We start from the raw sequence: 55,697 nt of genomic DNA, 5'->3' as shown, positions 1-55,697 counted from the left end.
CTGGGACGCGGTGAACGTGGAGCGCGGCATGAACGGCTGGGCGGCGATCGGCCGCCCGGTGGTCTCCGACGAGCCGGACGCCGAGGCGTACGTGCTGTGAGGCCGCCGCCGGAGCCCGGCGCACCGCAGCCGACCCTGCGGGTGGAGTGGGTGGCCGCTCCGCCGGGAGGGCTGCGCCCGCGCCGCCGACGCGAGCCGGAGAAGCGCTACACCGGCCCGCCGTCCTACCCGGTCGTGCCGAGGTGGGGCTTCCCGCTGCTGGGCTGGCGCTGGCCGCTGGCGCTGCCGACCCGGCCTCGGGTCGACCCGGTGCAGCGGGTGGCCTGGTACTCGGGGACGGCCTGGTCGGCGCTGTGGCTGACGGCCGCCGTGTCCGGGGTGGCCGCGATCGCCGAGGCCTGGCGCTACGCGCTGCTGCTGATGAGCCGCGGGTCCGCGCTCTCCAAGGTCGCGCTGGACCTGTCGGACACCCTGGTGGTGACGGCGGGCGTGCTGAGCTGGCTGCTCGCCGCCGGGGCCGGGGTGCTCTCGGTGCTCTGGCTGCTGTGGGCGCGCCGGGCCTCGGCCGAGCAGCTGGGCGTGCTGCCGCGCCGCCCGGAGTGGCAGGTCGTCGCGGGCGTGCTGGTGCCGGGTCCGAACCTGGTCGTGCCGGGGACGGTGGTCGCGGAGCTGGAGCACGCCGTGCTGGCGTCCGCCGGGGACCGCGACCCGGCCGCCCGGCCGCGACCGTCGCGGCTGGTCGGCGCCTGGTGGATCGCCTGGGCGGTGAGCCTGCTGCTCGGGTGGGCGACGTTCGGGTGGGGCTTCCGCGCGGGCGTGCAGGCGATGGCCGACGGCGTGGTGCTGCACTTCTGGGCGGACGTGGCGGCCGCGGTGTGCGCGGTGCTCGCGATGCGCGTGGTCAACGCGGTGACGAACCTCATCGTGCCGTTGGATCCGACGCTGCTGCCCCGGCACCAGGTGCTCGGCGTGCGCGGTGCCCCCGAGCCCGGCCGCCCCGATCGCCCGGCCACGGCCCCCCGCTGACGCTCCCCGGCTGGAGCCGTTCCGGGGTGACCTGGATGATGCGGGGCGTGGGGCAACCGGAGGTGGTGGCGCACCGGGGTGCGTCCGCGGAACGCGCCGAGCACACCCTCGCCGCCTACCAGGTGGCGCTGGACCAGGGTGCCGAGGCGCTGGAGTGCGATGTGCGGGTCACCCGCGACGGGCACCTGGTGTGCGTGCACGACCGGCGGGTGGAGCGCACCTCCACCGGGCGCGGCGTGGTGAGCGAGCTGACCTTGGCGGCGTTGTCCCGCTTCGACTTCGCGCACTGGCACCACGACCTGCCGGACTCCGCCGACGAGCTGGTGTTCGAGCCGGGGGTGAGCCCGGTGCGGGACGAGTCGCAGCGCCGCATCCTCACCTTCGACGCGCTGCTGGGCCTGGTGCGGGCGCAGCCGAGGCCGGTCCGGCTGTTCGCCGAGACGAAGCACCCGGTTCGCTACGGCGGCCTGGTCGAGGCGAAGCTGACCGCCGCGCTCGCCCGGCACGGCGTTTCCGCGCCCGCGGCGAAGGAGGAGTCGCCGGTGGTGATGATGTCGTTCTCCTCGGCGGCGGTGCGCCGGTTCCGCGCGAGCGCGCCCCGGGTGCCGACGGTGCTGCTGTTCGACCGCCTCTCCCGCGCCGCGCGATCCGGTGAGCTGCCCGGCTGGGCGGACCTGGCGGGCCCGAGCGTCCGGCTGCTGCGCCGGGAACCGGAGCTGGCGGCCCGGATGGCCGATCGCGGCCGGGACACCTACTGCTGGACGGTGGACGAGCCGGAGGACGTGGAGCTGTGCCGCCGAGCCGGGGTGCGCTTCGTGGCGACGAACCGGCCGGGCGCGACGCGGGAGCGGCTGGTGGCCTGCTGACCCGGGACGTCGCGCGCCCCGGCGGCTCGATAGCGTCGGTGGGTCCAGTCACACCCAGCGAGGAGGCTTCGAGTGTCGAAGCGAACGGCCACCCCGTCCCAGCCCGCCGAGGGCGCCGTCGGCCGGAGGCAGCCGTGCCCGTGCGGTTCCGGCAAGCGCTACAAGGCCTGCCACGGCAAGGCGGGTGGAGCCGGTGACGTGATCGTGACCAGGCCGTTCGAAGGGCTCGCGGCGGAGGGCGACCTGATCGCGCTGCGCGAGTTCGTGCCCTCGGCCACGGCGCCGCTGCCGCTGCGCGACGGATCCGAGGTCCTCATCGCCTCGGTGCTGCCGCTGGCGGCCGCGGCGGTGCGCCGCGCCGACGGCAAGGCCTTCGTCGGCCTCCAGGTGCAGACGCGCTCGGGTGATCTGAGCCGCGACCTGGCCCGCGCGATCGAGTGGGTGCTGCAGGCGGAGCCGGGGCAGTCGCTGCCGGTGGTGGGTCCGGAGCCCGCGCAGGACGGGGTGCCGACCCGGTTGCAGGACCTGCTCGACCCGGAGGCCGAGCTCGACGTGACCCTGCACGAGGACTTCTCGTGGTGGCTGCCCGAGGGCACCGAGCCCTCCGGTGAGGTCGCGCTGTCCCTGGAGCGGGCCAACGCCGCGATCATGCCGACGCAGCGGCTCACCGCCGAGGGCGCGCGCTCCGCGTACTGGGTGGACCCGGGCGAGAAGGCGCACCTGCGCTGGGTGCGCCCGGAGCCGGAGGAGGAGCTGCTGGCCGCGCTGGCCCGCCTCTCGGCGCGCGGGGAGCTCGCGCTGGACGAGGACAGCCGGTTCGCCGGGTCCTTCCGCGCCCACGGCGTGCTGGTCCCGGTGTGGGACCTGGACCGCGACAAGCACCCCCGCGAGTGGGACGAGCCGGCCGCCGCGCTGGGCCGCAGGCTCCAGGAGGCGCTGGCCTCGCTGGCGGACCAGCCGCTCGACGCGACCGAGCGCCGTTCCCGCGACGGGCTGCGCGGGCGCCAGATCACGCTGCGCTGAGCGTGGGGGAGCCCGAGCCGCGGGTGCTCGCCGACGTGCGGGCGCTCGCGGAGCTCGACCTGGCGGGGGTGCGCTGGAAGCTCGCGGAACCGGGCAGGCAGCTGGACGCGAACGTGGTGCACCTGCCGCCGCACGAGGGCGTGGGCAGGCACGCCGAGCCGGACCTCGACGTGCTGCTGCTGGTGCTCTCCGGCGGGGGTGAGGTGGCGGGCGGGCCGGTCGCGGCTGGCGCGCTCGTCTGGCTCCCGCGCGGGTCGAGCCGCGACCTCGTCGCCGGCGCCGAGGGGTTGTCGTACCTGACGGTCCACGGCCGTCGTCCCGGGATGAGCATCGGCATCCGCTCCGGCTAGCGCCTCGTGAAGAAGCGTTGGCGTTGTCCTCGTGTCGCGTGGACATCCGGCCGGTGATCGCGAGGCTGGCCGTGGAAGTGAGGCTGGTGGCGCGTCAGCCGGAGGTGTTCGCGCGGCTCGTGGCGACGGCTGTCGGTCGGTGTCGGCGCGCACGGGCCATCACGCTGTCGATGCTGGCTCACGCCTGGCTCGCCGTCTCACGATCCCTGGCCGTGAAAGGGGAATCGGTGTCGGCGAACCAGGCGTGATCGCATTCACGTACCGGAGATCCGGCGGCGCTGAGCAGGCTGGTCTTGCGTGTCACCGACGCCGCCGACCATATCTGGTCCTGGTCATCCTTCCGCCGCCGACAACAACAAGCCCGCCTCAGCCATTGCAAACGCCGCGGCTACCCACTCACGTGACTGGCGTTGCAGTACTGGGCCGGTGGCATCCGCGACGCGCAGCACCAGCGGTTTGAGCGCGGCCGAGTTGTGGATGTTCGCGGGCTCAAGCGTTGGCGGCCGCCAGGATTTCGGTGCCGTAGTTCTTGGTGACCGCGTTCTCCACGCCCACGATGATTTCGACGATCTCGAAGTAGTGGTCCCAGAACGGCGTCTCGCGCAACGCCTCGATCACCAACTGGAAAGTGTCGTGATCACGTGCCTCCCAGACCCAGATGTCGGTCACGCGGGCCGAGTAGAACTCGGTGTCGTAGTAGCGCCAGCGTACGTCCTCGGCCTTGTCCTCGATGGTGGGCAGAACGTTTTCCTGGAAGGCGGCGACACGCTCCGGCACGGATAGGTCCAACCAGGCGCGGTTGGTCTTGATGAGGAGGAACGCTGTTACGGCGGACTCGAATTCGGACACGGCAGTCTCCCTGCGGAATATGAATAGTGGTTATGAAACTATGCGCACGAATTGTCTTCTTGCTGGTGCGATTCCCGTCAATGCCGGCGCCGACGACGGTTAGTCCATGCCCTTGCGGCCCGGAGTCCAGAACGGCTTCGTGAGCACGTTGCGGCGCGGCCAGTTCCGCTCCTCGACCAGGTGGCGGCGGATCAGCTGGATCGTCCGGGCCTCCCCGGCCAGATATGCCCGGCCCGGCTCGGCGGGCAGCTCGAGCCTGCGGACGGCCTCGACCAGGGTCTCGGAGGAGGCAGCGGAGCGCCCTCGGCGATAGCTCCACTCCAGGTTCGCGTCTCGCCCCATGTCCAATCGCTCTTCGGGCGAGTCGACCTCGAGTGCACCGAAGGCCCGGGTGTCGGCCTGCAGAGCCCGCAGCATCGGGCCGAAGGCGGCCTGGGCGGTCTCTTCCCCGGCGAAGAGGTGGTACGGAGCAGGCCCGGTGACGAAGCTGCCCTGCGGTTTCATCATCAGCAGCTCGTCGCCCGGACGGGTGGTCCGCGCCCAGCGGGCACCGGGCCCGTCTCCGTGGTCGAAGACGACGAGCTGCATGGTCTGGTCGTGGTAGCTCCACACCGTGTAGGTGCGCAGCATGCCCAGCAGCCAGTCGACGGCGGCCGGCCCGGCGGCAACCTGCACCCGTACGTGCTGGCCGGGCTGCCAGTCGAGTCCGGTCAGATCGGGCCCGGACAGCGTGACCAACCGCAACCGCGGCCCCAACGACTCAACCGCATCGATCTGGGCGGCCACCATCAGTCGGTCGAGCAAACGACTCTTCACGATCCACCTTTCCGTATCGCGACCAAGAAGGGAACCTGTCGATCGGCAAGCTCCAACTTGTCGATCGGCAAGTTATACCCTGTCGCCGTGACCGCCGACAACCCCATCCCCAAGCCGATGCGAGAGCGCATCGTCGATGTTGCTCTCGACCTGTTCGCCCGGCAGGGTTACCAGGGGACATCGCTGCGGCACATCGCCGAGCGGCTCGGCGTCAGCAAGGCGGCGGTGTACCACCACTTCCACGCCAAAGACGACATCGCCCGCACCGTCGTCGGCCGGGCCTTGGACGTGCTCACCGAGGCGTCCGACCGGCTGGTGGTGGCCGGCACCGACCCGGGCGCCTGGCAGCGGGCCCTGCCCCAGATCATCGACGTCGTTCTGCGGCACCGGCAGATGCTCGTCGTTCTCGAACGCAACGAGGACGTCTTCCACGCGCTGTTCGCCAACGACGCCGACATCGGGGCCCGGATGGCACAGCAAAACACCAAGCTGTCCGTGCTCTTCGCCGATCCGCAGCTCGAACCGCGGGTGAGGGTCCGGCTCGGCAGCACTCTGGGTGCGATTTTCGGGCCGCTGGTCATGCTCTCCGACCATTACCAGGACATGCCCACCGATCAACTGCGGGAACAGCTCATGGAGGTCATCGAGGCGCTCCTCGGCGACCTCTGACTCGGACGCCCACCGGTGCCGACCCGCGCGTGGCTCACCTCCCTCGACCGCCGTCGGCCGGGATGTCAGGTGCGAGAGCATTCCGGATCCGGCGCCGACCGTGGCCTCATACGTGAAACGGCCGTCGCGCGAGGACGACGGGAGCGGAGACACCAAGCCCGCCTCAGTTACTGCAAACGCCGCAGCTGCCCACTCGGTTGAGTGCCGTCGCAGTACTAGTGCCGTATCAAGCAACGTTGGGTAGGTAATCCGGGCGGCGGATCTTGGAGTTGACCGCGAAGTAGCGTTTGGGGTGGCAGTGGTGGTCGGCCGCCTTCCCATTTGGGGACGGTGCCGTGAATCCGGAGTCGTTGAGCGCGGGGTTCACCTCCCGCGCATGGCCTTCGGTCGCCGCGAACATCACCGCGATCTCTCCCGCGGACCGGCTCCGCGCCGAGGCCAGCGCGATCCCGGACCGCCGCAGCCGCACCCGATCCCGGGTCGACCTGGTGATCTTGACCAGCCGCGGGGCTCCGGCTCCAACGGCCGCGCGAACACCTCCGGCTGACGCGCCACCAGCCTCACTTCCACGGCCAGCCTCGCGATCACCGGCCGGATGTCCACCCGACACGAGGACAACGCCAACGCTTCTTCACGAGGCACTAGTCCGTTCGTGTGAGCTTCTCCCGGCCCGGTGAACCCGCCTCCCCGCAGCGGCGTCTTCCGCGAAACGGGTCGTGGAGGGGAGGCGGCGTGACCGCACAGGTACCTGCCGTGCGCTCCGCTGCGGAGCCGACGGCGGGCCGGTCGCGCCGGGCACGTCAGGGGGACATGGCGACCGAGGACGATTTCGCGGAGTTCGTGCGCGTGGCCCTGCCCGATCTGCTGCGCTACGGCCACGCGCTGACCGGGAACCCGCACGACGCGGCGGATCTCGTGCAGACGGTGCTGGAGAGGGTCGGAGCGCGCTGGGCGAAGCTCAGCCAGCAGTGCGAGGACCCGCGCGCCTACGTGCGCAAGTCGATGGCGAACGCGCACGTGAGCCGCTGGCGGCGGTTGCGCCGCGAGACGCTGCTGGCGGAGTTCCCGGACGTCCCGGCGGAGCAGGACCGGGACCGGCTGGAGAACGAGCCGCTGTGGCAGGCGTTGCGCGGCCTGCCGCCGCGCCAGCGCGCGGTGCTCGTGCTGCGCTACTACGAGGGGTTGTCGGAGGCGGAGATCGCCGCGACGCTCGCGGTCAGCGCGGGCACGGTGAAGAGCCAGGCCAGCAAGGCGCTGGCGTCGCTGCGCCGCCGGCTCGGCCCGGTGTTCGAGAGCGGTGGGGTGTGATGGGCGACCTCGACGACGAACTGCGGCGGATGTTCGCCGATGACCGGTTGGACGTGCGGCCGCGCACGGGCGCCGAGTGGTCGCTGGTCGCGGTCGCGCGGCGCCGCCGCAGGCGGCAGACGACGATGGCCGCGGTCGGCGGGGCGCTGGCGGTGACGGCGCTCGTGGCCGGGGGGACGGTGCTGGTCGCGCGCCCCGCGACGGACGATCCGGTGCGCCCGGCGAACCCGCCGGTGGTGCGCACCTCGGAGCCCAGCCCGCAGGACCCGGTGCCCCCGCGCGCCACGTCCGCGGTCATCCCGCCCGAGCCGCCCCGCAGCGCCGGCCGGGAGCCGGAGCGGAGCCCGGCGGGGTGGCCGGAGCCCGATCCCAGCACCGAGCGGCTGTCGATCCTGCGCGAGTCGATCCCCGAACCGGATCCGACGTCCTCGGTGCCCCCGACGTCGAGCTCGGCGCCGAGCTCGACGAAGCAGGAGGAGCCGAGCGATCCGCCCTCCGATCCGCCCTCCGAGCCGCCGGGCTGAGCCGCTGCGGGACCTGGGACGGCGTGCGGCGGTCCCGGTGCTCGCGGGGAGCGCCGGGGCCGTGCGGTGCGCGCGGGAGCGTCAGAGCGCGCCGCCCGCCGCCGGGGGAGCGGTGGGGTCGGCGCCCTCCTCGCTGACGTTCTCGCGGGCGAGGAAGTTCTCGACGTCGAACAGGTTGCCGTTGGATCGGTCCACGACGGCCAGCAGCGTCGACATCTGCGAGACCTCCTCGACCTGCTCCCTGAGGAACCACTGGAGGAACTGCTCGCCGACGTAGTCGTCCTCGTCGCGGGCGGCCTTCGCCAGCGTCACGATCTCCTGCGTGACCTCGCGCTCCTGCTCCAGGGCGAGGGCGACGAGCTCGCGGGTCTCGGTGAAGTCGTTGCGGACCCCTTCGATGGAGGGGATGGTGACCTTGACGTCGTTGTCCAGCATGTACTGGACGATCATCATGGCGTGGTTGCGCTCTTCGAGCGACTGGCGGTAGAAGTGCGCGGCCAGCCGCGGCAGGTCCTCGTTGTCGAACCACACCGCGACCGCGAGGTACTGCTGCGAGGCGGTGAGCTCGTTGCGCACCTGGTCCTGCAGGAGCTGGTGGAAACGGGATTCGCGGGGCTGGATCTGCTTGGCGGTGTTCGTCATGACGCGAATACTACGCTCCAATTGACACCTCGCAATTAATCAGGTAACCCTTGGAAATGTTCGCGGAACCTGACTTAACTTTCCCTTGCCTCATTTCGGCCAGGCAATCCTAAGCGGACTCAACTGGTTCTGGGGAAGGTGTGCCGGGCGCTGCGACGAGGGTCGGACGACCGCAGCAGGTCGACGATCGCCGCGGTGCCGTGCGCCCTGTCGAACACGCACCGGTAGTCGGCCGAGCCGTCTGTGATCAGCAGTGACGTCGCGTCGTTGCGTTCGTCCGGCTGCGCCCGGAGCAGCCCGCAGCCCCACCTGCCGAGAATGCCGGGATCGGCGTCGAGCGCCGCGCCGACTTCCCGGGTGATGCGTCGAGCAGTGGATTCCCAGGAACGGTCGGCGTGGCGGAGCACGATTTCCGCGACGTAGTCCGCGGTGCGGAAGCGGATTTCTCCGGGTGGTTCCGCGTCGCCGATGCAGTGCAGCGTGAATTCGGTCCAGACGATGTGGTCCCAGGCCTGCCGGTCCCGTTCGATCCGGGCACTGGCGAACCCGCAGCCCTCGATGCCGCAGGAGCACCGCCGCAGCAGCGCGGTGCGCGGCTGCTCCGGCGGCTCGGTGGGCAGCAGCGCGCCGGTCCTGCCGAGCAGCAGGTCCGGATCGCGCCCGACCCCCCTGAGTCGCAGCGTCTCGCCGAACAGGTCCTCCCCGTCGACGAGGATCACCAGTGCGGGCGCGCTGCCCCGGCCCACCGCGACGTGTTCGATCCGCAACCCGAATCCGCTGACCGCCGGTTCTCCGCTCCCAGATCCCACCGCTCCACCCTCGCAGATCCCGCTCCTCTCCCGGGCGCGGCAGCGATGGTCCGCTACCCGCACCCGAGCGAGGTCGCGCGAGGTACCCGGCCGGGCCGGGGTCGCCGCGTTCCGGGGAGAGGGGAGCGTCGTGCTCGGTGGTGGATGCGGCCTCGTCGTGCGTTGGCTGCCGATGGGTGGTGAGCGGCGCGCCTTCCGGCTCGACCGGCCACCGTGCGGGCGAGCAGCGCGAGGCGCTGCGCGGCGCCTCGGCATCGCTCGCCGGACAGTCCGATGTGGACTGACTGGAGCGGGCGGTCGCCGCGCCCGGGAGCTGGTGGACCGGCGGCGGGCTCGGCGGTAGCGCTAGGGCGCCTCGCGGACGATGGGGCAGGACATGCAGCGGGGGCCGCCCCGGCCGGTGCCGAGCTCGGAGCCGCTGATGCGGACGACCTCGACGCCCGCCGCCTCCAGCCGGGAGTTCGTCTCCACGTTGCGCTCGTAGGCGACGACGACGCCGGGGGCCAGGGCGAGCGTGTTGTTGCCGTCCTCCCACTGCTCGCGCTCCGCCGTCACCGGGTCCAGCCCGGTGTCGATGACGCGGAGGTGGTCGATGCCCATCGCGTGCGCGGCGGCCTCCAGGAACGGCGCGGGGCCGGAGACGTCCACGCCGCCGTCCTTGGGGCGCACCGAGAACGCGGTGAGCGAGTGCTGGATCGCCGGGTACATCACCACGGCGTCCTCGGCGACCATCGTGCACACCGTGTCCAGGTGCATCGAGGCGCGCTGCTGGGTGATCGGCACCGCCAGCACGGTGTGCGCGAGGTCGTCGGCGAACATCGAGCGGGCGAAGGACTCCGCGCCCGCCGGGGTGGTGCGCTCGCCGACGCCGATCGCGACGACGCCGGGTGCCAGCAGCAGCACGTCGCCGCCCTCCACCGGGGCGGAGTGCGCCCCGTACGCGCGCGCGGAGTGCGAGAAGCGCGGGTGGTAGGCGTAGATCAGGTCGGTGATCGCGGACTCGCGGCGGCGCGCGGGCATCGCGAGCGAGGCCACCGCGACGCGGTCTCCCACCCACACCGAGGAGTCCCGGGTGAACAGCAGGTTCGGCAGCGGGGCCAGCGCGAAGTCGTGCGGCAGGTGCATCCGGCGCACCAGCGAATCGCCCTCGGAGGCGGGCAGCTCCTCGAAGGTCATGCCCGCGATGAGCGCCTCCGCCAGCGCCGCGTCATCCACCGCGGACAGGTGGGAGCGGAGCACGTCGGCGATGTCGGTGCCGAACTCCCGCTCGTCCACGGCGCTGAGCACGGCCGCCGCCCGGGCCCGCGGATCGGCCAGCGTCTGCACCAGCAGCTCGCGCAGCAGCACCACCTCGATGCCGCGCGAGCGCAGCACCTCGGCGAAGGCGTCGTGCTCGTCCTGCGCCCGATCCACCCAGGGGATCGCGTCGAACAGCAGCTGATCGCTGTTGCGCGGAGTGAGTCGCTTCAGCTCGGTGCCGGGCCGGTGCAGCAGCACCGTGCGCAGCGGGCCGACCTCGTTGCGCACGTGCGGGGCGTTCCGGGAGCCGTGTTCAGTCACGCTCACGAACTCTAGTGGTGGCGAACGAAAAGAGCGCTGATCGCGGCTCGAAAACATGGATCGTTGCGCGAGATCGAGGCGCGGCCACCCGATCGTTGCGCGCGGCCGTCGAGTCGGATCGGGCGGGCCGGTTCCGCCGCTGCTCCGGGGACCGGCTCAGGGCAGCCAGCCGACCCGGCCGCGCAGCGCGGCGTAGCCGACGAACGCCACCACGTCGATCAGCGCGTGCCCGGCCACCAGCGGCCACAGCCGGTTCGTCCGCTGCCACACCCGCCCGAAGACCAGGCCCATGACCACGTTGCCGACGAAGCCGCCGAAGCCCTGGTAGAGGTGGTAGCTGCCTCGCAGCACCGCCGAGATCCACAGCGACCGGTTCTCCGCGAGGCCGAGCTGCCGCAACCGGGTCAGCAGGTACGCCACGACGAGGACCTCCTCGGCGAAGGAGTTCCCGAACGCCGAGAGCACCAGAACCGGCGCCCGCCACCACACGTCGTCCAAAGTGGACGGCTGCACGGTGAGGCTGAGCCCGAGCGCGTGCGCGGTCAGGTACAGGCCGAGACCCGGGACGCCGATCAGCGCCGCCAGCCCGGCGCCACCCGCGAGGTCCCGCCACGGCCGCGAGCGGTCCGCGCCGATCCGGGCCAGCTCGATCCCGCCGCGCCACAGCAGGTACAGGCCCAGCGCACCCCAGGCGAACAACCGCAGCACGCCCGCGAGCTGGCGCAGCAGGTCCAGCAGGCCCGACTCGGCCTGCGGTGCGTTGATCGCGACGGACTGGTCCGCCAGCGGCTGCGCCTGGGTCAGCGCGTCCAGCAGCGAGAGCAGGCTCTGCAGGCCGGACATCCCGAGTGTCACCGCGAACACGACGACGAGCTCGATGACGATCGCCCGCCGCTGCCCCGGATCCGCCAGCGGGGCGGGCTCCTCGGGCCGGGGCGGGCTCAGCCACGCGCGCGCAGTGCTCACCCGCCGCACGGTACCCGCAGCGTGATCACCGCCCGGCGCCGACGAGGACGCGGCGCTCCGGCCCGCACCGGCGGCGCGGGGGTCAGGCCGAGCGCTGGCCGGCGAGGAAGGGGCAGCCGACCAGGCGGCGCAGCTCCAGCCCCAGCGACTCCGCGGTCTCCACCGGGGCGGAGAACGCCAGCCGCACGTCGTGGTCGCCGTCGGCCGATTCCACCCGCAGCCGCAGGCCGAACCGGTCCAGGCCGAGCGGGCGGATGTGCCCGCCGCGCAGCTCGTCCGGCAGGTGCCGGGCGAGCATTCCGACCACGTCGCGGTGCGCGCTCTCCAGGTGCCGCAGCCAGCCGTCCTCCAGCAGGCAGAACGGGTCCGGCTCGGCGGCGGTGAACTCGGCCCCGGGCACCGGGCAGGTCCCCTCCCCGTCCGCCAGGACCAGCGAGGCGGGCTCCAGCTTGAGCACCGAGGCGCCGTGCCCGGCGTCGAGCAGCCTGCTGTCCGGTCGCTGCTCGGCGACGGCGAGCACCTCGTCGCGGGCCCGCTCACCGGTGAGCACCCGGATCTGGCCGGTGAGCCACAGCAGCCCGCGCACCGACTCGCGCAGCCGCACGGGCGTGGGATCGGCGACCTCCAGCACGGCGGCGATCTCGCCGCGCGGCGACTGCCACGCGGTCGCCACCAGCGGGTGATCGTCACCGAGCAGCACCGTCGCGGTGCCGTCGGGATGCACGTGGTGCAGCAGCGGGGCGATCCGGGCGGAGCTCTCCCCGGACGGCGTCAACGCCGCTCTGCCACCTCGTCGAACAATGGTCCTGGCCCGCTCCGCCGGGGTCGGCTTGGCCGGGCGACGTGTCGTCCTCTCGCGCACCGCTCACCTCCAACTTAGGCAAGCCTAACCCAGCGGGTCCGCAGGGGAAAGCCGCCGTCCGTCTTACCAGCTGATCGACCCGATCGGCGGAGCCCGCCGGGTGAATCCCGGGCCCGCGTCGTGGATTCCCGCCGTCCGCTCGGTCGCGGCCGGCCCCGGTGCGGGCGCGGCGGCTGAGGTCGATCCGGTCCGCCTGGTCGCCCCCGGTGCCTGCGACCGGCGGTCGCGACCTCGCGTCCGGCCGTCCGACGCGAGCGGAGAGCGCGCCACCTGCGGTGATGACCGGCCGAACGACGGTAGCGCAACGCCGCCGACCGTCCGCGTATCGGCCACCTTTGTTCACCGAACGGCGCGGCATTAGCGTGTGCGCCGTGTCAAGCGCTGTTGAGCTTCGCGCGCCGGGTCCGCGCGGCATCCCGCCCCTGTTCGCCCGACTGGTCGATGACGCGGCGCTGTTCCCACCGGGGAGCGCGCAGGTCGACCAGGCGGTCAACGATCACCTCGCCGCCCGGGCCGGGGAGTACTCGGGGGTGCTGGGCCCGATGCTGTGCCAGGCCTCCCGGCTGGCCGAGCTCATCACCGAGCTCGCCAGGTCGAAACCGGCGGAGCCGGTGCCGTTGTCGCTGGTGTGCGACACCGGCCTCGGCGGCGTGCCCAAGGCGCTGTCGATCATCGAGGGCCGCCAGGAGCTGCTCGCGCTGCGGATGGTCGAGATGCCCGCGCCGTCCGACGTCGACGACGTCTGGCTGGAGCGGGTCTCCGAGTTCGTCCCCGAGGACGTCGTCCGCGTCGTCGAGCCCCGGCGCAGCCCCGAGGGCTGGCTCGACGGCGTCAAGCGCGTCGCAGAGCACGGCTGCTGGCCGAAGCTGCGCACCGGCGGGCCCACCTCCGGGGCGGTGCCGCCCGTCGAGGTCGTCGCCGACTTCCTCGCCACCGTCAGCACCCTGAGCGTGCCGTTCAAGGCCACCGCCGGGATGCGGACCGCGATCCGCGGCGCCGACCCGGAGACCGGGTTCATGCAGCACGGCTTCGTCAACCTGCTGGTGGCCACCGCGCGCTGCCTGTCCGGCGGGGACGTGCGCGGTGCGCTGGAGAGCTCCGACCCCGAGGCGCTGGCCGCCGAGGCGAGCTCGCTGTCCGACGAGGCCGCGACCGCCGTGCGCGACGTGTTCGCCTCCTACGGCTCCTGCTCGCTGACCGACCCGGTGACCGACCTGGAAGGGTTGGGGCTGTTGTGACCTGGGTCGAGGACCCCGGGTTCGGGGTGCCCGTGCGGAGCGCCGGATAGCCGTCGCTTCGAGCGCGGTGCTCCGCGAACGGGCCGCTGCGAGCACGAGGAAGCCCCGGCGGAGTCAGCTCCGCCGGGGCTTCTCCGCGGAGTGGTTCAGCCGTCGAAGCGCCCGGCCCGGACCGCACCGATGAAGCTGGCCCACTGCCCGGCCGTCGCGGTGAAGTAGCCCGCCGCCCGGTCCTTGGTGTCCCGGACAGCGGCACCGTTCGAGGCACGGCCGACCTCGACGCAGTTGTTCGTCCCGCTGCGGCTTGATTTCCTCCACCCGGATGGGAACATCATGGTCAGCCCTTCGCCTGATTGCGATAGATCTCCGCGATGTGCTGCAACGCGGCACGGGCTTCGTCGCCTTCTGCCGCGACCGGCTACAACCGGTCCATGAGCCGGTGGTAGATGCTGATCTGGTCAGGGTCTTCAATGGTCAGCTCAGCCGAGACGTGTTCCACCTGAACCAGATCATCAAGGATGATGAAGCCGTTCATCGTGATGTTCGGCAAGCGGCGGAACTCCGGTAGGACGCCGAACCGCAGTCCCGGAATGTCGATGGCCGAGATGAGGCGATCAAGCTGCCCGAGCATGGCGTCAGTCGGTGCGACAGGGTGGCGGAGGGCGTGCTCCGACACGATGACTTCGATCTGTTTTCCCTGGTATAGAACCTGCTGACGTTGCATGCGGACCCGGATCGACGCTTCCGCGTCGTCGTCCGGGACCTGGAGGAGCTCGGCCTGTGTCCGGAACACGGCGCGGGCGTAGTCCGCGGTTTGCAGGAGTCCGGGGACCACGCCGAATTCGACGTTGCGGATGCGAGTTGCGGCATGCTCGCTGTCGAAGCTTTGAAGTTGGCGGGCTTTGTGGCCAGCGCGCAGTTGAGCCCGCCACGCGGCTTTGCTGACCCGCAGCTCGGCGAGTTCGTCGAGCAGCTGGCGGGCCGAGGACTCGGACGCACCGAGGGCATCCATCCAATCGATGACGTCTTGGTCCTCGGCCGTCTGCTTGCCGTTTTCCAGCTTGCTGATTTTCGAGTGTGGCCAGCCCAGGGCGGACGCAAGGTCGCGGCCGGTCAAGCCCGCTTCGTCGCGGAAGCGGCGCAACTTCTCGCCGAAGTCCTGTCGTCGCTGTTCGAAGCTGGTCACGCTCTCCTCTTCCTCACTGCACGAGCGGCGCCCACTGCTCGGCGGGCTGTGCGGAGCTCCAGGCCAGGTCTCGCCACCTTCGGTACTGCTCGACGTGGTCGGTGCCGTCGATCATCTCAAGCCCGAGCATCCCGCGGTCTCCGAAGCGCATCACCCCGACCTGTGCATCATCGAACATCCAGAAGTCGGTTCCGACAGGGAGGTCGAGGTCCGCGGCCTTGGAGGCCGTGATGCAACGGATTTCCTCGCCTGCGGGCAGGTTCGCGCGGAGGGCAAGATCCAATTCGAACCGCAGGTAGAGCGTCAACGGCTCGGTGAGCAAGCGCACGCGCTGGAACCGTCGCCCCTGGCTTGTTGCGCGACGGACGTTATCGGTCCACGGAGCTAGCCACGTGTCGTCCGGCGCCTCTCCGGCGACGAACCGGCGGATTGGTTCCCGCTCGACCGTTTCGTTGTAGACGCCCTGCGTTTCCAGGCGAAATGCCGTGCTGTGGAAGGTGCGGAACAGGTCGTCGAACTGCTCGCCGGAGATCAGGTCGCTCATGATCAGCCCCTCGCGAAACCCAGCAGGGCCTTCGGGATCTCGACCGCGGTCTCGTGGTCGGGCAGGCCGCGAGCGTGCAACGCCGCCAACGCATCGGCATCAGTCACTCGGCTTCCTTGCACGACGTAGGTGTCGCGGTCGGTTTCGTAGAGCTCCGGGCAACCGCCGCCCCCGCTGGTGGTGCCCAAGTGAGTGAGCTTCATGGCAGGTCTCCTCATCGACCGGTAGTGAACCAAGTGCGCATGTCTTGCGCAATACACAGGGAACTTCACGAACCACCGATGCCGATTGCGCCATAAGGGTGATATTTTCGAGAAGCTTCGCGTGTGTTTCTTGTATGGTTCTCGAAACTTGGGCACCATGACTGCGAGGGAGCCAGCAGGGCTGAAACGGCAACACCGTGGGCTCCCCCGTCAGAACTCACGGCGGCGGTTGCGTACGTGCCCTGCTGCGCGATCTCGGGAGGCGATCCATGAGCAGGCGAAACCCCGGTCCGGCCCGGTGGCCGGGCGTTGTGCGTCAGACGAAGCGGATCGCCTCGGCGGAGGTGTCGTGTTGACGGTTGCGGTGGTGCTCGGTGCGTTGGCGTGGGCGCTCGTGTTCGGGCCGTTGCTCCTGCTGTGGTGGCTGCCCGGTGCCCGCGAGGACGCGCGGCGGGAGCGGCGGCCGTGAGCGTGCTCGTGCGGTTCGTCCTGCCGGACGGTTCGCACTCGATTCACGCGACCACCGAGCCGCCCGAGCAGTGGGGCGCCGGACGGGTCGCTGAAGCCCTGTGCGGCGAGCTGGTCACCGTCCCGGTGGGCGCTCGGCGGGTCCGTCCGCCGATGGACTCCTACTGCGACGACTGCGCCGAGATCTGCGCGGCCCGGTACCCGCTCGCCCCGTACCGACTTCCGTCCGAAGGTCCGATGTGAAGGGGAACCATGTCCGTTCAGCACACCGTCCCGTGCCGGGATCTCGCCTTCCGGGACCGGCTGGTCCACCTCGGGCGGATTCGGCGCGGGATCAGTCTTCAGCTCCCGGCCGAGGTGGCGGCGATCCTCGATCTCGCCCAGGCCGAGGAGCTGCATCGCAAGCTCGGAGCGGCGATCGCCGAGGTTCGCCGCGAAGTCGAGTCGGCGGCGAGCTCGTGAGCGCGCCGGGGGACCCCACCGAACTCGGCGACGCGGACGGTTCGGCGCTGGCGTGGATGACCTCGGAGTGGTGTTCGACGTGGCACCTGGTCGGCCGGGGCGCTCGCGGGGCGGTGATCGTCACGACGTGCGGGCACCCGCTGGTCGGGCGCATGTCGCGGGTGTTCGGCCCGCCGCCGCTCGATGGCCGGGAGGTGTGTCAGGCGTGCGTCGCGGCCACCGCGACCGAGCCCGAGTCGGTCCGGTTCCCGGCGCTGGAAGCGGCGCTCGCGGTGATGGGCGAACACCGCTCCTTCCGCGCCGAGCCGCCGCCCGAGCTGGAACCGCCGATCCCGTGGCCGGAGCGCGATCCGGACGCGCCAGGCCTTGCCGTGATCCCGTTTTCGCGGCTGCCGGCCCCGCCGATGCGCACCGCGCGTTCCGCGCTCGGCCGCGCGGCGTGATCCGCCGCTGAGACCGCGGCCCGCCGCTGCCCCGGACCGCGGCAGGCCGCCCGCTCGGCCGGTGTTCGCCCGTCACCCCGAACGGGCGGGCACCGGCCGGGCACCCCCGGGCGCGCACCCCATCCGCCGGGACATGACGGACTCGGTCTGCCGCCGTGCTCGCACCGGCGGCAGTCCGCGCCTCGCCGGTGCGTTCGCGCCCCCGGACCGCGGACCTCCCGGCGAGGCAACCAACTCCGGCGCCCGAAGGTCCCTCGACGGGCACCGGCCGACCGGTTCGGCGGTGGGAGCCGCGCCCCGCCGCGGAACCGGTCCTCTCAACCCCCGCCCGCGTCCCGACGTGCGGCCACGAGCCGCAACCGGGTGGGTGGGTCGGACCTCGAACCGAAACGGAGGTATGGCGCCACCCGCGTTATCGGCACGATCAGCCCCAGATCACTCAACGGAGGTTCAGACCATGACCTACGTCGCATCCGACCGCGCCCCGGCGCGGTCGCTGATCTCGGAAGACCTGTTCACCCGACTCGTTCGCCGCATCACCATCGAGGAAGGCACTGATTCCGCGTTCGCCGAACGCATCATGGACCAGGCGCTCGCCTTCCTCGGTGCGTGCGGCCGGTTCCCCGGAAATCGCCTCGCCCCGTCGAAGCCGGTGGACATCGGCTGGCACGCGTTCATCCTCCACACCCGCGAGTACGCCGAGTTCTGCGAGCAGGTCGCGGGCCGGTTCATCCACCACGTGCCCCAGGACGCCCCCGGCGCATCGGACCACTCCAAAGACCCGGCGAGCGTGCGGGATGGCACGATCGACGCCATCCACCGCGCCGGGTACGTCGTGGACGCCGAGCTGTGGCTCGTCGACGCCTACAAGTGCGGTAGCTGCCACGAGGAAGGCAACTGCGCCGCGTCGGGCACGGACGGCGACGAGAACACCGACACCCGCAAGTGATCGAAGGGGCCGACGTGACCACCTGGCAGGAACTCCCCGACGAGGTTCGGGGGGCCGTGCGGGGGCACGTCGGCCCGGTCTCGTCCGCTGCCGAGATCACCAACGGGCGCGGCAGCGACCTCGCCGCAGTGCTCGACACCGCCGCCGGGCGCGTGTTCGTCAAGGGAGTCGAAGGCGTCAGCCCACGGATGCGCCACCTGCGCAACGAGATCACCACCGGCACGCTCACCGGCGGCTTGGCACCCGCCGTGCTGTTCGCCGAAGACCTCGGGGACTGGCTCGTCGTCGGGTTCGAGTACCTGGCCGGCCGTCCGGCCGACCTGAGCCCCGGATCGCCTGACCTGTCGGTCGTGGCCGACGTGGTCAACCGGATCGGGGCTCGTCCCGGCGACGACGCACGGCCGTTGCGGACGCGGTTCGGCGCCGTCGATTGGTGGGGGCGGCTCGACGCCGACGCGCCTGAACTGGTCGAAGGATGGGACCTCGTCGATGCGGCCCGGTGGTGCGCGACATTCCCGCTGCTGGCCGACGGTGACCGGCTCGTGCACGCCGACTTGCACGGGGATCAGATCCTCATCGGTGACGGTCCCGCTCGGGTGATCGACTGGGCGTTCCCCGGCTCGGGGGCGGCGTGGGTCGACCCCGCGTTCGTCGTGCTCCGGCTGATCGAAGCCGGGCACGAACCCGCCGCTGCCGAAGCGTGGGCGCGCGCCCACTTGACGGGGTTGCGGGGCGCCGACGATGCGCACCTGACCGCGTTCGCCGTCTACCTCGCGGGCATGTGGACGCACTGGACGAGCACCCGCACCGGCCCCGGACTGCACCACAGAGCCCGCCTCGCCCGCGACTACGCCGCATGGCGACTCGCACAGGTGCCGGCGGAGGTCGGCCCCGCCCACTACCGGCGATCACTCGAACGCACGTTCTAGTATGGCGGCGCGGCCGGGGAGGCGCGCACGAAGCGCCCCGCTGCCAGTCCCGGGGGCAGGTGCGGCAGCGGACCTTCCTCCGGGGCGGAGATCGGGTCACACTCGGGGGAACCGCGCCCGGACCGGACGGTTCGGTGGTCGGCCTCAGCGAGGTGACGGGCACGGTGCTGTCCGCGACCTGGAGGTGACCGGTGGCCCGACCGACCGATCCCGCTCGGGCCCCGCTGCCGCACCGGCCGCGCGGCCGGGACGACGCCGCCCCGGCCAAGGAGACCTCGCTGACCCTGGAGCGCGGGTTGAGCCTGCTCCAGGCCGTCGCCGAGGCGGACGGCGCCGCGCCCACCATCAGCGATCTCGCCACGACGGTCGGGGTGAGCCGGGCCGCCGTGTACCGGCTGCTCGGCCCCCTCCAGGCGCGCGGGCTGGTGCGGCGCGAGGGAACCCGGGTGCGGCTCGGGCTCGGGGTGCTGTGGGTGGCCGGGCGGGTGCTTCCGCAACTGCGGTTCGCCGCGCTGCCCGCGCTGCGCGGGCTGGCCGAGCAGGTGGGCGCGACGGTGCACCTGACGGTGGCGGACGGTTCCGAGGCGCAGGCCGTCGCCGTCGTCGAGCCGTCCTGGACGACCTACCACGTCTCCTACCGGGTGGGGACCCGTCATCCGGTGCGGCGCGGGGCCGCGGGGCGCGCGGTGGACCTGCCGCCCTCCGGGCCGCGCTGGGTGGTCAGCAACGGCGAGCTGCACGCCGGCGCCTGCGGCGTGGCGGCGCCGGTGCGCGGTGTGCCGGGCCTGCGCGCCAGCGTGGGCGTCGTGTCGCTGGAGCCGCTGGACGGCGAGGAGATCGGCCCGCTGGTGGCCGAGGCCGCCCGCGCGGTCGCCGTCGCGCTCCGCTGAGCACCCCGCCCCGGACCCGCCGAAGGCGATTGCAGGATCATGGGCGGGGACGTCGCGAAGAGGGGAGCGCGCATGAGCGACGAGAGGACCGCGGTTCGCCACGCCATCGCCTTCGTCCTGGGATCCGGGCTGGTCGTCGGTGGCTGGATCGGCGCGGTGGCCGAGGCGGAGCGGGCACCGTCCCCGGCGCCGCCCGCTGAGCTCGGGGTGCAGCGCGAGATGCTCCCGGGGCCGCGCTGACGACGAGGGTTCCGATCCGCGCACCGGCTTGGTAGAAAGGTGCGCGGCCGCGCGGTGGTCCGGGACGAAGGTCCTGGTCGAGGGGGGACTTCGGTCCCGGCCGGGCGGGACGGGCGCCCCTGAGCCCGGGGCGGTCCGCACCGGCAGACTGGCCGCGTGGAACTCCTCGACATCGCCCGGTGGCAGTTCGGGATCACGACCGTCTACCACTTCCTCATGGTGCCGCTGACGATCGGGCTGTCCCTGCTGGTCGCCGGGATGCAGACCGCGTGGTGGCGCACCGGCGACGAGCGGTACCTCCGGATGACCCGCTTCTGGGGGAAGTTGATGATGATCAACTTCGCGATGGGCGTGGTCACCGGGATCGTGCAGGAGTTCCAGTTCGGCATGGCCTGGAGCGAGTACTCCCGCTTCGTCGGCGACGTGTTCGGCGCCCCGCTGGCGATGGAGGGCATCGTCGCGTTCTTCGTCGAGTCCGTCTTCCTCGGCCTGTGGATCTTCGGCTGGGACCGGCTGCCGAAGGGCGTGCACCTGGCCTGCGCGTGGGCCTTCTCGCTGGCCACCGTCGCCTCCGCGTACTTCATCCTGGCCGCGAACTCCTGGATGCAGCACCCGGTCGGCGTCGAGGTCGTCGACGGACGGCCCCGGCTGAACTCGATCTGGGCCGTGATGACCAACAGCACGGTGCTCGCCGCGTTCCCGCACACGATCTTCGGCTGCTTCGCCGTCGCCGGGGCGTTCCTCATCGGCATCGCCGCCTTCAAGCTCGCCCGGCGCAAGACCGACGACCCGGACCGCAAGCTCTGGCACGGCTCGATGCGGCTCGGCGCCTGGGTCGGGGTGGTCGCCTTCGCGGGGCTCGCGCTCTCCGGTGACGTGCAGGGCAAGCTCATGTTCGAGCAGCAGCCGATGAAGATGGCCTCCGCCGAGGCGCTGTGCCACAGCGAGGCGCCCGCCAGCTTCTCGATCTTCGCCTACGGCGACGTGGGGCGGCAGAACTGCGAGGACGTCAAGAGCTTCACCGTTCCCTACATCCTGTCCTACCTGGCCAACGGGGACTTCACCAGCGAGGTCGAGGGCGTGCAGGCGCTGGTGCCGCAGTACCAGGAGGCCTACGGCACGCACTACCCCGACGACGCCCGGCTCGGGCAGTTCGCCGGGCAGCCGATCGACTACGTGCCGAACCTCCCCGCGACCTACTGGGGCTTCCGGTTCATGATCGGCTTCGGCGGTCTCGCGGCTCTCGGCGCCGTCGCCGTCCTGTGGTTCACCCGCGGCGGGCGCTTCCCGAAGGGCCGCTGGTGGGGGCCGCTGGCGGTGGCGGGCATCGCGACCCCGTTCCTGGGCAACGTCTTCGGCTGGATCTTCACCGAGCTCGGCCGCCAGCCCTTCGTCGTCGCCCCCAACCCGAACCCGTCCGGGGTGGACGGGGTGTGGATGTACACCGCCTCGGCCGTGTCCTCCGGGGTGACGCCGGGGGAGATGCTGACCTCGCTGATCGGGCTCACCGCCGTGTACGGCGTGCTGGCCTGCGTGGAGATCTTCCTGATCGTGCGCTACGTCCGCGCCGGGGTGGACGCCGCGATGCCGCACGAACCACCACCGGACGACAAGTCCGAGGACGTGCTGTCGTTCGCCTACTGAGGCGCTCGCCGAACCGATGGAGAACGCGATGGACCTGCCCACCTTCTGGTTCGCCCTGATCGCCGCGCTGTGGCTGGGCTACCTGTTCCTGGAGGGCTTCGACTTCGGCGTGGGGATGCTGCTGCCGATCCTGGGGCGCGACGAGCGCGAGCGCCGGGTCCTGATCAACACGATCGGTCCCGTCTGGGACGGCAACGAGGTGTGGCTGATCGTCGCGGGCGGCGCCACCTTCGCCGCCTTCCCGGGCTGGTACGCCTCGCTGTTCAGCACCGCCTACCTGCCGCTGCTCGTGCTGCTGCTGATGCTCATCGGGCGCGGTGTCGCCTTCGAGTACCGGGGCAAGGTGGACACCGCGCGCTGGCGGCGCACCTGGGACGCGGTGATCGTCCTCGCCTCCTGGGTGGCGCCGATGATGGTCGGCCTGGTGCTCTCGGCCAGCGTGTTCGGCCTGCCGCTGGACGCGAACGGGGACCGCGTCGGCGGGCCCCAGGTGGTGCTGTCGGCGGCGACGGTGCTGGGCGCGCTCGCGGTGTGGGGCTTCGCCTTCCTGCACGGCGCGGTGTTCCTCTCGCTCAAGACCGCTGGTGAGGTGCGGGAGCGGGCGCGGCTGTTCGCGCTGCGCTTCGGCGTCCCGCTGCTGCTGCCGGTGATCGGCCTGCTGCTGTGGGCCCAGCTCACCGAGGGGCACGCCTGGACCTGGGCGCCGCTGGGCGTCGCGGTGCTCGCGGCGCTGGCCGGGATCGTCCGGATGCGCTCTCGGCGGGAGGGACAGGCCTTCGCGCTCCAGGGCGTCGCGCTCGCCGGAGCGGTGGTGGCCCTGTTCGGCTCGCTGTGGCCGAACGTGCTGCCGTCCACGCTGGACCCGGCCTGGTCGCTGTCGATCGCCGAGACGGCCTCCAGCCCGTACACCCTCACCGTCATCACCTGGGTCGCCGCGTTCGGCACCCCGGCCGTGCTGGTCTACCAGGCCTGGACCTACTGGGTGTTCCGCAAGCGCATCGGCGCCCACCACATCCCGCCGGTGCACGCGCCGTGAGCGGGCCGCTGGGCGCGCTGCCCCGGTTGTCCCGCTCGGCGCGGACCGCGCTGGCCGTCGGCGGGGCGCTCGCCGCGGGGCAGGCGGTCGCGCTGGTCGTGCAGGCCTGGGCGCTGGCGAGCGCGCTCGCCGCCGTCGTCACCGAGGGCACCGCGGACGTCGGCGGGTGGCTGGCGGTGCTGGCCGGGGCGATCGCCGCGCGCGCCGCGCTCGGCTGGGCCGTCGAGTCCGCCTCGGCGCGGGCCGCCGCCGGGGCGAAGGAGGAGCTGCGGGCCAAGCTGCTGGACGCCGCGCTACACTGCGGGCCGGAGTGGATCCGCGAGCGCGGGCCCGTCGAACTCACCGCGCTGGCCACCAAGGGACTCGACGCGCTCGACCCGTTCTTCGCGAAGTACCTGCCCGCGCTGGTCACCGCCGCCGTCGTGCCGCTGCTGGCCGGGGGCTGGATCCTGCTGTCCGATCCGGCTTCGGCGCTGGTCATCGCGATCACCGTGCCGCTGATCCCGCTGTTCGCCTGGCTCGTCGGCCGCTACACCGAGCGGCGCACCGCGCGGGCCGCCGACGCGACGCAGCGGCTCTCCGCGCAGCTGCACGAGCTGGTGCGCGCGCTGCCGGTGCTCACCGCCTTCCGCCGCGCCGCCGCGCAGCGCGCCGTGGTCCACGACGTCGGCGAGCGGCACCGGCGGGGCACCCTGGCGACGCTGCGGGTCGCGTTCCTGTCCGCGCTGGTCCTGGAGCTGTTGTCCTCGCTGTCGGTCGCGCTGGTCGCCGTCGGCATCGGGCTGCGGCTGGTCTCCGGTGAGCTGGACCTCGCGACCGGGCTGCTGGTGCTGGTGCTCGCGCCCGAGTGCTACCTGCCGCTGCGGGCCGCCGGGGCCGCCCACCACGCCAGCGAGGACGGCGTGGAAGCCGTGCGCCGCGCGGACGAGGTCATCACCGGTGCGGCCGGGGCCGGCGGAGTCCCGCGCGGGAGCGGCGCGCCCGGCGAGGTGGGCGAGCTGCGGGTGCGCGACCTCGCCGTGCGGCGCCGGGACGCCCGCGCGCCGGACGGGCTCGGCTTCACCGCCCGGCCCGGCGAGGTGCTGCGGTTGGACGGCTTCGACGGCGTCGGACCCAGCGGCAGCGGCAAGTCCACCACCTTCGGCGTGCTGCTCGGCTTCACCCGACCCGAGCGCGGTGCGATCAGCTACGCGGGCACCGACCTGGCCGAGTTCGATCCGGCGGCCTGGCGCCGACACCTCGCCTGGGTGCCGCAGCGGCCGGTGTTCACCGGCGGCACCGCCGCCGAGGAACTCGCGCTCGCGGTGGCCGACCAGCCGCCCGGCACCGCCGAGGCGATCCCCGAGGCGCTCGCCGAGGCCGCCGCCGGACACCTGCGGGACCGGCCGGTGGACGAGCTCTCGGCGGGGGAGCGGCAGCGGGTCGCCGTGGCCCGCGCCCTGCTGCGGCTGCGCGGAGCGGCCCGGGTGCTGCTGCTCGACGAGCCCACCGCGCACCTCGATCCGGGCACCGCGCGGCAGGTCGACGCGGCGGTCGAACGCGCCGCCGCGCGCGGCGCCGTCGTCGTGCTCGCCAGCCACCGGCCCGGCGCGGAAGCCGCCGAACCCGAACCCGCCGCTCCGGCCGAGGCCGCCCCGGCCGGAACGGCCGAGCCCCGCCCGCCGCGCGCCGGGATCCGCGAGCTGATCACCCCGCGACTCGGGGCCGGGGTGCTGCTCGGCGCCGCCTCGCTGCTGGCCGGGCTGGCGCTCACCGCGACGTCCGCCTGGCTCATCGCCCGCGCCTCGCAGCAGCCGCCGGTGCTGGTGCTCACCGTCGCCGTCGTCGGCGTGCGGACCTTCGCGCTGTCCCGGGCCGCGCTGCGCTACGCGGAGCGCCTCGTCACCCACGACGCCGCGTTCCGGCTCGCGGGGGCGCTGCGGGCACGGCTGTGGGACGCGCTGGTGCGGCTCGGGCCGGCGCGCACGGCCGGGCTCCGCCGAGGCGACGGCACCGCCCGGCTCGTCGACGACGTGGACGCGGTGCGCGACCTCGTCCCCCGGGTGGTGCTGCCGCCGCTGGTCGCGCTGCTCGTCGGGACCGCCGCCGTGGTGCTGGAGGCCCTGGTGCTGCCCGAGGCGGGGGCGCTGCTCGCGGGCGCGCTGCTGGTCGCCGCGGTCGGCGGCACCGGCGCCGCGCTGCTGGCCGAGCGCCGGGCCACCACCGCCGTCGCCGAGGGGCGGCGGCGCGTCGCCGACCGGGTGCTGGCGCTGCTCGACGGCGCGGCCGAGCTGCTCGCCTTCGGCGCGCACGCCGCGCGTCGTGCGGAGCTCGCCGACGTCGACGCCCGGCTCGCCGCCCGCGCCCGCCGCGCCGCTTTCGGCGCCGGGGCCGCCACGGCGGTGAGCACCCTCGCGGTCGGCGTCGCGGTGCTCGGCGGGACCTGGCTGGCCGCCGGGGCGGTGGCGTCCGGACGGCTGGCGCCCGAGCTCGCGCCGCTGCTCGCGCTCGTCCCGCTCGCCGCCGCCGAGGTGGTCGCCGTGCTGCCGCCCGCCGCGCAGCAGTGGCGCGGCCTGCGCGCCGCCCAGGGGCGGCTCGCGCCGCTGCTCGCGGCTCCGGCGCCGGAACCGGTCGCCGCGGAGCCGAGCGCGGACGGGGGCGCGGTGCTGCGCGGCGTGGACGTGCGCTGGCCCGGCTCCGCCGAACCCGCGCTGCGCGGTGTCGACCTCGACCTGCCGCCCGGTGCGCACGTCGCGCTCGTCGGCCCGTCCGGCAGCGGCAAGTCCACCCTGCTCGCGCTGCTGCTGGGCTTCCTGCCCGCCGAGCGCGGCACCGCGCGGCTGCCCGAGCGGGCCGCCTGGTGCCCGCAGGAACCGCAGCTGGTGTCCACCACCGTCCGGGAGAACCTGCGGATGTCCGCGCCCGACGCCGACGACCAGCGGCTCGGCGCGGCCCTGGAGCTGGCCGGGCTGCCCGGGTGGCGGCAGCGGCTGGACGACCACGTCGGAGCGGGCGGCACCGCGCTCTCGGGCGGTGAGGCGCAACGCCTCGCGCTCGCCCGCGCCCTGCTCGCCCCCGGCCCGCTGCTGCTCGACGAACCGACCGCGCACCTGGACGTGCCGACCGCGACCGCGCTCCTGCACCGGCTGCGCACCGAGACCGACCGGACCGTGCTGCACGTGACGCACCGCCCGGACGAGGCCGCGCGGGCCGACCTGGTGCTGCACGTCCGCGACGGCCGCGTCAGCGCCGCCGTCCCGGCCGCGAGGTGACCCGTGCGTCCGACCGGTCACACCCAGCGGCCGCCGTGCGGGCCCGTCCGGGCGCGGCGGACTAGCCTCGAAGCCGTCATGGATCCCGCACTCGCCCGGCGCATGCTGGCCAGCTCCACCGAGATCACCAAGGCGGCGCTGTCCGCCGAGGACCCGGACGCCGTGCTGCCGATGGTGGTGCGCCGCGCCGCCGACCTCGCCGAGGCCGACCTCGGGCTGATCATGGTGAGCGCTGAGGACGGCAGGCTCACCGTGGAGGCCGCCTACCCGGCCGAGCCGGAGGCCTCCGGGGATCCCGTCGGTGCGGTGCTCTCCGCCCGCTCCGCGGCCGCCCGCGTCGCCCGCAGCGGGGTGCCCGTCGTGGTGGACGACCTCATCGACGACCCGCTGACCGCGCCGTACGTGCCGAGCGCGCTGCGGGTGTACGGACCCTTCGCGGTCGCCCCCTTCGGCACTCGGGAGCGCAGGCTCGGCGCGCTCGCCGTCTACCGGCGGCGCGGGGCACCCACCTTCACCCGGGTCGCCGTGGACGTGCTCACCGGTTTCGCCGCGCAGGCCGGCCTCGCCCTGGTGCTCGCCGAGGGCTCCACCGCGCGCGAGCGGATCGCCGTCTACCAGGAGCGGGAGCGCATCGCCCGGGACCTGCACGACGTGATCGTGCAGCGCCTCTACGCGGCGGGAATGCAGCTGGAGGTGCTGGACCGCAGGCTCGCCGGGCGGCTCACCGAGGAGGACTCGGCGCGGTTGACGGACACCGTGGACCAGCTCGACCAGACCATCGCGGAGGTCCGCGCCACCGTGCGCACGCTGCGCTCGGCCGATCCGGAGACCCCCGCGCACGTGCCGGACCTGGCGGACTCGATCCGGTCCGAGGTGCAGATCGCCGGGGAGCTGCTGGGCAGGCCGCCGAAGCTGGAGATCGGCGGCGAGCTGGGCGACGTCCCGGTCGCGCTCGCCGACCACGCGCGGGCGGCCCTGCGGGAGGCGCTGTCCAACGTGGTGCGCCACTCCGGGGCGCGGACGGTGCTGGTGCGGGTGCGCCGCTCGGCGGAGTCGCTGCGGTTGCAGGTGGTCGACGACGGCTGCGGCATCCCGCGCGACGTGAGCAAGCGCGGCCTCCGCCACCTCGAGGAACGCGCCGCCGCCGCCGGTGGCCGCTGCACCACCCACTCCTCGCCGCGCTCGGGCACCACGATCACCTGGGAAGTCCCCCTGTGAGGACCCGCGCGGGGAACCAGCTCGCGAGCGCGGCGGGCCTCAGCGCCTTCCGCGCCGCGGATCTCCCGCGCGGCCGCCGCACGACATCGCCGTCCTGGCGAGGAGGACGCCGAGCACTCGCGGCGGCGCGAGCCGCCCGGCACCGGTCCCCGGCGGTCACCCCTGGCGGCGGGCCACCCAGGCGGCGGCCTGGGTGCGGCGCTCCATGCCGAGCTTCGCGAGCACGGCGGTGACGTAGTTCTTCACCGTCTTCTCCGCCAGGAACAACCGCTCCGCGATCTGCCGGTTCGTCAGCCCCTCGCCGATCAGCTCCAGCACGCGGCGCTCCTGCTCGGTGAGCGCGTCGAGCTCGTCCGCGGGCTGGTCGGCCGACCGGCGCAGCCGCTCCAGCACCCGCGCGGTCGTGACGGGGTCCAGCAGCGAGCGGCCCGCCGCGACCTCCCGCACCGCGTTCACCAGGTCCCGTCCGCGCACCTGCTTGAGCAGGTACCCCGAAGCGCCCGCGTTGATCGCGCCGACCAGGGCCTGCTCGTCGTCGAACGCGGTGAGCACCAGGCACCGGGGCGGCGCGGGCAGCGCCCGCAGCTCGCGGCACAGGTGGAGGCCGTCGCCGTCCGGCAGCCGCATGTCCACCACCGCCACGTCGGGCTCCGCCGCCCGCGCCCGGACCACGGCCTCGCCGACGCCGCCCGCTTCGGCGACGACATCGAGGTCGGGTTCGGTGCTGAGCAGGTCGCGGAGGCCGCGGCGGACCACCTCGTGATCATCGACGAGCAACACGCGCACCGGCACGGTTTCACGCTACGACCGCGTCACCCGCCCGTGCAGCTGAGGGTGCCCTACGGCGCTCAGCGGAGCGCGGACTTCGCGGCGACCTTCTTCGCGACCTTGACGCCCGCCTGGGTCTGCTCCGCGGCGCGGGCGGCGCCGTGCCGGGCGCGGTAGGCCACCGACGGCTTGCCCTCGGTGTCCACGGCCGCGAGCAGCAGCCCGCCGAGCAGGCTGAGGTTCTTCACGAACTGCGTCTGCTCCGCGGCGCGCTCCCGGGGGTCGATCTTCTCCCAGAAGGCGTGCCCGGCGAGCGTGGTGGGCACGACGCTGCCCGCCAGGGCCAGCGCGGCGAGCCGGGGCGACCGCCCCGTCGCCAGCATCGCCCCGGCGACGATCTTGACCACGCCGTCCACCCGCACCAGCGTCTCGACGTCCGTCGGCACCTGCTCCGGCAGCGAGTCCTCGCACCGGGCGATCGTCTTCTCCCACAGCGGCCGGGCGCCCTCGGCGTGCGCCTTGGTGTGGCGCAAGGAGTTCACCCCGCCGTAGATGAACACGGACGCGAGCAGCGGGCGGGCCAGGCGGCGGATCAACATGTGTACCTCCTCGGTGGACGCCCTCCTCGGTGGACGCGGTCTCGACGGTACCGCGCGGCGGGGTCCCGGCCCGCCCGGCGGTTGATCTCGGGCCCCGGTCGTCGCAGGTCCGCAGCGATCTCGAAAACCTCGCCTGCTCCGGGAACAATCCGCAAAGTTGAGTCGTTGGCACTCATGTAACCGCAGTGACCGGGTATCCGATCCGATGACCCGGCTTCGATGAGGGAGTGATGGGAAATGGCTCTTGCAGTTCGTGGCTGGGACGCGTTCACCGGCCTGGACCGTGAGTTCGACGCGCTGGTGCGCAGCGCCTTCACCGGGCGTGGGCCGTCCGCGCGGGCGTTCGTCCCCGCCGCCGACGTGCTGCGGGACGGGACTGACCTGGTGTTCCGCCTGGAGCTGCCGGGCGTGGACGTGGACCGCGACGTGGCGGTCGAGGTCGCCGACGGAACGCTGAAGGTCAGCGGGAGCCGGGACACCGGCGCGCGCTCGGAGGAGGACGCCGAGGCGCCCAAGGTGCTGGCCCGCGAGCTGCGCGACGGCTCGTTCGAACGCAGCTTCCGGTTGCCGAAGGGCGTCACCGGTGAGCAGGTCGAGGCCGACTACGACAAGGGCGTGCTGGAGGTCCGGGTCCGCGGGGCGCTGGAGCAGACCAGCCCCACCCGCATCGCCGTGCGCACCCGCACCGCGCAGGCCGAGGACGCGGAGTGAGCTCGCCGGCCGCCCGGGGCCGACCCCGGGCGGCCGCGCTCCCGCGCCGCGCTCGGACGGCGTGAGCCGGTCCGGCCCGGGTGTTCGTCAGCCGGCGCGGGCGAAGGTCTCGTCCCAGGCCGCGGCCACCTGGTGCGCGCAGAGCTGGGGGGCGACCCCGCCGACGCCGGTGCCCAGGCCGGGCAGGGCGATCGAGCGGACCACCTCTCGCACCCGCATCCCGTTCTCCAGCACGCCGTGCGCCCACAGCCGCAGCACCGCCCGCGCCGCCAGGTACGGGTGCACGGTGTCGTTCGGCAGCACCTCGCCGGGCGTGCGCATCGTGGGGGAGCTGACCAGCCAGGCGGGCGCGGGCGATCCGGTCGGCACCAGCAGCGCCTCGCCGACCGGCAGCTCGCCGCCGTGGTAGGCCAGCACGGCGCTGCGCACCGACTCCTCCACGTTCGGGAAGGTCCGCGAGTACAGCGCGTCCACCCCGCTGCGCATCCACCCGTAGGAGTTAGCGGGGCTCACCACCGCGTCCACCCGCGGATCCAACACCGATCCGTGGTGGACGTCGAGGTTGTCGCGGTCGGCGGCGACGCCGCGCCACGCTGCCGTGAGCGGCTCGTCCAGGGCGCAGAGGACGAGCCGAAGCTCCGGTCCCGCTCGGTCAGATGAACGCTCCGAATCCGCGGTCACGCCCCACAGCATCGCAGGAAGGCGCGACCGAATGTAATTGGGTAGGTCACACCTCCGGGGGAAGATGATCACTGGTCCAGGGTGGGCGGCCCCGTTCCGCGCGGGCCGTAGGCTGGGTCTCGTGCCGCACATCGCCTACCTGGGTCCCCCCGGAACTTTCAGCGAGCAGGCGACCCGGGGCCTCACCCGGGACCTCGACGCCGAACCGCGCCCCTACGAGACCGTCCCCCTCGCGCTCGCCGCCCTGCGCGCGGGCGAGGTCCTCGCGGCGGTGGTGCCGATCGAGAACTCCGTGGAGGGATCGGTGCCCGCCACCCTCGACGCCCTCGTCGGCGGCGGCCCGGTGATCGCGGTGCGCGAGGGGATGATCCCGGTCCAGTTCGACGTGCTGGTGCGCGCCGGCACGACCGCCGACCAGGTGCGCACCGTCGCCAGCCACCCGCACGCGATCGCGCAGGTCCGCAAGTGGCTTGCCGCGAACCTCCCGCACGCCGACGTCCGGATGGCCTCCTCCACGGCGGGCGCCGCGAAGGAGGTCGCCGACGGGCAGCTCGACGCCGCGATCAGCTCACCGCTGGCCATCGAGCTCTTCGACGGGCTCGAAGCGCTGGCGAGCGGCGTCGCCGACACCTCCGACGCCGTCACCCGCTTCCTGCTGCTGCGCAGGCCCGGCGCGCTGCCGGAGCCGACCGGCGCGGACCGCACCTCCGTCGCCGCCGTCGTCACCGACGAGGTCGGCACCCTCAACGAGCTGCTGATGGAGCTCGCGCTGCGCGGCATCAACCTCAGCCGCATCGAGTCCCGCCCCACCAAGGACCGGCTCGGCGAGTACCGGTTCTTCCTCGACTTCGACGGGCACGCCGCCGACGCCCGGATCGGCGACGCGCTCAGCGCCCTGCACCGCCGGTGCCGCGAAGTCCGGTTCCTCGGCTCCTACCCGAAGGCCGACCCCGGCCCCGACCGCGCCCGGCCGGAGTCCTCCGAACGGGCCTACCGCGAGTCGACCGCGTGGCTGGAGCGGCTGCGCTCGGGAGGGGTCTCGTGAGCCCGCGGTTGCGGGCGGCCGCGGACGGACTGCGGCTCGTGCTGGTGCGCCACGGCCAGACCCCCTCGAACGTGCGCGGCCTGCTGGACACGCTGCCGCCCGGACCGGGGCTCACCGACCACGGCGCGCGCCAAGCGGACGACCTCGCGGAGCGGCTGGCCACCGAGAAGGTGCTGTCGATCCACGCGAGCCGGGCGCTGCGCGCGCAGCAGACCGCGCTGCCCACCGCCACCCGGCACGGCCTGGAGCTGGGCGTCCTCGACGGCACCCACGAGATCTTCGTCGGCGAACTGGAGGGCCGCGGCGACGCCGAGGCGCGGGCGCTGTTCGACGAGATCTACGCGGGCTGGCACCACGGCGAGGCGGACCGCCCGATGCCCGGCGGCGAGACCGGGAACGAGGCGCTGGCCAGGTTCTTCGACTCCGCGCGCCCCCTGTTGCAGGACGTGGCCACGGGTTCGGTGGTGCTGGTCAGCCACGGCGCGATGCTGCGCTTGGCGGCCGCGCGGCTCTGCCCGGAGATCGGCCCCCGCCGGACCACCGAGGCATACCTGCCGAACACCGGCGCGATCACCCTCGAAGCGGACTCCGCGAGCCCGACCGGCTGGCGCTGCGCCCGGTGGGACGACCTCCCGGACTGAGCCGTCAGCCCCAGCCGAGGGCGTGCAGGGTGTCCTCGTCGATGCCGAAGTGGTGGGCGATCTCGTGCACGACGGTGATCGCGACCTCGTCGACCACCTCGTCCTCGCTGCCGCACATCTCCAGCAGCGGTTCCCGGTAGACCGAGATCCGGTCCGGCAGCACGCCCGCGTAGTTGCTCGGCTCCCGCTCGGTCAGCGCGATCCCGAAGTACAGCCCGAGCAGCGTCGGGTCCTCCTCGTTGCGGTCCTCGACGAGCACCACCACGTTGTTCATCGCCGCGGCGAACTGCTCCGGCAGCAGGTCCAGCGCGTCGGAGACGAGCTCCTCGAACCGCGCTCTGGTCATCTCCACCGGCACCGGGTCACCGCTCCCCGGCGGCGGGAACGCCGGGCTGGACCGGCGCGGAGTTCTGCGGGGCGGGCTCCTCGCCCACGGTGACGTCGCCCTTGACGCTGCCGGTCACCGGGGCCAGCCCGCTGCCATCGGGCAGCTGGGCGCTGGCCTTGCAGTTGACCTCCCGCGATCCGGCGTCCCAGCTCTCCTCGGTCAGCGTGTCCCAGTAGGCGACGAGCTTCTTGTCCTCGACGGCGGTCGGGCTGCCCGCGTACTCGGCGGTGAGCTCCCCGCACCGGGTCGCGAGGAAGTCGTCCTGGTCGTCCTCGGAGGGGTACTCCGCCGGGAACTCGGTGCTCAGGTCGATGATGCCGGTGACCTCAACGGCGTGCGGTCGCGCGCAGTCCACCGGGTCCCACACCTCGGTGCCGTTGATGCCGAGGCAGCGGCCGACGTCGTAGGTGTTCGACTGGTCCTGGTGCGCGACGTCGCCCTTGCTCGCGAACAGCTCCCCGGACGGGCCCGGCTGCTGGAGGCCGCAGTGCAGCGTCCGGTCCCCGGAGCCCCAACCCCGCTGGCTCGGGGTGAACGCGCCGACCGAGAACCGCCCCTCCGGGTCGAACCGGCCGCGCAGGTACTGCTCGGAGACCGCGGTGCAGCGCTCCTGCTTGAGCTGCTGCCACTGCTCGGCGCTCGGGTACGGCGCGGTGCCGGCGAAGTCGGCCCGCAGATCCGCCTTCCCGGTGACCTCGAAGAGGTGACGCTCGGTGCACTTCACCTGCCGGATGTCGGCCGCGTCCGGTTCGATCCAGTGCAGGCAGGTGCCCGCCTCGGCCTCGAAGACGGGGGGCGTGGCGGGCGCGGCGCCCTGCCGACCGGGGCCGCCCCACCCGGAGCCACCGCCCCCGCTCGGGGTGTTGAGCAACGCGCTGATCAGCAGGACGAGTGCGCCGCCGAGGGCGGCAGCGATCATCACCAGCCGGGTGTTGCGGCTGCTCCGGCGGTGGTTGCGGTTGTCGCTGCGCTCGGCCATCGATCACATCATGCCTGGCGCCCCCAGGGGTCGCCCACGCGATCGCGCATCGTGTTGAAACCGATTCGTGTCCCGGCCCGTCACATCAAGGCGTACCCGGGGTCGGTGCGCGATAGGTAGTGTTGCCGCTGGGAGTGGGCGATGACGGAAGATGGCAGACCATTGGCAGACCAGGACGGGCCGCAGCGCAGCGACCAGCCGGCGGGCGGGTCCCCTGCGGACGAGACGCAGGTGAACCCGGACGAGGGCCAGGGGCGCGGGCGGATGCGCTACCAGGACGACTCGACGACGCCGAGGGAACCGACCCTGGCCGAGAAGCGCGCGCGCGTCGCGGCGGAGAAGCGCCAGGAGGAGCAGGCCCGGGCCGAGCTCGCCGAGCAGGAGCGCAAGACCCAGGTGCGACGCCGCGTGATGGTCGGCGGCGGTGTCACCGTCGGTGTGGTGGCCCTGGTCGCGGCCTTCTACTCGGGCTCGGCGTACCGCGCCGAGCAGACCGCGGTCCAGGAGTTCTGCGCCACCGGGCAGGGGCCGGCCACGGTCCAGAACCCCGACCTGTGCGACGAGAACTACGTCCAGAGCCACGGCGGGTACAGCAGCGGCGGCATGTTCTTCATGCCGATCTTCCTGCCCGGCGGCGGCTTCGGCGGCTACAACTCCTACCGGTACGGCTACACCCAGCCCGGCACCACGGCGCCGCCGGTCGGCCAGCCGGTGTCCAACCCGAGCTTCACCAAGCCCGCTGGCACCAACATCACGAACACCAAGGGCCAGACGGTGCAGCGCGGCGGTTTCGGGATCAACAGCAAGAGCGGTAGCAGCGGGAGCTGAACGAGTGCGTCGGAGGACAACCGAGCGCAGGCCGGACTGGCAGCGCAAGGTCGAGGAACTGGGACTGGTCTTCGGCACCCCGGCCCGCGCGGCCGACGGGTCGCAGCGCCCCTACTGGGACGAGGGGGTGCACTACGAGTTCAGCCTGGACGAGGTGCTCTCCCTGGAGGCCGACGTCGAGCTGCTCCAGTCGATGTGCCTGGACGCCGTCGACCACGTCATCCTCACCGAGCGGTACGCGGACTTCGGCATCCCGGAGTGGGTGTGGCCGCACATCGCGGAGTCGTGGAAGAGGCACGACCCGCACCTCTACGGCCGCTTCGACCTGCGCTACGACGGTTCCGGCCCGGCGAAGCTGCTGGAGTACAACGCCGACACGCCGACCTCGCTGCTGGAGGCGGCGGTCGTGCAGTGGAACTGGCTGACCGAGTGCCACGAGGGCGACGACCAGTGGAACTCGATCCACGAGAAGCTGGTCGAGCGCTGGAGCGAGATCAGCGACCGGCTCGGCAGCCGCGAGGTCCACTTCACCTGGTCCGGTTCGGACACCAGCGGCGAGGACAACATCACCTCCGCCTACCTCCAGGAGACCGCCGCCGAAGCGGGCCTGGACACCGTGGGCCTGGTGATCGAGGAGATCGGCTGGGACCCGCTGCTGGAGCGCTTCGTCGACCTCGAAGAGGCCCCGATGAACGCCGTCGCGAAGATCTACCCCTGGGAGTGGATGGTCGACGACCAGTTCGGCAAGCACGCGGTGAACACGTTGCCCGCGACGCAGTGGGTCGAGCCGCTGTGGAAGATGCTGCTGTCGAACAAGGCGCTGCTGGCGGTCCTGTGGGAGATGTACCCGGGGCATCCGAACCTGCTGCCGACCTTCCTGGACCAGCCGGGACTGCTCACCGAGTACGTGCGCAAGCCGCGGCTCGGCCGCGAGGGCAACAACATCACCGTGGTCGCGCCGGGCTGGGAGACCGAGACCGGCGGTTTCTACGGCGAGGAGGGCTACGTCTACCAGGCCTTCGACCCGCTGCCGGAGTTCGACGGGATGCGCCCGGCGCTGGGCGCCTGGGTCGTCGGCGACTCGGCGGCGGGCCTGGGGATCCGGGAGACCGCGGGTCTGATCACCGACGACGGCGCCGCCTTCGTCCCGCACCGGATCCCGGGCTCCTGACGTACCCACCGGGGTGGGCGCCCCGCGCGGAGCGCGCGGGGCGGAGCCGATTAGGCTGACCTGCTGTGATCGACCTGAAGACGCTACGCGAGGACCCGGAGACCGTGCGCGCGTCGCAGCGCGCCCGAGGCGAGGACGCGTCCCTGGTGGACGCCCTGCTGTCCGCCGACGAGCGTCGCAGGTCCGCGGTCTCCACCGCGGACACGCTGCGCGCCGAGCAGAAGCAGCTCGGCAAGCAGGTCGGCAGGGCCAAGGGCGAGGAGCGCGACGAGCTGCTGGCCCGCGCGAAGGAGCTCGCCGCCCAGGTCAAGCAGGCCGAGGCCGCGCAGACCGAGGCCGACGCGGAGCTGCTGGCCACCCAGAAGAAGGTCTCCAACGTCGTCGAACCGCAGACCCCGCCCGGTGGCGAGGACGACTACGCGGTGCTCAAGCACGTGGGCACCCCGCGCGAGTTCGACTTCGAGGTGCGCGACCACCTGGACCTCGGCCTGGGGCTGCGCGCGTTCGACATGGAGCGCGGCGCGAAGGTCGCCGGCGCCCGGTTCTACTTCCTCACCGGCATCGGCGCCCAGCTGGAGCTGGCGCTGCTGAACATGGCGGCCGCGCAGGCCACTGCTGCCGGGTTCACCCTCGTCGTGCCGCCGGTGCTGGTCCGCCCGGAGATCATGGAGGGCACCGGCTTCCTCGGCGCTCACTCCAGCGAGGTCTACCGGTTGGAGGAGGACGACGCCTACCTGGTGGGCACCTCCGAGGTCCCGCTGGCGGGCTACCACGCGGGCGAGATCCTCGACCTCGCCGCCGGTCCGCTGCGCTACGCGGGCTGGTCGACGTGCTTCCGGCGCGAGGCGGGCTCCTACGGCAAGGACACCCGCGGCATCATCCGCGTGCACCAGTTCAACAAGCTGGAGATGTTCGTCTACTGCCGCGAGGAGGACTCGCGCGCGGAGCACGAGCGGCTGCTGGCCTGGGAGGAGGAGATGCTCGCCAAGATCGAGGTGCCCTACCGGGTGATCGACACCGCGGCGGGCGACCTCGGGGCGAGCGCGGCTCGGAAGTTCGACTGCGAGGCGTGGTTCCCGTCGCAGCAGGCCTACCGCGAGCTCACCTCCACCTCGAACTGCACCACGTTCCAGGCGCGTCGGCTCAACACCCGCTACCGGGAGGCCGAGGGCCCGAACGCCATCGCCTCCACGCTCAACGGCACGCTGGCGACGACCCGCTGGATCGTGGCGATCCTGGAGAACCACCAGCAGCCGGACGGCTCGGTCCGCGTTCCCGAGGCGCTGCGCCCCTTCCTGGGCGGCCGCGAGGTGCTCGAACCGGTCGGCTGATCACGCGGTCGCGGTGATCTCCCGCAGCAGCCCCTTCTCCAGCGTGATCCGCACCAGGGCGGCGGAGAAGCGGGCGTAGTCCTGCTCGTCGACGAGCCGGGCCAACCGCCGCGCGTCGGCGGGCAACCCGGCCTTCTCGGCGCCCGAGAGCGCCTTGCGGTCGAAGTAGGGCCGCAGCTCGGGCCACACCTGCTGCGCCTCGCGGCAGAAGATGTCCGCGCCCACCGGCCCCAGGCTCGGCACCTCGCGCAGCCGCTGCCGGATCTCCTCCGGGTCGCCGTCCGCTTCCGCGCGCAGCCTCCGCAGGTCGCCCCGGTAGCGGTCGAGCACCAGCTCGGCGCCCTTGCCCAGCGCGGTCGCGGTGCTCTCGTCGTAGCGCACGTAGTGCCCGCGGCCCAGCGCGTCCACCCGCTGCTGCCAGGTGGCCGCTCGCATCCGCTCGGCGGTGGGGAACTCGCCGAGCTCCCGCGCGGCGGCGACCGCGATCTCCGCCTTGATCCGGGTGGACAGCAGCACCGACAGCACCAGCAGCCGGTACAAGGGCATCGGCTTGTCGGCGAGCGGGAACCCCGCCTGCTCCGCGTACGTCGTTCCGGCCTCGCGCAGCAGCGCGCGGGCGGTCCGCTGGTCCGACATCTCGCACCTCCTGACCACCGGCCTACCCGGCGGGCCGCGCGGGCACACCCGTCCCGGGGAGCGGCAGCGGCCGGTGCCCGCGCTTATGGTGGACGGCGTGGCAGATCGTTCGAGCGAAGCGCAGGCGAGCGGCGGCCGGGGGCTGGCCGGGCTCGGCGACCGGATCCGCCGGTTGCGCACCGAGCGGAGCTGGCCCGAGGGGGAGCTGGCCTCCCGGACCGGGCTGGGCGAGCCGCGGCTCGCCGAGGTGGAGCAGGAGCGAGCCACCCCGTCGTTGGCGGAGCTGACGGCGATCGCGGAAGCGTTGGACGTGGCGCTCGCGGAGCTGTTCACCGACGCGGCACCGGGGCCCGCCGCGGTGGTGCTGCGCGGGGACGAGGTGCCCACGGTGGAGTCGGGCGGCGTCGCCGTGCAGGTGCTCACCCCGCGCTCGGTGGTGCCCGGCATGTACGCGGCGCGCTACCGGCTGGCTCCCTCCGAGACGGGACTGCGGCCGGTGCAGCACGAGGGGCACGACTGGCTGTACGTGCTCAGCGGGCAGCTGCGGGTGGAGTTCGAGCAGGACGCGGTGGTGCTGCGTCCCGGCGACAGCGCCAGCTTCGGCGCCAGCGTCGCCCACCGGCTGCTGGCGCCAGGCCCCGCCCCGGCGGAGTTCCTCGCGGTCGGAGCGACCCTGCTCGCCGAGTCCTGACCATGCCCCGCCGCCACCGGCGCGAAGTCAGAGTTCCGGGAGGACCTCGGAGGCGATCTCCTCCACGGTGGACTCGGTTCCCTCGTAGGGGGAGTCGGTGCGGGGCCAGTGCGTGATGACGTCGGTGAAGCCGAGCTCGGCGGCGCGCCCCACGACGTCCTTGAAGTGCTCGGCGCTGCTCATGGAGTAGCTCGGGCCCGCGTCGGCCTGCAGGTAGCGGGCCACGCGCTGCGGGGCGCGGTCCTCGGCGGCCAGCGCGTCGTCGAACCGCTTGGTCAGCTCGCCGACCCCGCGCCACCACGCCTCGGCGTCGTCCCCGCCGCTGCCGGTGGTCACCCAGCCCTGCCCGTAGCGGGCGGCCAGGCGCATCGCGCGCGGCCCGTTCGCGGCGATGACGAACGGTAAGCGGGGCAGCTGCACGCAGCCGGGGGCGCGGCGGGCCTCGACGGCCGTGTAGTGCTCGCCGTACCAGCTCGTGCTGTCCTGGGTGAGGATCTTGTCGAGCAGTTCCACGAACTCCTCGAACCGCTCGGTGCGCGCGCCGGCGGGAAGCGGCTGCCCGCCCAGCACCGCCGCGTCGAAGCCGGTGCCGCCCGCGCCGATGCCCACCGTGAGCCTGCCGTCGGAGATGTCGTCGAGCGCGGTGATCTCGCGGGCGAAGTGCACCGGGTGCCGGAAGTTCGGCGAGGCCACGAGCGTGCCGAGCCGGATCGTCGAGGTCACCGTGGCGGCGGCCGTCAACGTGGGAACCGCGTCGAACCACGGCTTGTCGACCAGCGACCGCCAGCCCAGGTGGTCGTAGGTCCAGGCGTGGGCGAAGCCGTACTCCTCGGCCATCCGCCACAGCGGCTCCGCGGCCCACCACCGGTGTTCGGGCAGTATCACAATCCCAACGCGCACGGTGCTGACCGTATCGGTACCACCCGGACGGGTTCGACCCCGTTCCGCGTCCCGGGAGCGGCACCCGTCCGCGCGATCCGTTCCCGCGCGTAGATCCACACGCTCAGGTGAAGTGCGATTATTCCTCCCCGGAGCCGGTTCCGCGCTCGCCAGCATGTCCGGCGTGAACAAACCTGCACTGGTCGCATCCGATGTGGACGGAACTCTGCTGGACCCGAAGGTCCGGGTGAGCGAGCGCACCGCCCGCGCCGTGCGCGCTGTGGCCGACGACACCCCGTTCGTGCTGGTCACGGGCAGGCCGCCGCGCTGGGTCCCGCAAGTGGTGGACGAGCTCGGCGTCGCCGGGATCGCGGTGTGCTCGAACGGCGCGGTGGTCTACGACGCCGCCGCGGACCGGGTGCTGCACAGCGCCGAGATGGAACCCCGGCTGCTGCGCGACGCGGCCCGGGAGCTGCGCGCGGCGCTGCCCGGCTGCACCTTCGCGGTGGAGCGCTCCACCCGGCGGGCCCGGGACGACGTGGCGGACCAGTTCCTCGCCGAAGCGTCCTTCCACCGGACCTGGCCGAACCGGTCCATCCGGGTCGTCGAGGAGGAGGAGCTGTTCGGCCGCCCGGCGGTGAAGCTGATGGTGCTCGACGAGGAGCGGCCCGGCACCGACCTGAGCTCCGAGGTGCAGGACGTGCTCGGCGCCCGGTTGTGCCTGACCTGCTCGATGGGCGGCGGGCCGGTGGAGCTGTCCTCGCCGGGGGTGCACAAGGGCAGCGGGCTGGCGGCCGTGGTCGACGCGCTCGGGGTCCGGCGCGACGAGGTGATCGGGTTCGGGGACATGCCCAACGACATCCCGATGCTGGACTGGGTGGGGCACGGGGTGGCGATGCGCAACGCGCACCCGGGCGTGCTGGAGATCGCCGACGAGATCACTACCTGCAACGGCCAGGACGGCGTGGCGCTGGTGCTGGAGCGCTGGTGGCGGAGTTCGTGAGGCCCGGCGCCGCGCCCGGCACGAGGGCGGACGCGGCGTCGGCTAGACCTCGGCGGGCGCGTGCTCGACGGCCCGGTCCGGCGCGGAGCGCGGCCGGTGCAGCGCGAAGGCCACGGCGCCCGCGATGAGGAACCCGATCCCCAGCAGCGCGTAGGAGTTGCCCACGACCTGCTGGGAGAACGTCCAGTCCAGCTCCCGGTCCTCGGTGTAGGGCAGGTACCACTGCGGCCCGATGGACACCACGAGCGCGCAGAACCCGGCCGAGAGCAGCACCCCGTACCAGCGGTGCCGCCAGGCCGTCGCCCCGATCAGCGCCAGCGTCGGCCCGGCCCACACCCAGTGGTGCGACCAGGAGATCGGCGAGACGAGCAGCACCAGGATCGCGTTGATCATCAGCGCCAGCGGTACGTCGCGGCTCCGCAGCGCGTAGCGCATCCCCAGCACCGCGAGGGCCAGCAGCACGACCGACCCGGCGATCCACAGCGAGTTCAGCGCGGTCCCGGTGAGCTCCTGCTTGGCCAGCAGGCTGCGGAGCGTCAGGTTGCCCGCGTACACCGGACCGATGTCCTGGCTGGTGGACCAGACGCCCTCCAGCCACCAGTCCGCCGAGTCCTGCGGCGCGGCCAGCAGGCCCAGCAGCACCGTCCCGGCGAAGGTGACCGCGGTGATCGAGGCCGCCCGGAAGTCCTTGCGCAGCAGGAACAGCAGCAGGAAGCCCAGCGGGGTCAGCTTGATGGCCGCGGCCAGCCCCACCAGCAGGCCGCGCGGCCACCAGGTGCGCGGCAGCAGGCAGTCGGCGGCGACCAGCGCCATCAGCAGCAGGTTGATCTGCCCGTAGTTCAGCGTCTCCCGGGCCGGCTCCAGCACCGTGATGAACGGAGCGATCCAGGCGGCGGCCACCGCCACCAGCCCCGCGCGCGGCGCGAGCTGCGGGGAGGAGCGGGCCAGCGAGTACGCGGTCACCAGGATCGACAGGTGCGAGATCACCGCGACGGCCACGACGGCGCCGTCCTCGGACAACCACATCAGCGGGGTGAACAGGATGGCCGCGAATGGCGGGTAGATGAACGGCAGCGTCCCGCTCTCCGGCGATTCCGGGGTGAGATCACCGCTGTAGATCTCGTAACCGTTCAACCACGCTCGGGCACCGAGGCGGTAGATCTCGGTGTCCATGTAGCCGCGGGTGTCGATCCAGTGCACGAACCAGATCGCGAGCACTTCGAGGATGATCGCCGTGACCAGCAGGAAGCGGCCGTCGCGGAGCCGAGTCACGCTGGAGATCACCTTCTCGTTCGGGCGTGCCGTGAAGCGCTGATGCTACCGAATCCGACTCGCCGGGCCCGTCGCCGACCAGAGCGATATTGATCCGCCAGGCGACTCCGGAGGGTGCGGGAATGTAACTGCCCGTGGTACGCGATCCGTCCTGATCGGACATCTCGCCACCCGTGCGGCCAGCGGAAACACGGTTGGTAGTCGTGCCGGGACGGTAACCTCAACGCGGTTCCCGGGGCCGCGCGGCTGGCCGCTACCCTCGTCGACTGTGAGCTTCGCAGGCTATGACCTGATCGTTGTTGGTTCCGGATTCTTCGGACTGACGATCGCAGAGCGCGCCGCCGCCCAGCTGGACAAGCGGGTGCTGGTGCTGGACAGACGTGACCACATCGGCGGCAACGCCTATTCGGAACCGGAACCGGAAACCGGTATCGAGGTGCACCGCTATGGCGCGCACCTGTTCCACACCTCCAACAAGCGGGTGTGGGAGTACGTGAACCGGTTCACCGATTTCACCGATTACCAGCACCGGGTGTTCACCCGGTACGAGGGCCAGATCTACTCGTTCCCGATGAACCTGGGCCTGCTGGGCCAGTTCTTCGGCCGCGCGTTCTCCCCGGACGAGGCCAAGGCGCTGGTCGCGGAGCAGGCGGCGGAGATCGACACCGCCGACGCGCAGAACCTGGAGGAGAAGGCGATCTCCCTGATCGGCCGCCCGCTGTACGAGGCCTTCGTGCGCGGGTACACGGCCAAGCAGTGGCAGACCGACCCGAAGCAGCTGCCGCCGTCGATCATCACGCGGCTGCCGGTCCGCTACAACTTCAACAACCGCTACTTCAACGACACCTACGAGGGTCTCCCGGTCGACGGCTACACCGCCTGGCTGGAGAAGATGGCGGAGCACCCCAACATCGACGTCCGGCTCAGCACCGACTACTTCGACGTGCGCGGGGAGCTGCCGGACGTCCCGGTCGTCTACACCGGCCCGCTGGACCGCTACTTCGACTACTCCGAGGGCGAGCTGAGCTGGCGCACCCTCGACTTCGAGTCGGAGGTGGTGAACACCGGTGACTTCCAGGGCACGCCGGTGATGAACTACGCCGACGAAGAGGTGCCCTACACCCGGATCCACGAGTTCCGGCACTTCCACCCCGAGCGGGAGGACCGGCACCCGAAGGACAAGACGGTGATCGTCCGGGAGTACTCGCGGTCCGCCGAGAGCGGCGACGAGCCGTACTACCCGATCAACACCGCCGAGGACCGGGTCAAGCTGGAGGCCTACCGCGAGCGGGCGAAGGCCGAGGCCAAGGAGCACAAGGTGCTCTTCGGTGGTCGGCTGGGCACCTACAAGTACCTCGACATGCACATGGCGATCGGCTCGGCGTTGAGCATGTTCGACAACAAGCTCGCTCCCTATTTCACCGAAGGCCGTTCGCTGGACGGCTCGCTGGAGGACTGACGTGACCGACCGGACCCCCGAGGAGTCCTCGGCCAAGAGCGCCGGGACCGGACCCGCGGCCGCGGGCGAGAGCAAGATCAGCGACGTGACCTCGGTCCGCTCGGGCGGACGCCGCAAGGTCGCGCCCGAGCAGGTCCTGCAGCGCGTGGTGTTCCCGCGCGGCGAGGACCCGCTGGACGTGCGCGCGCTCTACATCGACGAGCCGCAGACCGGCACGACGACCGTCGTGTCCCGCCGCTCGATCAAGGTGCCCGCGCACTCCAAGATCTCGCTGGCGTCCTACTTCAACGCCTTCCCGGCGAGCTACTGGAAGCGCTGGACGAAGGTCGGCGAGGTGGTGCTGCGGCTGAAGGTCAAGGGGGCCGGTCGGCTCGACGTCTACCGCTCCAAGGCGAACGGCGACAGCGTGCACCTGGAAGGTGCGCCGGTCGCCAGCCCGAAGTCGTGGAGCTGGCTGGAGTTCCGGGTCTCGCTGCAACCGTTCGAGGACGGCGGCTGGATCTGGTTCGACCTGTTCACCAACGACAGCGCGCTGGAGGTCGACGAGGCGGCCTGGACCACCGACGTCGAGCTGCCCCGGCAGCGGGTCGTCGTGGGCACCACCACGATCCGCCCGGCCGACTGCGTCGTGGCGCTGCAGACCCTGGGCGAGGACCCCGAGGTCATGTCGGTGGTGGAGAAGGTCGTCGTCGCCGACCAGGGCGCCCAGAAGATCCGCGACACCGAGGGCTTCGACCTGGCCGCCGAGCGGCTCGGCGACAAGCTCCAGGTGGTCGAGCAGGCCAACATCGGCGGCTCCGGTGGCTTCACCCGCGTCATGTACGAGGGCGTGCACAACACCGACGCCGAGCAGGTCCTGCTCATGGACGACGACATCGCCCTGGAGCCCGACGGCGTGCTGCGGGCGAACGCCTTCGCCCGCGCGGCCACCAAGCCCGTGATCGTCGGCGGTCACATGCTGAACCTGCAGGCGCGCTCGCGGCTGCACAGCATGGGCGAGGTCGTTGACGTCGGGATCGGCATCTGGCGCCCGGCGCCGGGCGCGGTGACCGACTACGACTTCGCGAAGACCCCGCTGCGCAAGAGCAAGAAGCTGCACAAGCGGATCGACGCGAACTACAACGGCTGGTGGATGTGCCTGTTCCCGCGCGAGGTCGTGGAGAACACGGGGCTGCCGCTGCCGCTGTTCATCAAGTTCGACGACTCGGAGTACTCGCTGCGCGCGGGCGCGGCCGGCTACCCGACCGTGACGCTGCCGGGCGCGGCGGTCTGGCACATGCCGTGGACGGACAAGAACGACGCCACGGACTGGACCGCCTACTTCCACACCCGCAACCGCCTGGTGATGGCCGCGCTGCACAGCCCGGAGGAGGTGCGGCAGGTCCTGGTCAAGCAGGGCCTGAAGCTCACCCTGCGGCACCTGCTGTCGATGGAGTACTCCACGGTCGCCGTGCAGCAGAAGGCGATCGAGGACTTCCTCGCCGGCCCCGGTGAGCTGTTCGACTCGCTGCGCACCGCCCGGCCGGACGTTCTGGAGCTGCGCAAGCACTACGACGACGCCAAGACGCTGCCCTCGGCCCGGGAGTTCCCGCCGCCGTCGGCGGACCCGATCATGGCGGAGGGCCTGCTGAAGCCGCCGGTGAACCCGGCGGTGATCGCGGCGCGCGCGTCCAAGGCGCTGCTGCACAACCTCAAGGAGCCCGACCACGCGGCGGGCGAGCGGCCGCAGCTGAACATCCCGGCCGACAGCGCGCGCTGGTTCCTGCTCGGCGCGCTGGACAGCGCGACGGTGTCCAACGCGGACGGCAGCGGGGTGTCGTTCCGCCGCCGCGACCCCGAGGAGTTCCGCAGGCTCGGGCTCCGCGCGCTGGCGAACTACCGGAAGCTGGCCCGCGAGTGGCCGCGGCTGCGCGAGGTCTACCGCGCGGCGCTGCCCGAGCTGACCAGCCCGGAGGCCTGGAAGCAGGCCTTCGACCAGAAGTGAGCATCCCCGTGACCTGTGTGCCCCGACCCCGGAGACGACGTGTCTGCTGAATCGACCACGGATCCCGGCGCTGCGAGCGTCGAGGATCGGGAGTTCATCCCAGGTACCTGGGAACCGGTACCGGAAGTCACCACCGAGACGCTCGCCCTGCGCAAGGTGCAGGCCACGCTGGCCAGGACTCCGGTGGTCAAGACCGCTCGCGCGATGTCGTGGTTCGGCGAGCACGCGGCGGGCTGGCTGGCGATCGGCGCCGTGGGCGCCCTGGTGGACCGTCCGCGCCGCGGTGAGTGGGTCGCGGCCGCGGCCGGGGTCGCCTTCGCGCACGGCGCGTCGATCGGGATCAAGCGGGTCGTGCGGCGCAGCCGCCCCGGTGACCCGCAGGTGCGGGTGCTGGTCGGAACGCCGAGCAAGCTGAGCTTCCCGTCCTCGCACGCCACCTCGACGACGACCGCGGCCGTCCTCTACGGCGGCCTGCTGAACAAGCGGCTGACCCCGGCGCTGGTGCCGCCGATGATGGTCAGCCGGATGGTCCTGGGGGTGCATTACCCGAGCGACGTTCTCGCCGGTTCAGCGCTCGGCGGTGCCGTGGCGCTGGGCGTCCGGCGGTTCATGAGACGGCGGAGGAACCGTGGCTGACAAGAACGAGACCGGAGCGACCGTCAGCGAACCCGAAGGCGGGCTCGACCAGGCCGCGACCGGGACGCAGGCGAAGGCCGAGGTGACCGAGACCGACGCGGAGCAGGTGCGCGACGAGGTCGAGTCGGACTCCGAGGGCTCCATCGGCTCCGAGGCCGGTGGCAGCGCGGGTGCGCTGGAAGAGCCCGCGGCGGGCGGCGGGGACGAGAAGGACAAGTCCTCGGACGCCTACCACGCCAAGGTGACCGCGAAGGCGGGCACGTCGGCGGGCCTGGTCACCGGCCTGATCAAGGAACTGCGCCCGAAGCAGTGGGTGAAGAACGTCCTGGTCCTGGCCGCCCCGTTCACCGCGGGCGCGTTGCTGGACCCGGGCGTCGTGCTCGACGCCGCCGTGGCGTTCGTGGTGTTCTCGATGGCCGCCTCGGGCATCTACTTCATCAACGACGCCATCGACGTCGAGTCGGACCGGCAGCACCCGACCAAGCGGAACCGGCCGATCGCGGCGGGCCTCATCCCCGTTCCGATCGCCTGGGCGGTGGCGGGTCTGCTGCTCGTCGGTTCGCTGGTGATCTCGGGCGTGGTGAGCATCGGGCTGCTGACGGTGATGGCGGTCTACATCGCGGTGCAGCTGGGCTACTGCTTCGGCCTCAAGCACCAGCCGGTGATCGACCTGTGCATCGTGGCCTCCGGCTTCCTGCTGCGCGCGGTCGCCGGTGGTGCCGCGGCCGGCCTGGAGATCACCCAGTGGTTCTACATCGTGGTGGCGTTCGGCTCGTTGTTCATGGTGGCGGGCAAGCGCTACGCCGAGGTGAAGCTGGCGGCCGAGACCGGCGCGAAGATCCGCAAGTCGCTGAAGGCGTACTCGCCCTCCTACCTGCGGTTCGTCTGGGCCATCGCGGCCGCGATCACGATCATGACGTACTGCCTGTGGGCGTACGACATCCGCGAGATCGAGCAGTCCCGCTGGGGCATCATCTCGATCATCCCGATGGTGATCGCGATCCTGCGGTACGCGGTGGACGTGGACAAGGGCGTCGCCGGTGAGCCCGAGGAGGTGGCGCTCAAGGACAAGGTGCTGCTGGTCCTCGGCGCGATGCTGGCGGGCTGCCTGTTCCTCGCGTACTACCTCTGACGAACAGAGGACCAAGAACGCCCCCGGCCCGAGCCGGGGGCGTTCTGCGCGCTCAGCTCGGGCGGTCCAGGCCGAGGCGGCGGACGACGTCGTGGGCCATCTGGATCGCGTAGCTCTGGCCGCGGTCCTGCGGGTAGATCTGGGCCATCGTGGCCAGCGCGACGCCCGGCATCGCCGTCTCGTGCGGCGGGATCAGCGCGCGGTACCCGGGCGTCACCACCGGCTGCGCGAACCCCGCCTTGGAGAAGTGCCAGTCCTGGATCCAGGACTCGTCGAAGTCCGGGTTCAGCTTGCGCAGCCACGGGACGTAGCGCTCCAGCAGCTCCGCGGGGTCGGTGGTGAACCGCCAGTCGTCGCGCGGCACGTAGTTGCCGACGTAGACCACGTGCCTGCCGCCGTACTCGGCCGGATCGACCATGTTGGTGTGCTCGACGACCGCCAGGAACGGGAAGTCGGTGTCGTTGATGTTGAGCCAGTAGTACGGGATCACGCTGCGGTCGCACTCCAGGACGAAGCAGGTCGCCCCGAGGTACTGGTTGCGCCACAGCACGTCGTCGGACTCCAGGCCGGCCGCCTTCGCGAACACCGGCTGCGGGACGGTGACGATGAGCTGGTCGAACTCGTGCTCCGAGCCGTCCCCGGTGCGCACCTCGACCCGGTCGGGTTGGCGGATCGAGGTGACCGGCCGGCCGAACTCGACCCGGCCGCCGCGCGCGGTCACCGCGTCCAGCAGCGCCCGGTAGACCTGCTCGAACCCGCCGTGCACGTAGCCGAGGCCGAAGGTGCGGTAGTGGATCCGCGCCCACAACCAGGCCATCGACACGTCCTCGGCGCGCTCGCCGAACTTGCCGGCCAGCAGCGGCTCCCAGATCGTCCCGGTGACCTTCGGCCCGGCCCAGCGGCGCATCCAGTCCAAGGCGCGCACCGATCCGAACCGGGTGCCGTCGCGGACCGCCTTGAGCGCCGCCGAGCTCGCCCCGAACCGCAACCGGTCGGCCATCGAGAACCCGGGGAAGGACAGCATCTCCAGCGGGGTGCCGAACGGGTGCAGCTCGCCGCCCAGGTAGACACCGGTGGTGGGGGAGTGGAAGCGCAGCTTGTCGGCCAGACCCAGCTCGGTGATCAGCTCGATCATCGCCCGGTCGGTCTTGAAGCTGTGGTGGTAGAACCGCTCCAGCGGGGTGCCGCCGACCTCGATGGAGGCGGCGAGCCCGCCGAGCTCGGCGGAGGCCTCCAGCACGGTGACCTCGTGCCCCGCCTTGACCGCGTCGAACGCGGCGGTCAGCCCGGTCGCCCCGGCGCCCACGACGCCCAGCTTCATCCGAAACTCCATCTCTTGTTGATCATGTATTGCAGCACCACGACCAGCGGGATCGCCGCCGCCTTGACCAGGTTCGGGTTCAGCCCGAGCTCCCCGGATCCCAGGTGCAGCAGCAGGAAGGTCAGCGCCATCCCGGCCAGGCCGACCCCGTAGAAGCGGGCGAAGCGCAGCAGCAACCGGTCCCGGGTGCGGAAGTTCAGCCAGGCGTTGAGCGCGAAGTTGTTCGCGATCCCGGCGCTGGTGCTGATCGCGTTCGCGAGTTGTTCGTGCAGCCCGATCCCGTTGAACAGCAGCAGGAACAGCAGGTAGTCCAGGGTCACGCCGCTGACGCCGATGATCCCGTAGAGCACCAGCGCGCGGCTGGGCCGCGGCAACCGCGACCGCCGCTGGTCAGTGCTCGTCATGCCGGATCACCTTGCGCACGATGTAGAGCGGGCGCTGGCGCACCTCGTCGTAGATCCGCCCGACGTAACTGCCGATCACGCCCAGCGAGAGCATCTGCACCCCGCCGAGGAACAGCATCACCACCATGATCATCGTCCAGCCGGAGACGGTGACCTCGGGCAGGAACACCCGCATCACCACCGCGTAGAGGATCCCCAGGGCGGCGAGCGCCAGGCTCAGGAAACCGATCCGGGTGATCATCTTCAGCGGGGCGGTGGAGAAGCCGGTGACCCCGTCCGCGGCCAACCGCACCATCTTGCGCAGCGGGTACTTCGTCTCACCCGCGGCCCGCTCGTCGCGATCGAACAGCACCTCGGTCTGGGCGAACCCCATCGAGGCGACCAGGCCGCGGATGAACCGGCTGCGCTCCCGGAAGCCGCGCAGCTCCTCGGCCGCCCGCCGGTCCAGCAGCCGGAAGTCCCCGGTGTCCACCGGGATGTCCACCTCCGCCAGGCCGTGCAGCAGCCGGTAGTAGGAGTGCGCGGTGAGCCGCTTGAACCGGGTGTCGCGCCGGGTGCGCCGCCGCGCGGACACGATCTCCGCGCCCCGCGCCCACTCGTCGATCATCTGGACGCTGACGGCCGGCGGGTCCTGCAGGTCGGTGTCCATCACCACCACCGCGTCGCCCTCGGCGTGGTCCAGCCCCGCCGTGATCGCGATCTGGTGGCCGAAGTTGCGCGCGAAGTCCAGCACCCGCACCCGGGAATCGGCTTCCGCCAGCTCGCGCAGGATCGTCAGCGAACCGTCGGCGGAACCGTCGTTGACGTAGATGAACTCGTACTCGAAGTCCGGCCGAGTCTCGGTGGCGGCGACCAGCTCCCGGTGGAAGCGGCGCAGCCCGTCCTGCTCGTCGTAGACGGGGAGCACGTAGGAGACGAGGGACCCCGTCGGCGGTTCCCCGGTCCGCCGGTGCGGCTGTTCCACCGGCACGGATCGGCTGATCGTCTCGCCCACCTGGCTCCCCTCCTCGCCGCCCCCGCTCGCGTGAACGCCGCGCGCGGCGGATCGGTTGCCCGCGTGCCGCGGGTAGGCCGGGCGGTGCGACCGCGGATGCCCGGTGCGCTCAGTTTTCCGCATTCGCGGACCGCTCCGCAGCGGGGTCGGTCGATCGACGCGCGGAGCGCTCAGGGGTGCAGGTCGCCTTCCTCGAAGGGGTAGGCGCCGTCGCCGTCCGCGCCGCCCTCCCGGACCCGCCGGGTGCGCAGGTCGTAGGCGTCCCGGTCCACGTCGTAGCTCACCGACAGCACGTGGCCCCAGGTGAAGCCCGGCGCGTCGCGCAGCCTGCTCGGCGTCTCCAACCGCCGCGACTGGTTCACCGCGCCGGTGAACACGCCGCCGTAGGACGGGTCGAAGGCCATCGAACCCTCCCCGGCGGGCGGCGTGACGAGCAGCCCCGGGCTGTCGGCGGTGCCGTGCGAGACGCGCGGGTAGTCGACGTAGCAGGGGAACAGGAAGCTGATCGGCCAGTCCACCAGAGCCGGGATCCCGCCGTCGAGCACGTCGCGCAGCGGCACCACGTCCCGCACCGCGGGCCCGCTGAACGCGAGCCAGCCCTGCTCGTCGGTGGTGGCGTCGCTCGCGTGCAGCCGCACCCGGTCCGCACCGGCCGGCAGCTCGCTCGCCGCCACGGTGATCAGCCGCCAGGAGCCGAAGTCGCGCCAGTCCACCGGGCGACCCGTCCGCGGATCGTCGAAGGGGAGCTGGCGCGGCGGCGGGTCGCGCAGCTCGCGGTGGCCCAGCGCGCGCACCGCCCCGTCGGTGCCGGGGGAGGCGTCCTGGCCGAACTCCAGGCGCAGGGCGTTGCCCTGCTCGGGGCGCCCGGCGACCCACACGGAGAGCTCCTGGCCGGGCCGCATCGCGGGCAGCTCGAACCAGCCGGTCGTGACCTCACCGGTGGTGCGCGGGCCGTCGCCGAGGCTGTCCCACATCACCGGGCTCGCGTCGGTGGGGACCGCCTCCGGGCCGGTGGGGCGCAGCGCGAGCTCACCGGTCTCGCGGCGCAGCAGCGGTTCCTGCGGTGGGCGCCCGGGCCTGTCCCGGTCGGCGGCGAAGCCGTCGCGCACCGGCTGCTCGGTCTCCGGAGCGGCCGCCTCCGAGGTGCCGGCCGTCGCCCCGGTGTCGTCGCGCGGACCGTCCACGATCGCCAGCGCGCCGTCCTCCGCCAGCGGCAGCGTCTCCACCTCGTTCTCGATCCCGCAGCTGCGGGCCCGAACGCTGTCCCAGGAGGAGGCGCCCACGGAGAACGCGCCCGCCCGCGCCGGGGCCTGCAGGAACGAGCCGATCAGCACCCCCACGACCACGAGCGCGGAGCCCGTCAGCACCGAGGTCGCGGGCAGCGTCCACGCGCCGGCCAGCACCCGCAGCCGCACCAGGCCCCAACCGAGCAGGCCCGCGGCGGCGGCCGCCACCAGCCACGGCAGCGGGCTGTCCAGCGGCAGCTCCAGCGGACGGACCGGGGTGTCCGACCAGGCGACCCCGAAGTCCGAGTACTGCCACCACGAGTTCGGCCCCTGGAACGCCAGGGCGGCCGCCACGGCGGCCGCGAACCCGCCCGCGATCCCGAGCTGCCTGGCCTCCCGCCGCGCTCCCGGCAGCGCGCCGACCCGCGCCAGCACCACCACCGTCACCGCCAGCAGCGCGGGCGCGACCCCGGCGAGCGCGCCGAAGTGGTGCGTCCACTTCGACGGCGTCAGCCACAGCGTCGCGAGCACCGCCGCCACCGCGCCGATCAGCAGCGGAAGCTCCGGCACTCCCACCGCCCGGTGCAGCCGCCGCAGCACCGCGGCCGAGGCGAGCAGCGCCGCCACCACCGCCAGCAGCACCGCGAGCCGCTTGCCCGCCGTCCCCCAGGTGCTGGTGCCCAGCAGCGCGGAGTACCGCTCGACCTCCTCGTACCAGCCCAGGCTCGGGCCGAACTCGTCGTGGATCTCGGTCGCCCGGCGGAAGCCGTTCCAGGTCGAGTCCGCGAACATCGCCACCACGCCCATCGCGCCGAGGCTCGCCAGCAGCACGGCTCGCGTCGGGCCCGACGCCCAGCGCGGCAGCGCGCCGGGCAGCACCAGCAGCCGCCAGATCCGCGGGGCGAACAGCAGCGCGATCAGCGGCGCGGCGATCCCGGTCGGCGTGACCGCGACGGTGAGCCCGGTCAGCAGCGCCGCCGCGCCGAGCAGCCCGAACGGCGCCGCCGCGCCCGGTGCGGTGGCCCGCAGCAGCAGCGCGAGCACGGCGGCGGTGCCCAGCGCGACGTACGCCTCCGGCCGGACCCCGAGGCCGAAGGGCAGCCAGCAGGCCAGGAAGAAGACCCCGGTCAGCACGTGCACCGGCAGCCTGCGCAGGCCCCGGCACAGCGGTGCCACGATCCCGTGCGCGAGCACCAGCCACGTCAGCGTCCCGGCGATCACGCTGGGCACCCGCAGCCACGCCGGGGCGAGGCTGTACTCGGAGACCCAGCGCATCAGGTGCTGCACCAGGGTGAACGGCGTCTCGGAGGCGTTGAACCAGCGGTAGAAGTTCCCGATGTCGCCGGTGGCGGCGTAGTTCCGGACGGTGAGCATCGCGAAGCCGTCGTCGTCGCTGATCGGGCCGATGACCAGCCACAGCGCCAGCGCGGCGGCCACCACCGCGTCCACCAGCAGCAGCGCGGCGGTGCTCGGCCGCAGCCGTGCGCGCACCGCCCGGCGCAGCCCCGCCCAGGTCGGCGGGGCGTGCGCGACCAGCAGCAGCAGCGAGACCGCCGCCAGCACGATCGCCAGCGCGGTCAGCGAGCGCTTCAGCTGCGTCGGGGAGGTCTCGAACCAGGTGTGCGCGCGGGCGGTCACGGACAGCTCCGCGGCCTGCTCGGGCGGCAGCCCGGTGCGGAAGGAGAAGACCTCCGGCGCGGGCACGCCCGGCAGCGCGATCGCGGGCAGCCGCCCGACGGAGACCTCGGTGCGGCCCGCCGCGTCCGGACCGGTGGGCCCCGAGGTGGAGCGCACCTCGATCCCGCAGTCCGCGGTGGTCGGTGGCAGCGGCACCGCGCGCCCACCGACCAGCAGCTCCGCCGCACCGCCCTCGGTGCGCAGCACGAGGCCGTCCCGGTCGCTGCCCGGCGGCACGGTCGAGAGCACCTCGACCGGTTCCGGCCGCTCCAGCGCGGAGCGCAGCGCCGGGCACGGGATCGTCGCGGTGAACTCGGCGGGCCGGTAGGGCGCGAACAGGGCGGTGGTGGAGACCGCGGGCTCGTCGGCGGCCGGCCAGCTCACCTCGGTGCGGTCGGCCCACACCGGGGCGAAGGGCAGCGCGAGCGCGCACCCGAGCCCGGCCAGGCCGAGCAGCAGCGCGGCCCCGTGCGCGAGCCACCGCGCGCGCCGGGCCGCCCGCGCGCTCAGCGCGTCCAGGGGGCGCCCCGGCGGTGCCCCGGGCCCACCACCGGAGGTGCCGTCCGAGCGGATCGGGTTGCTGGGCTCCACGACACCGTCCTCAAGAAGTTCTTCCCCCGTCGCCGCGGGGTCATTCTTGCGCACGGGTCGGCACCGGCTCCGGTCGCCGCCGGGAAGCCGGTGGGGGAGGGGCCGCGGGTCAGCGGGCCTCGGCGAGGAGGGTCGCCGTGTCCTCGGGGCTCAGCGCGGCCCGGCGGAGCCGGTCGAAGACGGCCGCGTACCAGTCCGTCTGGGCCGAGGTGTCGAGGTGGGCCGCGCTCAGCAGATGTCCGATGTGGACCATCGCCCCGGGAGCGGGTTCCTCGTGGCGCAGCAGGTGGAACGCGGTGCTCATCGCCGGGTGCGCGCCCGCGCCGAACGGCAGCACCTGCACCGAGATGTGCGGCCGCTCGCCGAGGTCGCGCAGGTGCGCGAGCTGCTTGTGCAGCACGTCGCGGCTGCCGATCTCGCGGCGCAGCACGGACTCGTTGAGCACGACCGCGAGCTCCGGCGGCCGTTCCCGCGACAGCACCGACTGGCGGTCCGCGTGCACGGCGGCGAGGCGGTCGAGGTCGTCGGCGTCCCGGCGCGGATCGGCGGCGGCGCCGACGGCCTTCGAGTACTCCGGAGTGCGCAGCAGGACCGGGACGAGTTCGGACTCGTAGGTGCGGATCTCGGCGGCGATGCTTTCCATCGCGACGAATCGCTGTTCCCACTCCGGAACGCGAATCTGATTCCGCTTCCGCGCTTGTCGGGCGAGTCGAAGAACGGCGTCCGCGGGGTCGCCGGAGACTCCGTAGCAGTCGATCAGAAGCCGCACGTCTCCGGGTCCGATCGTGGCCTTGCCCGTCTCGATCTTGCTGATTTTGGGTTTCGTGCATTCGAGCGCGTTCGCGGCCTGCTCCTGCGTCTTTCCGCAGCTCTCCCGCATGTCCCGCAGGAGTCGTCCCAGCTGGAGCCGGGCGACGGGCGGGCCGGTGATGCTCATCGACGGCCTTTCGGTCGAATTCGGTGATGCGACCAGTTCTTCCAGTGCTCGGAGCCGATGGCAATCAAGATCATCCGAATGGGTAGTTCCTCGGGGAATGAACTGTCTTTATCGTTCAGGTGCATCCGGTTCCGCACGCGATCCGAGCGCGGCGGGGCGGTGGCCCGCACCGAATCGCGATTTCCGCCGGGCCGTCGCGCGCCGGTGTTCGGGGCGGAGGACGAGGAGGTTCCCGGTGTTCGCCAGGTCAGCCGGTCCGGTCGCCTACTGGCGTCCCGCGCGGGGGGAGCGACATGCGCTCTCCCCCGAGCAGCGCCCGTACCCCGGGCAGGTGCGCGACGCGCTCTGCGGACTGCGGATGACGATCACCGAGCCCAGCGACTGCGACTGGTTCGCCGAGTCCTGCCAGGTCTGCCTGGCGCGGGCGAAGGCGTTGCGGGACGCCCGGGAACAGCCGTGATCGGCGCGGAAGCGCTCGCGGTGGCGGTGCTGGTGCTCGCCGTGGGACTGGGCGCGGTGGCGCTGCTGCTCCCGCTGCGCGGGGGCGTCGGCGAGCACGCGCACGCCGGCCCGGGCGCGCTCACCGTGCCGCGCTCGCGCGCCGCGCTCGACCTGGGCGGCCCACCGGACGAGGAGATCGTCTGGCCGGAGGAGGAACCGGAGCGGACGGGCAGGCACCGGCTGCACGTCGACGACGAGTTCTGCCACCGGCTCGCCACCCTGCTCGCGCTGCGGGCGCACCGCGACGGCCTTCCGCTCCGCGCCGGGACCGCGCGCATCGATATCCGATTGCACGGCGCCCTAGGCTGAGCGGGTGATCAGCTGACCGGAGTTCACCGGCCCGGCCGCGGCCCGGGCCCGCCCCCCAGCCCGGCGAGCCCGGATCCGAGAGGTCCGCCGCCCCACCGAGCCACCGCGCGGCCGGCGCGGAGAACCGAGGTCTTGTGCCACCCACCATCGTGCTCGTCCACGGAGCCGCGAGCACCGCGGCCGTCTGGGCCCCGCTCCAGCGCGAGCTGGCGCTGCGCGGCCACCGCAGCCTCGCCCCGGACCTGCCGGGGCACGGGGCGAACGCGCACCACCCGCCGGGCTACTACCAGTGCCCGCAGGACCTCGACGCGTTCGCGAGCGCCCCGTCCGCGCTGGCCGGGATCGGGTTGGACGACTACGCCGAGCACGTCGAGCGGCTCGTGCGCCGGGTCGCCGAGCACGGGCCGGTGCTGCTGGTGGGCACCAGCGCGGGCGGGCTCCCGATCACCGCGGTGGCCGAGCGCGCCCCCGGGCTCGTCGACCGGCTGGTGTACCTGTCCGCCTGGTGCGCGGTCGGTTGTGCGAGCGCGGGCGAGCACGCGAGCTGGCCCGAGCACGGCGGCAACCTGCTGGACGGCGTGCTGTGGCCGGTGATCGGCGACCCGGAGCGGTTGGGCGTGCTGCGGTTCAACCTGCGCACCGCCGATCCGGAGATCTTCCGCGCGGCGAAGGCCGCGCTCATGGCGGACGGGACCGACGACGAGTTCCGCGCGCTGGTCGACGCGATGGAACCGGACGTCAACTTCCGGATCGGCGCGCAGCCCCCGTTCGCCACGGCCGAGCGCTGGGGCCGGGTGCCGCGCACCTACGTGCGGTTCGAAGCGGACCGCTCGCTCCCGCCCGCCGAGCAGGACCGCATGATCGCGGAGGGCGACGCGCTGGCGCCCGCCCAGCGGTTCGAGGTGCGGTCGATCGATTCCAGCCACGCCGGGTACTTCTGCCGTCCGGCGGAATTCGCCGACCTGCTGGGGGACATCGCCGCCGAGCTCGGCTGAAGCAGCGCGGAGCCGGGCCGCCCGCGAGGACGGCCCGGCGCGTCAGCGTCGGATCACCACGGCGAGTCGGAGACTCCGCCGGTGGCCTCGTCCAGCACGACGTAGCCGTGCTGGAAGTCGACCTGCGTTCCGCCGTCGACGGCGTGCGGGTTCTCCGTGGGGTAGCCGAGGTAGCCGGCCTGGCGGTCGAGCTGGTCCCAGCGCTCCAAGATCGGCCCGGTCAGCCAGTGCGCCCCGGACTCCCAGGACCAGTAGGCCGCGCCGGGTTCCTCGTCCTGGCCCGCGAATTCGTTGTACCGACCGCTGCGGTCGGCGACCGCGAGCTCGTCGGTCGTCGGGTAGCCGAGCGCGCCCGTCTCCCAGCCCTGCGCGGCCCAGGCGTTGCGGATCTCGCCCTGCACCGAGTGCGCCCCGGTCGATTTGGACCAGTACACCGAGGCGCCGGCGTCGTCGCGCCCGTCGAAGTGGTTGTAGGCCCCGGCCCCGTCAGCGGTGACGGAGGTCGTCTTCGTCGGGAAGCCGAGGTAGCCGAGCTCCCAGCCCTTCGACTCCCAGAACGTCCGCACCGGACCCCACACGCCATGCGCCCCGGTCGCCGGCGTCCAGTAGATCGAGGCGCGGCCGGTGGCGTCGCTGCCCGCGAAGTGGTTGTAGCGGCCCTCTCCGCCGGGCGTGCTCCGTTCGTCGAACTCGGCGGCGCCCAGCACGTCGTAGCCGCCGACCGCGTTGTAGCGGGCCGCGATGTCGCCGTGGATCTCGGTGACGCCGGTAGCACCGGTGTGGAACAGCCAGCCGTACTGGAACTGCTGGTAGGTGGTGTCCCCGTCGGTCTTCTGCGAATCGACGGGGTCGCCCAGCAGTCCGCGCAGCGCCGCGTCGTTCCAGTAGCGGTCCTCGATCGGGGTGAACGCCTGCTGCTCGGCCTGTCCGGCGGGAG

62 protein-coding genes (2 of these 62 only partly in view) are annotated in these 55,697 nt (G+C 72.7%); 36 read left to right on the top strand and 26 right to left on the bottom strand.

All coding sequences use genetic code 11. The annotated features are described in order from the left end of the window. From ACL03H_RS07855 to ACL03H_RS07830, 6 genes are all read left to right on the top strand, one after another. A protein-coding gene (locus ACL03H_RS07855; protein WP_412810454.1) for a rhodanese-like domain-containing protein crosses the window boundary here: on the top strand, positions 1-100 show its end. 242 nt of this gene lie to the left of the window's left edge; the window shows 100 of its 342 coding nt (coding positions 243-342); the start codon falls outside the window, past its left edge; the stop codon is at positions 98-100. Beyond that, positions 97-1,026 (top strand): DUF4328 domain-containing protein, encoded by a 930-nt coding sequence (locus tag ACL03H_RS07850; RefSeq protein WP_412810431.1) that lies wholly within the window; start codon positions 97-99, stop codon positions 1,024-1,026. The genes ACL03H_RS07855 and ACL03H_RS07850 overlap by 4 nt, the downstream gene beginning before the upstream one ends. A 47-nt stretch (positions 1,027-1,073) precedes the next feature. Next, entirely contained in the window at positions 1,074-1,892 is an 819-nt protein-coding gene (locus ACL03H_RS07845) for a glycerophosphodiester phosphodiesterase family protein (RefSeq protein WP_412810430.1), read from the top strand. A 72-nt stretch (positions 1,893-1,964) separates the two neighbouring features. After that, a complete protein-coding gene (locus ACL03H_RS07840; protein WP_412810429.1) occupies positions 1,965-2,915 on the top strand; it encodes a DUF5926 family protein in 951 nt (316 codons plus the stop codon). 2 nt (positions 2,916-2,917) lie between these two features. Continuing rightward, positions 2,918-3,265: a hypothetical protein gene (locus tag ACL03H_RS07835; RefSeq protein ID WP_412810428.1), complete on the top strand. Its 348-nt coding sequence runs from the start codon at positions 2,918-2,920 to the stop codon at positions 3,263-3,265. A 38-nt stretch (positions 3,266-3,303) separates the two neighbouring features. After that, positions 3,304-3,513, top strand: a complete 210-nt coding sequence (locus ACL03H_RS07830; protein WP_412810427.1) for a hypothetical protein — start codon at positions 3,304-3,306, stop codon at positions 3,511-3,513. A 241-nt stretch (positions 3,514-3,754) separates the two neighbouring features. On the opposite strand, the gene ACL03H_RS07825 is transcribed toward ACL03H_RS07830, so the two are convergent. Then, positions 3,755-4,114, bottom strand: a complete 360-nt coding sequence (locus tag ACL03H_RS07825) for a darcynin family protein (RefSeq protein ID WP_412810426.1) — start codon at positions 4,112-4,114, stop codon at positions 3,755-3,757. A gap of 99 nt (positions 4,115-4,213) precedes the next feature. Next, positions 4,214-4,930: a siderophore-interacting protein gene (locus ACL03H_RS07820; RefSeq protein WP_412810425.1), complete on the bottom strand. Its 717-nt coding sequence runs from the start codon at positions 4,928-4,930 to the stop codon at positions 4,214-4,216. 87 nt (positions 4,931-5,017) lie between these two features. On the opposite strand from ACL03H_RS07820, the gene ACL03H_RS07815 reads away from it, so the two are divergent. Beyond that, a complete protein-coding gene (locus ACL03H_RS07815) occupies positions 5,018-5,599 on the top strand; it encodes a TetR/AcrR family transcriptional regulator (RefSeq protein ID WP_412810424.1) in 582 nt (193 codons plus the stop codon). A 226-nt stretch (positions 5,600-5,825) separates the two neighbouring features. Here ACL03H_RS07815 and ACL03H_RS07810 read toward each other — a convergent pair whose 3' ends face one another. Continuing rightward, the gene (locus ACL03H_RS07810) at positions 5,826-6,068 is read right to left on the bottom strand and encodes a hypothetical protein (protein ID WP_412810423.1); all 243 of its coding nucleotides are present in this window, start codon (positions 6,066-6,068) and stop codon (positions 5,826-5,828) included. 263 nt (positions 6,069-6,331) lie between these two features. On the opposite strand from ACL03H_RS07810, the gene ACL03H_RS07805 reads away from it, so the two are divergent. After that, positions 6,332-6,907, top strand: coding sequence for a SigE family RNA polymerase sigma factor (locus ACL03H_RS07805; RefSeq protein ID WP_412810422.1), 576 nt, complete (start codon positions 6,332-6,334; stop codon positions 6,905-6,907). Beyond that, positions 6,907-7,431: a hypothetical protein gene (locus tag ACL03H_RS07800; RefSeq protein ID WP_412810421.1), complete on the top strand. Its 525-nt coding sequence runs from the start codon at positions 6,907-6,909 to the stop codon at positions 7,429-7,431. Before ACL03H_RS07805 ends, ACL03H_RS07800 begins: the two co-directional genes overlap by 1 nt. Positions 7,432-7,512: 81 nt before the next feature. Here the strand turns inward: ACL03H_RS07800 and ACL03H_RS07795 are convergent, their stop codons facing one another. From ACL03H_RS07795 to ACL03H_RS07775, 5 genes are all read right to left on the bottom strand, one after another. Further along, positions 7,513-8,073, bottom strand: coding sequence for a ferritin (locus ACL03H_RS07795; protein ID WP_412810420.1), 561 nt, complete (start codon positions 8,071-8,073; stop codon positions 7,513-7,515). Between the two features lie 119 nt (positions 8,074-8,192). Continuing rightward, complete coding sequence (locus tag ACL03H_RS07790) at positions 8,193-8,882, bottom strand: hypothetical protein (RefSeq protein ID WP_412810419.1); 690 nt, start codon at positions 8,880-8,882, stop codon at positions 8,193-8,195. Positions 8,883-9,227: 345 nt separating this feature from the next. Then, positions 9,228-10,409, bottom strand: coding sequence for an arginine deiminase (locus ACL03H_RS07785; protein WP_412810453.1), 1,182 nt, complete (start codon positions 10,407-10,409; stop codon positions 9,228-9,230). A 189-nt stretch (positions 10,410-10,598) separates the two neighbouring features. Beyond that, on the bottom strand, positions 10,599-11,408 hold the full coding sequence (locus ACL03H_RS07780) for a CPBP family intramembrane glutamic endopeptidase (protein WP_412810418.1): 810 nt from the start codon (positions 11,406-11,408) through the stop codon (positions 10,599-10,601). A gap of 82 nt (positions 11,409-11,490) precedes the next feature. Beyond that, positions 11,491-12,270: a DUF2470 domain-containing protein gene (locus ACL03H_RS07775; protein ID WP_412810417.1), complete on the bottom strand. Its 780-nt coding sequence runs from the start codon at positions 12,268-12,270 to the stop codon at positions 11,491-11,493. A gap of 371 nt (positions 12,271-12,641) precedes the next feature. On the opposite strand from ACL03H_RS07775, the gene ACL03H_RS07770 reads away from it, so the two are divergent. Continuing rightward, the gene (locus ACL03H_RS07770) at positions 12,642-13,508 is read left to right on the top strand and encodes a hypothetical protein (protein WP_412810416.1); all 867 of its coding nucleotides are present in this window, start codon (positions 12,642-12,644) and stop codon (positions 13,506-13,508) included. A 146-nt stretch (positions 13,509-13,654) separates the two neighbouring features. Here the strand turns inward: ACL03H_RS07770 and ACL03H_RS07765 are convergent, their stop codons facing one another. The 4 genes from ACL03H_RS07765 to ACL03H_RS07750 form a co-directional block, all read right to left on the bottom strand. Further along, on the bottom strand, positions 13,655-13,840 hold the full coding sequence (locus ACL03H_RS07765; RefSeq protein WP_412810452.1) for a DUF397 domain-containing protein: 186 nt from the start codon (positions 13,838-13,840) through the stop codon (positions 13,655-13,657). An 86-nt stretch (positions 13,841-13,926) separates the two neighbouring features. Beyond that, positions 13,927-14,694 carry a helix-turn-helix domain-containing protein gene (locus ACL03H_RS07760; protein ID WP_412810415.1) on the bottom strand — a complete coding sequence of 256 codons (768 nt, stop codon included), beginning with the start codon at positions 14,692-14,694 and terminating at the stop codon, positions 13,927-13,929. Positions 14,695-14,707: 13 nt separating this feature from the next. Further along, the gene (locus tag ACL03H_RS07755; protein ID WP_412810414.1) at positions 14,708-15,238 is read right to left on the bottom strand and encodes a DUF6879 family protein; all 531 of its coding nucleotides are present in this window, start codon (positions 15,236-15,238) and stop codon (positions 14,708-14,710) included. Positions 15,239-15,240: 2 nt separating this feature from the next. Next, the gene (locus tag ACL03H_RS07750; protein ID WP_412810413.1) at positions 15,241-15,441 is read right to left on the bottom strand and encodes a hypothetical protein; all 201 of its coding nucleotides are present in this window, start codon (positions 15,439-15,441) and stop codon (positions 15,241-15,243) included. 465 nt (positions 15,442-15,906) lie between these two features. Between ACL03H_RS07750 and ACL03H_RS07745 the strand changes: the two genes are divergently transcribed. The 11 genes from ACL03H_RS07745 (at position 15,907) to ACL03H_RS07695 (ending at position 26,971) form a co-directional block, all read left to right on the top strand. Further along, positions 15,907-16,152, top strand: coding sequence for a hypothetical protein (locus ACL03H_RS07745; RefSeq protein ID WP_412810412.1), 246 nt, complete (start codon positions 15,907-15,909; stop codon positions 16,150-16,152). Between the two features lie 9 nt (positions 16,153-16,161). After that, positions 16,162-16,371 carry a hypothetical protein gene (locus tag ACL03H_RS07740; RefSeq protein WP_412810411.1) on the top strand — a complete coding sequence of 70 codons (210 nt, stop codon included), beginning with the start codon at positions 16,162-16,164 and terminating at the stop codon, positions 16,369-16,371. Continuing rightward, positions 16,368-16,814, top strand: coding sequence for a hypothetical protein (locus ACL03H_RS07735; RefSeq protein WP_412810410.1), 447 nt, complete (start codon positions 16,368-16,370; stop codon positions 16,812-16,814). The genes ACL03H_RS07740 and ACL03H_RS07735 overlap by 4 nt, the downstream gene beginning before the upstream one ends. A gap of 457 nt (positions 16,815-17,271) precedes the next feature. Then, on the top strand, positions 17,272-17,763 hold the full coding sequence (locus ACL03H_RS07730; RefSeq protein ID WP_412810409.1) for a glycine-rich domain-containing protein: 492 nt from the start codon (positions 17,272-17,274) through the stop codon (positions 17,761-17,763). 14 nt (positions 17,764-17,777) lie between these two features. Further along, a complete protein-coding gene (locus ACL03H_RS07725; protein ID WP_412810408.1) occupies positions 17,778-18,692 on the top strand; it encodes a hypothetical protein in 915 nt (304 codons plus the stop codon). Positions 18,693-18,916: 224 nt separating this feature from the next. After that, the gene (locus ACL03H_RS07720; protein WP_412810451.1) at positions 18,917-19,582 is read left to right on the top strand and encodes an IclR family transcriptional regulator; all 666 of its coding nucleotides are present in this window, start codon (positions 18,917-18,919) and stop codon (positions 19,580-19,582) included. 72 nt (positions 19,583-19,654) lie between these two features. Continuing rightward, positions 19,655-19,822: a hypothetical protein gene (locus tag ACL03H_RS07715; protein WP_412810407.1), complete on the top strand. Its 168-nt coding sequence runs from the start codon at positions 19,655-19,657 to the stop codon at positions 19,820-19,822. A gap of 156 nt (positions 19,823-19,978) precedes the next feature. Next, positions 19,979-21,466 (top strand): cytochrome ubiquinol oxidase subunit I, encoded by a 1,488-nt coding sequence (locus ACL03H_RS07710; protein ID WP_412810406.1) that lies wholly within the window; start codon positions 19,979-19,981, stop codon positions 21,464-21,466. A gap of 28 nt (positions 21,467-21,494) precedes the next feature. Then, complete coding sequence (gene cydB / locus ACL03H_RS07705) at positions 21,495-22,502, top strand: cytochrome d ubiquinol oxidase subunit II (protein ID WP_412810405.1); 1,008 nt, start codon at positions 21,495-21,497, stop codon at positions 22,500-22,502. Then, positions 22,499-25,753, top strand: a complete 3,255-nt coding sequence (gene cydD, locus ACL03H_RS07700) for a thiol reductant ABC exporter subunit CydD (RefSeq protein ID WP_412810404.1) — start codon at positions 22,499-22,501, stop codon at positions 25,751-25,753. Before cydB ends, cydD begins: the two co-directional genes overlap by 4 nt. Before the next feature lie 78 nt (positions 25,754-25,831). Then, a complete protein-coding gene (locus ACL03H_RS07695) occupies positions 25,832-26,971 on the top strand; it encodes a GAF domain-containing sensor histidine kinase (protein WP_412810403.1) in 1,140 nt (379 codons plus the stop codon). A 156-nt stretch (positions 26,972-27,127) separates the two neighbouring features. Here the strand turns inward: ACL03H_RS07695 and ACL03H_RS07690 are convergent, their stop codons facing one another. Next, complete coding sequence (locus ACL03H_RS07690) at positions 27,128-27,763, bottom strand: response regulator (RefSeq protein ID WP_412810402.1); 636 nt, start codon at positions 27,761-27,763, stop codon at positions 27,128-27,130. 56 nt (positions 27,764-27,819) lie between these two features. Beyond that, positions 27,820-28,338 carry a DoxX family protein gene (locus ACL03H_RS07685; RefSeq protein ID WP_412810401.1) on the bottom strand — a complete coding sequence of 173 codons (519 nt, stop codon included), beginning with the start codon at positions 28,336-28,338 and terminating at the stop codon, positions 27,820-27,822. Between the two features lie 237 nt (positions 28,339-28,575). On the opposite strand from ACL03H_RS07685, the gene ACL03H_RS07680 reads away from it, so the two are divergent. Beyond that, positions 28,576-29,049 carry an Hsp20/alpha crystallin family protein gene (locus ACL03H_RS07680; RefSeq protein WP_412810400.1) on the top strand — a complete coding sequence of 158 codons (474 nt, stop codon included), beginning with the start codon at positions 28,576-28,578 and terminating at the stop codon, positions 29,047-29,049. Positions 29,050-29,136: 87 nt separating this feature from the next. Here the strand turns inward: ACL03H_RS07680 and ACL03H_RS07675 are convergent, their stop codons facing one another. Beyond that, positions 29,137-29,742, bottom strand: a complete 606-nt coding sequence (locus ACL03H_RS07675; protein WP_412810399.1) for a macro domain-containing protein — start codon at positions 29,740-29,742, stop codon at positions 29,137-29,139. Positions 29,743-29,851: 109 nt separating this feature from the next. Between ACL03H_RS07675 and pheA the strand changes: the two genes are divergently transcribed. Next, positions 29,852-30,775 carry a prephenate dehydratase gene (gene pheA / locus ACL03H_RS07670; protein WP_412810398.1) on the top strand — a complete coding sequence of 308 codons (924 nt, stop codon included), beginning with the start codon at positions 29,852-29,854 and terminating at the stop codon, positions 30,773-30,775. Then, positions 30,772-31,416 carry a histidine phosphatase family protein gene (locus tag ACL03H_RS07665; protein ID WP_412810397.1) on the top strand — a complete coding sequence of 215 codons (645 nt, stop codon included), beginning with the start codon at positions 30,772-30,774 and terminating at the stop codon, positions 31,414-31,416. Before pheA ends, ACL03H_RS07665 begins: the two co-directional genes overlap by 4 nt. Positions 31,417-31,420: 4 nt before the next feature. Here ACL03H_RS07665 and ACL03H_RS07660 read toward each other — a convergent pair whose 3' ends face one another. Both ACL03H_RS07660 and ACL03H_RS07655 read right to left on the bottom strand, forming a co-directional pair. Then, positions 31,421-31,774: a metallopeptidase family protein gene (locus tag ACL03H_RS07660; protein WP_412810396.1), complete on the bottom strand. Its 354-nt coding sequence runs from the start codon at positions 31,772-31,774 to the stop codon at positions 31,421-31,423. 4 nt (positions 31,775-31,778) lie between these two features. Continuing rightward, positions 31,779-32,783: a septum formation family protein gene (locus tag ACL03H_RS07655; RefSeq protein ID WP_412810395.1), complete on the bottom strand. Its 1,005-nt coding sequence runs from the start codon at positions 32,781-32,783 to the stop codon at positions 31,779-31,781. Between the two features lie 162 nt (positions 32,784-32,945). On the opposite strand from ACL03H_RS07655, the gene ACL03H_RS07650 reads away from it, so the two are divergent. The 3 genes from ACL03H_RS07650 to serS all read left to right on the top strand — a co-directional run bounded on the left by ACL03H_RS07650 (position 32,946) and on the right by serS (position 36,113). Further along, on the top strand, positions 32,946-33,611 hold the full coding sequence (locus ACL03H_RS07650) for a hypothetical protein (RefSeq protein WP_412810394.1): 666 nt from the start codon (positions 32,946-32,948) through the stop codon (positions 33,609-33,611). Positions 33,612-33,615: 4 nt separating this feature from the next. After that, positions 33,616-34,782, top strand: a complete 1,167-nt coding sequence (locus ACL03H_RS07645) for a glutathionylspermidine synthase family protein (RefSeq protein ID WP_412810393.1) — start codon at positions 33,616-33,618, stop codon at positions 34,780-34,782. Between the two features lie 65 nt (positions 34,783-34,847). Beyond that, positions 34,848-36,113 (top strand): serine--tRNA ligase, encoded by a 1,266-nt coding sequence (gene serS / locus ACL03H_RS07640; RefSeq protein ID WP_412810392.1) that lies wholly within the window; start codon positions 34,848-34,850, stop codon positions 36,111-36,113. Here the strand turns inward: serS and ACL03H_RS07635 are convergent, their stop codons facing one another. Beyond that, the gene (locus tag ACL03H_RS07635; protein WP_412810391.1) at positions 36,114-36,749 is read right to left on the bottom strand and encodes an endonuclease; all 636 of its coding nucleotides are present in this window, start codon (positions 36,747-36,749) and stop codon (positions 36,114-36,116) included. Between the two features lie 97 nt (positions 36,750-36,846). Here ACL03H_RS07635 and ACL03H_RS07630 point away from each other — a divergent pair, with 97 nt between their 5' ends. Continuing rightward, the gene (locus tag ACL03H_RS07630) at positions 36,847-37,440 is read left to right on the top strand and encodes a helix-turn-helix domain-containing protein (RefSeq protein WP_412810390.1); all 594 of its coding nucleotides are present in this window, start codon (positions 36,847-36,849) and stop codon (positions 37,438-37,440) included. A gap of 27 nt (positions 37,441-37,467) precedes the next feature. Here ACL03H_RS07630 and ACL03H_RS07625 read toward each other — a convergent pair whose 3' ends face one another. After that, entirely contained in the window at positions 37,468-38,340 is an 873-nt protein-coding gene (locus tag ACL03H_RS07625) for an LLM class flavin-dependent oxidoreductase (RefSeq protein WP_412810389.1), read from the bottom strand. Positions 38,341-38,494: 154 nt separating this feature from the next. Between ACL03H_RS07625 and ACL03H_RS07620 the strand changes: the two genes are divergently transcribed. Then, positions 38,495-39,322, top strand: coding sequence for an HAD family hydrolase (locus ACL03H_RS07620; RefSeq protein ID WP_412810388.1), 828 nt, complete (start codon positions 38,495-38,497; stop codon positions 39,320-39,322). A 42-nt stretch (positions 39,323-39,364) separates the two neighbouring features. Here ACL03H_RS07620 and ACL03H_RS07615 read toward each other — a convergent pair whose 3' ends face one another. Then, positions 39,365-40,594 carry a glycosyltransferase 87 family protein gene (locus ACL03H_RS07615; protein WP_412810387.1) on the bottom strand — a complete coding sequence of 410 codons (1,230 nt, stop codon included), beginning with the start codon at positions 40,592-40,594 and terminating at the stop codon, positions 39,365-39,367. 268 nt (positions 40,595-40,862) lie between these two features. Between ACL03H_RS07615 and glf the strand changes: the two genes are divergently transcribed. The 4 genes from glf (at position 40,863) to ACL03H_RS07595 (ending at position 45,805) form a co-directional block, all read left to right on the top strand. Beyond that, a complete protein-coding gene (gene glf, locus ACL03H_RS07610; protein ID WP_412810386.1) occupies positions 40,863-42,053 on the top strand; it encodes a UDP-galactopyranose mutase in 1,191 nt (396 codons plus the stop codon). A 1-nt stretch (position 42,054) separates the two neighbouring features. After that, positions 42,055-44,037: a glycosyltransferase gene (locus ACL03H_RS07605; protein ID WP_412810385.1), complete on the top strand. Its 1,983-nt coding sequence runs from the start codon at positions 42,055-42,057 to the stop codon at positions 44,035-44,037. Between the two features lie 39 nt (positions 44,038-44,076). After that, on the top strand, positions 44,077-44,673 hold the full coding sequence (locus ACL03H_RS07600; RefSeq protein WP_412810384.1) for a phosphatase PAP2 family protein: 597 nt from the start codon (positions 44,077-44,079) through the stop codon (positions 44,671-44,673). Positions 44,674-44,848: 175 nt separating this feature from the next. Further along, the gene (locus ACL03H_RS07595; RefSeq protein WP_459561770.1) at positions 44,849-45,805 is read left to right on the top strand and encodes a decaprenyl-phosphate phosphoribosyltransferase; all 957 of its coding nucleotides are present in this window, start codon (positions 44,849-44,851) and stop codon (positions 45,803-45,805) included. Positions 45,806-45,857: 52 nt separating this feature from the next. On the opposite strand, the gene ACL03H_RS07590 is transcribed toward ACL03H_RS07595, so the two are convergent. The 5 genes from ACL03H_RS07590 to ACL03H_RS07570 all read right to left on the bottom strand — a co-directional run bounded on the left by ACL03H_RS07590 (position 45,858) and on the right by ACL03H_RS07570 (position 52,955). Next, complete coding sequence (locus ACL03H_RS07590; protein WP_412810382.1) at positions 45,858-47,138, bottom strand: NAD(P)/FAD-dependent oxidoreductase; 1,281 nt, start codon at positions 47,136-47,138, stop codon at positions 45,858-45,860. Beyond that, positions 47,123-47,530, bottom strand: a complete 408-nt coding sequence (locus ACL03H_RS07585) for a GtrA family protein (protein WP_412810381.1) — start codon at positions 47,528-47,530, stop codon at positions 47,123-47,125. The genes ACL03H_RS07590 and ACL03H_RS07585 overlap by 16 nt, the downstream gene beginning before the upstream one ends. After that, positions 47,517-48,524: a glycosyltransferase family 2 protein gene (locus ACL03H_RS07580; protein ID WP_412810380.1), complete on the bottom strand. Its 1,008-nt coding sequence runs from the start codon at positions 48,522-48,524 to the stop codon at positions 47,517-47,519. The genes ACL03H_RS07585 and ACL03H_RS07580 overlap by 14 nt, the downstream gene beginning before the upstream one ends. A 170-nt stretch (positions 48,525-48,694) precedes the next feature. Continuing rightward, positions 48,695-52,072: an arabinosyltransferase domain-containing protein gene (locus ACL03H_RS07575; RefSeq protein WP_412810379.1), complete on the bottom strand. Its 3,378-nt coding sequence runs from the start codon at positions 52,070-52,072 to the stop codon at positions 48,695-48,697. Positions 52,073-52,127: 55 nt separating this feature from the next. Further along, positions 52,128-52,955: a helix-turn-helix domain-containing protein gene (locus ACL03H_RS07570; protein ID WP_412810378.1), complete on the bottom strand. Its 828-nt coding sequence runs from the start codon at positions 52,953-52,955 to the stop codon at positions 52,128-52,130. A gap of 235 nt (positions 52,956-53,190) precedes the next feature. On the opposite strand from ACL03H_RS07570, the gene ACL03H_RS07565 reads away from it, so the two are divergent. From ACL03H_RS07565 to ACL03H_RS07555, 3 genes are all read left to right on the top strand, one after another. Further along, the gene (locus ACL03H_RS07565) at positions 53,191-53,415 is read left to right on the top strand and encodes a zinc finger protein (protein WP_412810377.1); all 225 of its coding nucleotides are present in this window, start codon (positions 53,191-53,193) and stop codon (positions 53,413-53,415) included. Continuing rightward, positions 53,412-53,765, top strand: a complete 354-nt coding sequence (locus tag ACL03H_RS07560) for a hypothetical protein (RefSeq protein WP_412810376.1) — start codon at positions 53,412-53,414, stop codon at positions 53,763-53,765. Before ACL03H_RS07565 ends, ACL03H_RS07560 begins: the two co-directional genes overlap by 4 nt. A 134-nt stretch (positions 53,766-53,899) precedes the next feature. Continuing rightward, positions 53,900-54,760, top strand: coding sequence for an alpha/beta fold hydrolase (locus ACL03H_RS07555; RefSeq protein WP_412810375.1), 861 nt, complete (start codon positions 53,900-53,902; stop codon positions 54,758-54,760). 53 nt (positions 54,761-54,813) lie between these two features. Here the strand turns inward: ACL03H_RS07555 and ACL03H_RS07550 are convergent, their stop codons facing one another. Beyond that, positions 54,814-55,697, bottom strand: the 3' portion of a protein-coding gene (locus ACL03H_RS07550) for an LGFP repeat-containing protein (RefSeq protein WP_412810374.1). Its footprint extends 88 nt past the window's final position; only the last 884 of its 972 coding nucleotides appear in the window; its start codon lies off the right edge, out of view; it ends in the stop codon at positions 54,814-54,816.

This window comes from Saccharopolyspora antibiotica (assembly GCF_047200635.1).
In the GTDB taxonomy this organism is placed as follows: Bacteria; Actinomycetota; Actinomycetes; order Mycobacteriales; family Pseudonocardiaceae; genus Saccharopolyspora_C.
The sequence above is the reverse complement of the archived record's forward strand: the minus strand, read 5'-3'. Positions and strand labels throughout refer to the sequence as shown.

What these genes read in the sequence shown, in the direction of transcription:
- ACL03H_RS07800 (WP_412810421.1), top strand. Translation starts at nt 6,907, where the DNA reads ATGGGCGACCTCGACGACGAACTGCGGCGGATGTTCGCCGATGACCGG.
- ACL03H_RS07795 (WP_412810420.1), bottom strand. Translation starts at nt 8,073, where the DNA reads ATGACGAACACCGCCAAGCAGATCCAGCCCCGCGAATCCCGTTTCCAC.
- ACL03H_RS07765 (WP_412810452.1), bottom strand. Translation starts at nt 13,840, where the DNA reads ATGTTCCCATCCGGGTGGAGGAAATCAAGCCGCAGCGGGACGAACAAC.
- ACL03H_RS07755 (WP_412810414.1), bottom strand. Translation starts at nt 15,238, where the DNA reads ATGAGCGACCTGATCTCCGGCGAGCAGTTCGACGACCTGTTCCGCACC.
- ACL03H_RS07750 (WP_412810413.1), bottom strand. Translation starts at nt 15,441, where the DNA reads ATGAAGCTCACTCACTTGGGCACCACCAGCGGGGGCGGCGGTTGCCCG.
- ACL03H_RS07740 (WP_412810411.1), top strand. Translation starts at nt 16,162, where the DNA reads ATGTCCGTTCAGCACACCGTCCCGTGCCGGGATCTCGCCTTCCGGGAC.
- ACL03H_RS07730 (WP_412810409.1), top strand. Translation starts at nt 17,272, where the DNA reads ATGACCTACGTCGCATCCGACCGCGCCCCGGCGCGGTCGCTGATCTCG.
- ACL03H_RS07715 (WP_412810407.1), top strand. Translation starts at nt 19,655, where the DNA reads ATGAGCGACGAGAGGACCGCGGTTCGCCACGCCATCGCCTTCGTCCTG.
- cydB (WP_412810405.1), top strand. Translation starts at nt 21,495, where the DNA reads ATGGACCTGCCCACCTTCTGGTTCGCCCTGATCGCCGCGCTGTGGCTG.
- ACL03H_RS07695 (WP_412810403.1), top strand. Translation starts at nt 25,832, where the DNA reads ATGGATCCCGCACTCGCCCGGCGCATGCTGGCCAGCTCCACCGAGATC.
- ACL03H_RS07685 (WP_412810401.1), bottom strand. Translation starts at nt 28,338, where the DNA reads ATGTTGATCCGCCGCCTGGCCCGCCCGCTGCTCGCGTCCGTGTTCATC.
- ACL03H_RS07680 (WP_412810400.1), top strand. Translation starts at nt 28,576, where the DNA reads ATGGCTCTTGCAGTTCGTGGCTGGGACGCGTTCACCGGCCTGGACCGT.
- ACL03H_RS07675 (WP_412810399.1), bottom strand. Translation starts at nt 29,742, where the DNA reads ATGCTGTGGGGCGTGACCGCGGATTCGGAGCGTTCATCTGACCGAGCG.
- ACL03H_RS07655 (WP_412810395.1), bottom strand. Translation starts at nt 32,783, where the DNA reads ATGGCCGAGCGCAGCGACAACCGCAACCACCGCCGGAGCAGCCGCAAC.
- ACL03H_RS07635 (WP_412810391.1), bottom strand. Translation starts at nt 36,749, where the DNA reads ATGTCGGACCAGCGGACCGCCCGCGCGCTGCTGCGCGAGGCCGGAACG.
- ACL03H_RS07620 (WP_412810388.1), top strand. Translation starts at nt 38,495, where the DNA reads ATGTCCGGCGTGAACAAACCTGCACTGGTCGCATCCGATGTGGACGGA.
- ACL03H_RS07590 (WP_412810382.1), bottom strand. Translation starts at nt 47,138, where the DNA reads ATGGAGTTTCGGATGAAGCTGGGCGTCGTGGGCGCCGGGGCGACCGGG.
- ACL03H_RS07585 (WP_412810381.1), bottom strand. Translation starts at nt 47,530, where the DNA reads ATGACGAGCACTGACCAGCGGCGGTCGCGGTTGCCGCGGCCCAGCCGC.
- ACL03H_RS07570 (WP_412810378.1), bottom strand. Translation starts at nt 52,955, where the DNA reads ATGAGCATCACCGGCCCGCCCGTCGCCCGGCTCCAGCTGGGACGACTC.